The 57,671-nt window shown below is 39.2% G+C and carries 43 protein-coding genes, 1 tRNA gene and 1 pseudogene (2 of these 45 only partly in view); 33 read left to right on the forward strand and 12 right to left on the reverse strand.

Annotated elements, in window-relative coordinates; genetic code table 11:
* From GGQ60_RS01080 to GGQ60_RS01150, 15 genes and pseudogenes are all read left to right on the forward strand, one after another.
* Nucleotides 1-4,109 carry the 3' portion of a hypothetical protein gene (locus GGQ60_RS01080; protein WP_183759548.1) on the forward strand. It extends 2,470 nt beyond the left edge of the window, so the window shows 4,109 of its 6,579 coding nt (coding positions 2,471-6,579); its start codon lies off the left edge, out of view; the stop codon is at nt 4,107-4,109.
* Nucleotides 4,110-4,111: 2 nt separating this feature from the next.
* Nucleotides 4,112-4,903 (forward strand): hypothetical protein, encoded by a 792-nt coding sequence (locus GGQ60_RS01085; RefSeq protein WP_183759549.1) that lies wholly within the window; start codon nt 4,112-4,114, stop codon nt 4,901-4,903.
* A 167-nt stretch (nt 4,904-5,070) separates the two neighbouring features.
* Nucleotides 5,071-14,214 carry an RHS repeat-associated core domain-containing protein gene (locus GGQ60_RS01090; RefSeq protein ID WP_183759550.1) on the forward strand — a complete coding sequence of 3,048 codons (9,144 nt, stop codon included), beginning with the start codon at nt 5,071-5,073 and terminating at the stop codon, nt 14,212-14,214.
* 1 nt (nt 14,215) lies between these two features.
* Nucleotides 14,216-14,827 carry a hypothetical protein gene (locus GGQ60_RS01095; protein WP_183759551.1) on the forward strand — a complete coding sequence of 204 codons (612 nt, stop codon included), beginning with the start codon at nt 14,216-14,218 and terminating at the stop codon, nt 14,825-14,827.
* Between the two features lie 128 nt (nt 14,828-14,955).
* Nucleotides 14,956-15,804: pseudogene (locus GGQ60_RS01100) on the forward strand (RHS repeat-associated core domain-containing protein); the annotation flags it as partial.
* A 358-nt stretch (nt 15,805-16,162) separates the two neighbouring features.
* On the forward strand, nt 16,163-17,152 hold the full coding sequence (locus GGQ60_RS01105; protein ID WP_183759553.1) for a hypothetical protein: 990 nt from the start codon (nt 16,163-16,165) through the stop codon (nt 17,150-17,152).
* A 227-nt stretch (nt 17,153-17,379) separates the two neighbouring features.
* A complete protein-coding gene (locus GGQ60_RS01110) occupies nt 17,380-17,802 on the forward strand; it encodes a hypothetical protein (protein WP_183759554.1) in 423 nt (140 codons plus the stop codon).
* A gap of 212 nt (nt 17,803-18,014) precedes the next feature.
* Nucleotides 18,015-18,440: a toxin glutamine deamidase domain-containing protein gene (locus GGQ60_RS01115; RefSeq protein ID WP_262891940.1), complete on the forward strand. Its 426-nt coding sequence runs from the start codon at nt 18,015-18,017 to the stop codon at nt 18,438-18,440.
* A complete protein-coding gene (locus GGQ60_RS01120; RefSeq protein WP_183759556.1) occupies nt 18,391-18,681 on the forward strand; it encodes a YrhB domain-containing protein in 291 nt (96 codons plus the stop codon). The genes GGQ60_RS01115 and GGQ60_RS01120 overlap by 50 nt, the downstream gene beginning before the upstream one ends.
* Nucleotides 18,682-20,005: 1,324 nt before the next feature.
* Entirely contained in the window at nt 20,006-21,631 is a 1,626-nt protein-coding gene (locus GGQ60_RS01125; protein ID WP_183759557.1) for a hypothetical protein, read from the forward strand.
* Nucleotides 21,632-21,805: 174 nt separating this feature from the next.
* Entirely contained in the window at nt 21,806-23,272 is a 1,467-nt protein-coding gene (locus tag GGQ60_RS01130; RefSeq protein WP_183759558.1) for a hypothetical protein, read from the forward strand.
* Nucleotides 23,269-24,534, forward strand: a complete 1,266-nt coding sequence (locus GGQ60_RS01135; protein ID WP_183759559.1) for a hypothetical protein — start codon at nt 23,269-23,271, stop codon at nt 24,532-24,534. The genes GGQ60_RS01130 and GGQ60_RS01135 overlap by 4 nt, the downstream gene beginning before the upstream one ends.
* A gap of 5 nt (nt 24,535-24,539) precedes the next feature.
* Nucleotides 24,540-25,859 (forward strand): hypothetical protein, encoded by a 1,320-nt coding sequence (locus GGQ60_RS01140; RefSeq protein ID WP_183759560.1) that lies wholly within the window; start codon nt 24,540-24,542, stop codon nt 25,857-25,859.
* Nucleotides 25,860-26,024: 165 nt separating this feature from the next.
* Nucleotides 26,025-27,122, forward strand: a complete 1,098-nt coding sequence (locus tag GGQ60_RS01145; protein ID WP_183759561.1) for a hypothetical protein — start codon at nt 26,025-26,027, stop codon at nt 27,120-27,122.
* 38 nt (nt 27,123-27,160) lie between these two features.
* The gene (locus GGQ60_RS01150; protein ID WP_183759562.1) at nt 27,161-28,168 is read left to right on the forward strand and encodes a PorP/SprF family type IX secretion system membrane protein; all 1,008 of its coding nucleotides are present in this window, start codon (nt 27,161-27,163) and stop codon (nt 28,166-28,168) included.
* A gap of 1 nt (nt 28,169) precedes the next feature.
* On the opposite strand, the gene GGQ60_RS01155 is transcribed toward GGQ60_RS01150, so the two are convergent.
* The 4 genes from GGQ60_RS01155 to GGQ60_RS01170 all read right to left on the reverse strand — a co-directional run bounded on the left by GGQ60_RS01155 (nt 28,170) and on the right by GGQ60_RS01170 (nt 32,980).
* The gene (locus GGQ60_RS01155; protein WP_183759563.1) at nt 28,170-30,194 is read right to left on the reverse strand and encodes a PKD domain-containing protein; all 2,025 of its coding nucleotides are present in this window, start codon (nt 30,192-30,194) and stop codon (nt 28,170-28,172) included.
* Between the two features lie 413 nt (nt 30,195-30,607).
* Nucleotides 30,608-30,679 (reverse strand) — tRNA-Arg (locus GGQ60_RS01160).
* 171 nt (nt 30,680-30,850) lie between these two features.
* Nucleotides 30,851-32,074, reverse strand: a complete 1,224-nt coding sequence (locus GGQ60_RS01165) for a dioxygenase family protein (protein WP_221235851.1) — start codon at nt 32,072-32,074, stop codon at nt 30,851-30,853.
* Between the two features lie 51 nt (nt 32,075-32,125).
* Nucleotides 32,126-32,980: a LytR/AlgR family response regulator transcription factor gene (locus GGQ60_RS01170; RefSeq protein ID WP_183759564.1), complete on the reverse strand. Its 855-nt coding sequence runs from the start codon at nt 32,978-32,980 to the stop codon at nt 32,126-32,128.
* Between the two features lie 355 nt (nt 32,981-33,335).
* Between GGQ60_RS01170 and mgtE the strand changes: the two genes are divergently transcribed.
* Together mgtE and GGQ60_RS01180 are read left to right on the forward strand one after the other, a co-directional pair.
* The gene (gene mgtE / locus GGQ60_RS01175; protein ID WP_183759565.1) at nt 33,336-34,712 is read left to right on the forward strand and encodes a magnesium transporter; all 1,377 of its coding nucleotides are present in this window, start codon (nt 33,336-33,338) and stop codon (nt 34,710-34,712) included.
* Between the two features lie 8 nt (nt 34,713-34,720).
* Nucleotides 34,721-35,335, forward strand: a complete 615-nt coding sequence (locus GGQ60_RS01180; protein ID WP_183759566.1) for an HAD hydrolase-like protein — start codon at nt 34,721-34,723, stop codon at nt 35,333-35,335.
* Nucleotides 35,336-36,161: 826 nt separating this feature from the next.
* On the opposite strand, the gene ychF is transcribed toward GGQ60_RS01180, so the two are convergent.
* The gene (gene ychF / locus GGQ60_RS01185; RefSeq protein WP_183759567.1) at nt 36,162-37,262 is read right to left on the reverse strand and encodes a redox-regulated ATPase YchF; all 1,101 of its coding nucleotides are present in this window, start codon (nt 37,260-37,262) and stop codon (nt 36,162-36,164) included.
* A 246-nt stretch (nt 37,263-37,508) separates the two neighbouring features.
* Here ychF and GGQ60_RS01190 point away from each other — a divergent pair, with 246 nt between their 5' ends.
* Nucleotides 37,509-37,970 carry a hypothetical protein gene (locus GGQ60_RS01190; protein WP_183759568.1) on the forward strand — a complete coding sequence of 154 codons (462 nt, stop codon included), beginning with the start codon at nt 37,509-37,511 and terminating at the stop codon, nt 37,968-37,970.
* Nucleotides 37,971-38,045: 75 nt separating this feature from the next.
* On the opposite strand, the gene GGQ60_RS01195 is transcribed toward GGQ60_RS01190, so the two are convergent.
* Nucleotides 38,046-38,369 (reverse strand): DUF3276 family protein, encoded by a 324-nt coding sequence (locus GGQ60_RS01195; protein WP_025143846.1) that lies wholly within the window; start codon nt 38,367-38,369, stop codon nt 38,046-38,048.
* Between the two features lie 79 nt (nt 38,370-38,448).
* Entirely contained in the window at nt 38,449-40,239 is a 1,791-nt protein-coding gene (locus GGQ60_RS01200; protein WP_183759569.1) for an ABC transporter ATP-binding protein, read from the reverse strand.
* A 332-nt stretch (nt 40,240-40,571) separates the two neighbouring features.
* Here GGQ60_RS01200 and GGQ60_RS01205 point away from each other — a divergent pair, with 332 nt between their 5' ends.
* The 8 genes from GGQ60_RS01205 to GGQ60_RS01240 all read left to right on the forward strand — a co-directional run bounded on the left by GGQ60_RS01205 (nt 40,572) and on the right by GGQ60_RS01240 (nt 46,390).
* On the forward strand, nt 40,572-41,660 hold the full coding sequence (locus GGQ60_RS01205; protein WP_183759570.1) for a Glu/Leu/Phe/Val family dehydrogenase: 1,089 nt from the start codon (nt 40,572-40,574) through the stop codon (nt 41,658-41,660).
* Nucleotides 41,661-41,710: 50 nt separating this feature from the next.
* Entirely contained in the window at nt 41,711-42,661 is a 951-nt protein-coding gene (gene nusB / locus GGQ60_RS01210) for a transcription antitermination factor NusB (RefSeq protein ID WP_183759571.1), read from the forward strand.
* Nucleotides 42,662-42,663: 2 nt separating this feature from the next.
* Nucleotides 42,664-43,122 carry a DUF1573 domain-containing protein gene (locus GGQ60_RS01215; protein ID WP_183759572.1) on the forward strand — a complete coding sequence of 153 codons (459 nt, stop codon included), beginning with the start codon at nt 42,664-42,666 and terminating at the stop codon, nt 43,120-43,122.
* Nucleotides 43,123-43,189: 67 nt separating this feature from the next.
* On the forward strand, nt 43,190-43,504 hold the full coding sequence (gene yajC, locus GGQ60_RS01220) for a preprotein translocase subunit YajC (protein ID WP_183759573.1): 315 nt from the start codon (nt 43,190-43,192) through the stop codon (nt 43,502-43,504).
* Nucleotides 43,505-43,622: 118 nt separating this feature from the next.
* Complete coding sequence (locus GGQ60_RS01225) at nt 43,623-44,570, forward strand: CdaR family protein (RefSeq protein WP_229685062.1); 948 nt, start codon at nt 43,623-43,625, stop codon at nt 44,568-44,570.
* On the forward strand, nt 44,570-45,187 hold the full coding sequence (gene coaE / locus GGQ60_RS01230; RefSeq protein ID WP_183759574.1) for a dephospho-CoA kinase: 618 nt from the start codon (nt 44,570-44,572) through the stop codon (nt 45,185-45,187). The genes GGQ60_RS01225 and coaE overlap by 1 nt, the downstream gene beginning before the upstream one ends.
* Nucleotides 45,188-45,222: 35 nt before the next feature.
* Nucleotides 45,223-46,164 (forward strand): MBL fold metallo-hydrolase, encoded by a 942-nt coding sequence (locus tag GGQ60_RS01235; protein WP_183759575.1) that lies wholly within the window; start codon nt 45,223-45,225, stop codon nt 46,162-46,164.
* Nucleotides 46,165-46,246: 82 nt separating this feature from the next.
* Nucleotides 46,247-46,390: a C1orf53 family protein gene (locus GGQ60_RS01240; protein ID WP_183759576.1), complete on the forward strand. Its 144-nt coding sequence runs from the start codon at nt 46,247-46,249 to the stop codon at nt 46,388-46,390.
* A 55-nt stretch (nt 46,391-46,445) separates the two neighbouring features.
* On the opposite strand, the gene GGQ60_RS01245 is transcribed toward GGQ60_RS01240, so the two are convergent.
* The 4 genes from GGQ60_RS01245 to GGQ60_RS01260 form a co-directional block, all read right to left on the reverse strand.
* Nucleotides 46,446-47,051: a Uma2 family endonuclease gene (locus GGQ60_RS01245; protein ID WP_183759577.1), complete on the reverse strand. Its 606-nt coding sequence runs from the start codon at nt 47,049-47,051 to the stop codon at nt 46,446-46,448.
* 126 nt (nt 47,052-47,177) lie between these two features.
* Nucleotides 47,178-47,894, reverse strand: a complete 717-nt coding sequence (locus GGQ60_RS01250) for a ZIP family metal transporter (protein WP_183759578.1) — start codon at nt 47,892-47,894, stop codon at nt 47,178-47,180.
* A gap of 3 nt (nt 47,895-47,897) precedes the next feature.
* Nucleotides 47,898-48,461, reverse strand: a complete 564-nt coding sequence (locus tag GGQ60_RS01255) for a phosphatase PAP2 family protein (protein ID WP_183759579.1) — start codon at nt 48,459-48,461, stop codon at nt 47,898-47,900.
* Nucleotides 48,458-49,189, reverse strand: a complete 732-nt coding sequence (locus tag GGQ60_RS01260; protein ID WP_183759580.1) for a class I SAM-dependent methyltransferase — start codon at nt 49,187-49,189, stop codon at nt 48,458-48,460. The genes GGQ60_RS01255 and GGQ60_RS01260 overlap by 4 nt, the downstream gene beginning before the upstream one ends.
* 316 nt (nt 49,190-49,505) lie before the next feature.
* On the opposite strand from GGQ60_RS01260, the gene glmM reads away from it, so the two are divergent.
* From glmM to GGQ60_RS01295, 7 genes are all read left to right on the forward strand, one after another.
* Complete coding sequence (gene glmM / locus GGQ60_RS01265; protein WP_183759581.1) at nt 49,506-50,891, forward strand: phosphoglucosamine mutase; 1,386 nt, start codon at nt 49,506-49,508, stop codon at nt 50,889-50,891.
* A 129-nt stretch (nt 50,892-51,020) separates the two neighbouring features.
* Nucleotides 51,021-52,169 carry a cysteine desulfurase family protein gene (locus tag GGQ60_RS01270; protein WP_183759582.1) on the forward strand — a complete coding sequence of 383 codons (1,149 nt, stop codon included), beginning with the start codon at nt 51,021-51,023 and terminating at the stop codon, nt 52,167-52,169.
* A 215-nt stretch (nt 52,170-52,384) separates the two neighbouring features.
* Nucleotides 52,385-52,594, forward strand: a complete 210-nt coding sequence (locus GGQ60_RS01275) for a hypothetical protein (protein WP_183759583.1) — start codon at nt 52,385-52,387, stop codon at nt 52,592-52,594.
* Between the two features lie 586 nt (nt 52,595-53,180).
* Nucleotides 53,181-53,384, forward strand: a complete 204-nt coding sequence (locus GGQ60_RS01280; RefSeq protein WP_183759584.1) for a hypothetical protein — start codon at nt 53,181-53,183, stop codon at nt 53,382-53,384.
* A gap of 75 nt (nt 53,385-53,459) precedes the next feature.
* Nucleotides 53,460-54,359, forward strand: a complete 900-nt coding sequence (locus GGQ60_RS01285; protein WP_183759585.1) for an MBL fold metallo-hydrolase — start codon at nt 53,460-53,462, stop codon at nt 54,357-54,359.
* 329 nt (nt 54,360-54,688) lie between these two features.
* Nucleotides 54,689-56,011 (forward strand): cytochrome ubiquinol oxidase subunit I, encoded by a 1,323-nt coding sequence (locus GGQ60_RS01290; protein ID WP_183759586.1) that lies wholly within the window; start codon nt 54,689-54,691, stop codon nt 56,009-56,011.
* An 81-nt stretch (nt 56,012-56,092) separates the two neighbouring features.
* Nucleotides 56,093-57,097 (forward strand): cytochrome d ubiquinol oxidase subunit II, encoded by a 1,005-nt coding sequence (locus GGQ60_RS01295; RefSeq protein ID WP_183761181.1) that lies wholly within the window; start codon nt 56,093-56,095, stop codon nt 57,095-57,097.
* A 235-nt stretch (nt 57,098-57,332) separates the two neighbouring features.
* Here the strand turns inward: GGQ60_RS01295 and GGQ60_RS01300 are convergent, their stop codons facing one another.
* Nucleotides 57,333-57,671 carry the 3' end of a M20/M25/M40 family metallo-hydrolase gene (locus GGQ60_RS01300; protein ID WP_183759587.1) on the reverse strand. It continues 1,209 nt past the right edge of the window, so 339 of the gene's 1,548 nt are visible here — the last part of the coding sequence; its start codon lies off the right edge, out of view — the gene reads right to left on this strand; its stop codon occupies nt 57,333-57,335.

Here is a 57,671-nt window from a genome sequence, read left to right on the forward strand (position 1 = left end):
ATCATCCTTATATATTTACCTACAATTCAAAAATTAATGGTACGGATATCCCTTATGGAACGATGATGACCGACCGCTGGGGTAATTATAAAAATCAAACCAACCCCGGAAATTTAACAAATGAGGAATATCCTTATGCCACACAGGATAAAGCTTATGCAGACCAGGCTGCGGGTTTATGGCACCTCAGTAATATTGAATTGCCTTCTGGTGGAAATATCGGGGTAGTGTACGAAGCAGACGATTATGCCTATGTGCAAAATAAGCACGCAGCAGTGATGGTTCCCTACAGTTTTTCTGATGGTACAACCTTAGCCAATCCTAATGCTATTATACAGCTTAGTGTAGATTCTGATCCACCGCTTGGCCAGGATCAAACCCAGTGGTTCAAAAATACCTATCTAAATGGTTCTGATTATATCTATACAAAATCGCAGATTAATGTAAGTACTACAAATGCGCCTTCCAGTAATAATGGAATTGATTTTGTATCAGCATATTGTAAAGTAACCTCGGTTAATGTGAATTCGGGCATAGCAAAACTAAGTTTAGAGCAAATAGCTGAAGGTGGCCCGATGACTAACCCCATTCGTTTTGCTGCTTGGCAAAAGATGAAAAACGAATATCCAAAGTTTGCCTATCCAGGCTATCAGAATAGGGTAGGTGATAATCAGAATACGGGCGTTGCTGCAGCTGTAAGCGCAGTAATGAACGCTGCAGGAAACCTCAAAGAACTCCGCGAAAATTTTTATCAAAAAGCCGAACGAAAAGGTTATTGTAGCACGGTTGAATCAGGTAAAAGTTTTGCGCGTATCAGTTTGGCTGCAAAGGCTAAATTAGGAGGGGGCGCCAGGGTTAAACAGGTTACCATAAAAGATGAGTGGGATGTGTTAACAGGAACCAATGCCCCAAAAGGTGTTTATGGGCAAAGTTATGAATACACAACCACGTCGGTTAATGGAAAAACAATAAGCAGTGGGGTAGCAACTTACGAACCATCTATTGGTAATGATGAAAATGCTTTGAAACAGCCTGTACCTTATGTTCAGAAAATAAAGGGAACGATTAATAATTACTTTGAACTGGAAGCCCCTTTTGGCGAATCGCTATATCCATCTCCCAGTGTTGGATACAGTAAAGTAACCATTAAAGATCTAGAAGCAGGTGGTAGTTTACCGTCAAATCAGATCCCTAAAACCGGTTATGTTGTAAACGAATTTTATACTGCCAAAGATTTTCCTGTAAGAGTTAACATTTTACCATTAGCTAAATATAATCCCAAACCACAAAATAGCTATTCCCTTATTCAAACCAGTAGCGTAGAAGAAATGGTATTGTCGCAGGGCTATAGTATCGAACTAAACGATATGCATGGAAAGCCCAAAACAATAAGGGTATTTAACAGTTCTTCTGCTGATGTTTCTTCAACGGAGTATAATTACCAGGTTGATGATCCAGATGCGGTAGAGAAAAGATTAAATAACAATGTGAGTATAGTTGAACCCAGTGGAAATGTTAAAAAAGGCATAATTGGCAGGGATATAGAATTCTATACTGATTTTAGGGAGCAGGAAACAAACAATTCGGGCCAGGCTGTAAACTTAGGCGTTGATGTGATACCTTTTTTTCTTGCACCAATACCCATTCCCCATTTTCCAATTAACAATAATAATGAATATAAGCTATTCAGGTCAGCATGTGCGGTAAAGGTTGTGCAAACCAATGGATTAATTAAAAATGTGGTTAAAAAGGAAAATGGTTCTTCTATTTCGGTAGAAAATGTAGCCTATGATGGTGTAACAGGAGAAGCGCTACTAACTAAAACGCAGAATGAATTTAATAAAGATTATTACTCGCTTAATTTACCCGCTTATTGGGCCTACCGTAAAATGGGAGGAGCCTACCAGAATCAGGGGATGATACTTAAAAATGTTTCTTTAAATAACCTCTACGAAATTAATGATGCTTATTGGAGTTTACTTACGCAGGGAGATGAATTGGTGAATATTGCATCCGGAGAGCATTACTGGGCAGTTGATAATCGATCCTTAATTGTCAATAGTTCTCCCAGCCATCCTGAATATTTGGATCTCCAATTATTAGAACCAACCAAATTATTGATTGATAGAAGAGGAAAATTATTAAAGTCTATAACAGGAACTGGTAATGCCAGAACTTTTAAAGTAGTACGCTCTGGTTATAGAAACCTGCTGTCAGCAGGAACAGAAAGCATTGTATCATTAAATAATCCTATAAAAAATAATAAGCTAAATATTAATGGCGATTTAAGCCAGATGAAGGTATTATCTGCATCGCTTACCACTTATGATGATGAATGGCCAGTGGATGCACTAGGACAGGTAACTGACCGTATCGAGAATACCTCTTCTGTTTTCAATTTCAGGATAGCGGGATATAATTCTGAGCATGGTCGTTCCGGGTCCCGTTTTTATAATCCATGCGATGCCGAAGGTGACTCTTTTAATGCTCCGTGTGGAAATCCAGATTATTATCATTTCAGCAATGATTATTTAAACTCCAGATTAATAAATATTGGGATATGGCCAGATACGAATATTCCTGCAAGCTTAGCCGAACCTTTAGGCTTTACTTCGACATTTGACGCTCCGGTTAGTAAATATTATTTCATTGGATTTGCAGGTGACGATAGAATTAAAATTACAATTGATAATAATGTATTGCAACCAACTGTAAATTTTCCAGAAACTTATGAATATTGGACGATTGTTCCTGTTTATCTTGCTGCGGGGACACATAAAATTGAAGTTGAAGGATATAATATTCCTAATGCATATAACAATTGGACGAATAATCCGGGAAGTATAGGGGTGGAAATTTACCGGGATGACATACAAAATGTTCTAGCTGCTTCAAGCGTTAATGTTCCTGCAACAATATTTTCAACATCTTCTCTCGCATATAACAATGATATACAGAGTTTCAGAACGGTTAATGGGCTTAAAACATGGCATTTTACTTATAGTACTTTTTATAATCCTTTCGTTCAGGGAATAAAAGGCAACTGGCGGCCAAATGCACAAAAAGTATATCAGGAGAACAGGGCTTACGACAATATTTTTACTTTGGGTAAGAAAGGAATGAATACAGCCAATAGTGGTTATATTAAAACTTTTAGCTCGTATTGGAATTTTGGTGGATTTTGGAATAGTGTAATCGAAAACCCTTCAACAAGCAAATGGATCACATCCAATACCATTACTCAATATGATAAATACGGGCAGGAGTTAGAAAATAAAGATGCTTTAAATAGATATAGTGCAGCAAGTTTCGATTTTAAGGGAGAACTTCCTGCAGCTGTTGCTTCTAATACCAGGAACCGGGAAATTTATGTAAATAGTTTTGAAGACCGGGGACGCCATGTTCTTGTGCCTGATACCAATGTGGTTAAGGAATTTGTTTCAAAACCCTATAACCAACCGTTATATTGGTCTATTTCCAATTCGTATTCTCACTCTGGTAATTACAGTCTGGCGTTAACAACAGACGGTATAGTACTTTCCACAATAAAGCACAATAAAGAGCAAAAAACAATGCCGTACCTCACCAGGAATAACAATGGCGAATTTAACCTGCTAAATAATTATGGTTTATTGCCACGCGGTTTCGAACCCGTTCAGGGCAATGAATATGTGTTTAATGTGTGGGTAAAGGATAACCAGCCGACCAATAAAAGTGTCAATATAAGCGCTTATTACCAGGTGCCATATTATAATTACAGTTATCCGGTAACATTAAACTTCAAGGCTGTTGTAGAAGGATGGAAATTGTTGGAAGGCAGAATAGATACAAAGGTAAACGGATATTCAAAAATGGATTTGGTACTGAAAGCCAATTATAATGGAATTTATATAGACGATATTAGGATCCATCCGAAAGATGCTCATTTAAAATCATATGCTTACGATAGCCGCAATTTTAAATTGATGGCCGAACTGGATGAAAATGCTTTTGCAACCTTTTACGAATATGATGATGAAGGATCATTGATTAGGGTGAAAAAAGAAACAGAAAGGGGCATTGCTACCATTAAAGAAAACCGCTCATCGTACAGAAAAAAGAACTTATAAATATGAAAGCATTACATAAAAAAATATTCTTTTCATCAGTTGGCTTTGTTGCGATATGGTTCGTTGCCTTTGCCAGTGCTAAAATAGTTGCAAATAAGCCTGTAATAAAACCAATGGCCGTACAAGATAGTGTTGAAACCATTAACATTGATACCGCAAAACTAAAACTATTTACCCAGGCAGGTAAAGCCATCGATTTTAATGCTGATCAACTTGCCATATCAGGTACTTTAACTGTTCATGACGGGAACGATAGTTCGGCAAATGTCGATAATGCCGCTTATTGTTTTATCAAGAAAGACAGTAGTTTCTATTATAAGATGAATTTGGTAGAAATGCTAAATACAAGGTCTTATTGTGTGCAGGCAGATGGACAGCAGAAAAAGATCTTGCTTTCGTCACACAAAAGCATAAACCCGCAATTGATGTTACCCCAAATGGAAAAACTAGTAGCAAGCTTAAAGGAAGAAAAATATCGTGTTGTAGAAATGCCAGCCCCAGAAGGATTCCGTAAAATATCAATAATCAATCCTCATCATGTAACCTGTAAAGAGTATAGCATTACTTTTAATAGCGTAACATTTAAACCAATTGAGGTTTTTATCAGGTTAAGCAACCTGGATGATCCTTTAAATTCGAAAATGGATAAAACCATTTTTATGAAATATTCGGAAAAGAACGATCTGAATGAAGCTGCATTATTGTCTGTAGAAAGAATAGTTGCAAAAACAGCTAGAGGATTTAAAGCTGTTAATGGCTATAGCGGTTACGAAGTAATTGAGATAGGCCATTAATTGTAGTTTAACACCATTAACCTTATTTAATTAATGGTAGGTAAGGGGTTAAAATAGCTACGCGCATGGCCTGGCTAACACCGTACCGGTTTTTCAAATTATTGAGATGAAAATAATTAGGTATGCATGCCTAATTGCAATAAGATATTATTAAAATATTTATAGTTATGTTAAAAACGCTCCGTTTTATTTCTGTGGTTTCGCTATTGGTATTGCTGCAGCAATATGCATTTGCAGCGGTAGAGCCTTATCAAAATTTCTTGAAAGGTGCTATTAAGGTAGGCGATTCATTACTGGTAAAAGACGAGAAATTTAAAAATACATCGTTTAACTGGGCCGATATCACCAATATTTCAGTTAAAAATGCTATTAATCTACAGGTTCTGGATGAGCAGGCCATTAGCCAGTCTTTTAGTTGTACCTTAAAAATAAGGATCGAATATTTTAGTTCACCAGCACAGATAGAGGCAACCAAAATTGATGATGTAGAGCTGAAGGTAAACTACAATAAAAATGCCGGAGCTGTTTATAAAGGGATAGATACATATAGTTTTCAGAACGGCTATTATGTAAAAGTATATGTGGTATCCATTAACAGCCCCGAGTTTGGAACGCAGCTGCCTCCGGTATTGCAGTTAAGCAGTATGATCAATATCGATCGTAAATATGCTTTTAAACCTTATTTGTTTTTGGGTATTAATGGCGAGCAGGGGGGGCAGGCCAAAAGTAAAGGGTTGCAAAGGTTAAGCGTTGGAACTGTTCAGGATAATCAACTAAAACTGAGCTGGTCTTTAATACCTGGTGCAGAAGAATATGATATAGAGTGGGTAAGTATCGACGCCGGATCGGAATGGGAGGTTATTGCAGATTCATTAAAATCTAATAGCGGTGCGTATTCGAATGATGATATTGCTGCAATATTTAGAAACAATGCCACTAGAATAACCACACACGAAAATAACTATGCCATTTCGTTATTGTATAGTACCAAATATATCCTAGTAAGAATGAGGCAGGTACAATATACTACTGATGGACTTAGAAATACTGGCGATTGGTTTTACAAACAGGATGACAATAATAACTACGCAATTTGGAAGCCAAGCTGGCACCAGGAAAATTTAAACTGGCAATATTCTGCCACTTATGCCGAAGAGGGTAAAAAGAAAGAAGTAGTCAGTTATTTTGACGGTTCGCTAAGAGGGCGTCAAACCGTAACCCTTAATAATAGTGATGATGTGGCTGTTGTACAGGAGAATGTTTATGATGAGTTTGGCCGCGCCGCAGCGAGTATTTTACCAGCACCGGTTAGGGAAAGCACTACTAATCAATCCTTACATTATTTCCCATCTTTTAATAGGAATGCAAACAATATACCCTATAGTTATGCCGATTTAAATGCGGCCAACTGTGAACCTTTGCCTACGGCTTTAAATATATCATCGGGAGCATCACGCTATTATTCAACGCAAAATCAGTTTAAAAACCTAACATCCTTTAACCAATATATTCCGGATGCCGGTGGTTACCCTTTATCAGTAACGCAGTATACGCCAGATAATACCGGGCGGATAAAATTACAGGGTGGTGTGGGTTATACCTTTCAGCCTGGCAACAGCGAAAAGCATACCACCAGATATTATTATGGTAAACCTGAACAATGGGAATTGGACAGGCTATTTGGTAACGATGTAGGCTTTGCGGAACATTACCTAAAAAATATGGTGATTGATCCAAATGGGCAAATCAGTATTAGCTATCTGAATGCCAGTGGTAAAACTATTGCTACTGCATTAACCGGTAATACACCTGATAATGTTTCCGCTTTGGATAACAAACCTGCTGCACAAGAGCTTAGTATGAAAATATTAAAACCAGAGCAGTTTAATTTTGATGCCAGCCGTTTAAGCTTAAATGCAACTACCACTTATACCGCATCTGTACCTGGCCCTGTCACTTTAAAGTATGATATAGAAAAATTGATTGCCCAATATCCGGGTACCACTTTTAAGCCATGTAGCAATTGTTATTACGAACTGGGCATTACCATACGCGATAATTGTAATGTTGTTGTTTATAATACGGCTACTCCTGTTAAAATTGGCGCTGATGCCTCAAATTGTGATGATGGAGGGGTATATAACGGTACTATTGAAACCGCATTTAACCAAATTGGCGAATACTACATTACCTTTAATTTTAACCTGAGCGAAAAAGTAATTAATCACTTTACTGATGAGTATGTGAGAAAAGGGCAGGACGCGCTTTATCTTAAAAAACAGTCTGATTTTGTGTTGAAGTACCTGGCCGAAAGCCGTTTTCAGGATTGCTTTGCAGATTGTAAAACAGCAAGGGCAAAACTGGGGAGTAAAGCCGATTTTACTGCCATGTTTATGGCTAAGCTTGATCAGCTTGGTGAGCCTTCTGCGCCTTATACCGACCGTATTTCGATTACTTACGATAGCTTGTTGATTAAGGTAGGCATACTCGAAGCGGGTTGTGTAAATACGGCTGCCCCTTGCGATGTATACCGTAACCCCATGTTGCTGGATGTCTCACCTGGTGGGCAATATGCCATGGTTGATGATGCTGGTAACTTTTTAGAAACGGCTACCAACGTCCTGCAACTTTATTTTAAACACGGCGCATTTGATAATCTTAATCCTGCTGACACGCTATACACTAAGACTGCCATAACCAAAGAAGATGGTACCATTATTTCTCCATACGATGGCTCGTTTGGCCTAGCTGATTTGGTAAAGTACTGGAAACCCGAATGGGCAGAACAATTTCTCCGTTTCCATCCCGAATATTGTAAACTGCAGTTTTGTATCAACCACTCCGGAGAAAAAGCATGGGATAACAGTTTAATGGAAATAGAAACAGCAGCAGCAATTGGTTATCACCGCAATAATCCAATAAATTGGTTGCTCAATACCGATCCCTTTTTTACCAATCCTGCGCATAGTACTTACAAGAGTAATATGGAGTTCGATCTGACCAATTTTAGTGTGGTAAAAACAGGTCGCAATGATGTTGCTGTAAAAAATATCAATGGTTTTATCGATTTCGTGCTTTATTGTGCTGATACGACTGGTACTACAAATTTAGGTGTTAATACCACACTACAGAACTGGAGTACCTGTAGTCCCAACGATGCCTGTAGGGTAGAAAACCGCGAATGGCAGCTTTACCGTGATTATTATCTGGAGCTAAAAGAAAAATATATAGAAATACTCAGAAATATAGAAACATGTAATCCTGCTACTTCTTGTACCATAGGTAAACCCATAAGTGCTGAGTACGATTACACCAGCAATGGCGATTGCTCAACTAGGGCATTCTCGGGTACCACACAACAGCTGTCTCCAAATAGTTTCAGAACATTTGATTACCTCAATAACCAACAGGTTACTTATACCTATATTACGGGTACCCTTAGTGCACCACCAGCTATTGTTTGCAGTAGCCTGGGAACCAGGCAGTTTTATAACTGCCTGGAGGTGAATACCCCTTCAGGTGCAACAACAAGATATACCAATGTCTGGGAAATTACCTGCACAGAACCTATACCTGCTGGTTGTAGTGCTGAAGGCTCTTTAACCGCTGAAGGTAGTTATGGTTATGGATCTTATTATACGGTTAACTATCCTTATCAATATCAATACACCATTTATGAAGGCTATGATGAAACTAATCAACCTGCCGTTGGTTGTAATGGGAATTTGTATAATAGTATCCCTGATTTTTATCCTTGCTATACAGTTTTCTACAACAACACAAGTTATACATTTAATAATGTATGGGTAAATATCTGCAGTAACTATATTGGTGGTGGAGGTGGCGGTGGTAATCCCTGCGATTTACCTCAAACAGCACTCTTGAAAGCAGTTGAAGCAAACACCAGCAACGTAGAGCAACCACCCTGCGAAACTACCATGCAGCTAATGGCCAATAATACTGATGAACAGAAAGTGATGGCCGATTTTGGTAGCAATAGCATTTATCGCGTTAGCACAACAGAGCCTAATGAAAGTGCTGCATCACAAGCAAAAAGGAGCAATAACGTTACTCAGGTATCAGACACACCGGGCCAATTTGGTGAATATGAATTTAAACCTTATTTCGCTGTTCAGAATGAGAAAGGGAGTTATCGGATTTACCGAAATGTTTGGATAGCCAGGTATCAGCCTGAGCCGGTTTCTACAGCATCTATGGCAATGAGAAGTACTGCCACGCAAGATGAGAGCGCCATGCGCGTTTCAAACACGGTTACGGTCTGTGCAAGAATAAGCGATAACGTCAATTACGATGGTATTATTTCAAAGTATATAGATTGTTATGGGTATTACTTTCACAATCCCAGAAAAACGACGGTCGAACTGGTCGATCAAAATGGTAATCCTGTTACCTTCCATATGGATGTGCAGGTAAATGTAAACTTTAGGGTTGACCATTTTTTTACGAGTGCAAACGAGTCGGTTACTATCAATATTCCTAATGGACAAAGCTCAGCAACTTATTATTACGATGCGACTTATTATATACAAGAAATTAATTGCGAGCCTTTCCAAAAAGTATATTTGAACCAGAATACAATTTCGGGTGCAAGTTTTTGCACCTCTACGCCACCTTCGGCTAATTGCCCTGCCATTTATGCCGAAAAAAAGAGCAGGTTTGATCCAGATATTATAGCGCCCAAAACAGGTTTAACCGAAGCACAATATAAGGCAGAACAATATGCAGCTTTAGCCAGCCAGGTGAATACATCTTGTACCGGTAGTGCCGATGGCTGGATCCAGCGCCTTCAAAAAGGATTGGAAGCCGGCAACTTCACCTCAAAAATAGATGAACTTAGAAATAACTTAATCACTTTATGTACTTTGGGAGGAGACCTCGATCATCCTTTTGGCGCCAGTAGCTTACCGGGCACAGGCATCAATATCAACGGAAAGGAGGCTAAAAACTTTGGAGATGTAATCAAATACACTTTAGAACCTCTAGGGTTTACTACTTTTACCAATTTGCTTAACCCATGGTTAATCGATTCGCCTTATCCGCATGAGGTGATACAGCAACCCACCGAGGTTTCCATCTCCGCTACCACTGATGCGATTTGTACTAAATTAATAAACCTGCCGGGTTATGGTACACCAGGTTTTTACAATACGCTGGTGGCGCAATATGGGGCAGCCATGACTTTAACTGAGGCCGAATTAAATACCTTGATTAAAGGCTGTACCAACTGTAAACATTTATTGGATTATGATATCAAACTCCCTGTTTTCTTAAATGCTGGAGCCACTGGCTGCGTAAACAGAAATACTTATAATTCGGCGGTATCTGATTTAAATGTGGCCTTTGGCAATACTTTAAATCCGGCATCAGCCAATTACGAAACCATTTTTAGCAACTATTTAAACCAGAGATTCGGTTTTTTCCTGTCGTACCAAGATTACGTTAACTACAGTGCCAGTAACCGCGATCTGTTATGTAACGAACCACCTTATGTTGCCGCACCTATAGATCCGATGGCCTGTGTAAAAACATTGATCGATCAGGCTTATGGAATCGGAAGCGAGCAGTACAACAGTTATATTAATGAAGAGAAAAGAAAATTTGTTAATGCCTATGTAAGTACCTGCGCGGCTGCAAAAGCCAATGTAACGCTTAAGGCTTCACAGCAGATTTATCATTATACATTATACTATTATGATCTGGCTGGTAACCTCATTCGTACCGTGCCGCCAGAAGGAGTAACGCTTTTAAACGATAACGAGATTGAACTGGTGCAGCGTGGCAGAAAAGCACATCCTGAAGATTGTAGTTACAACGGCCCGGTAACCGAAGCTGATCAGAATGCGGCTTTGCAGAGCCTGAGTAATACCCTACAGGGACATGGCAACAGCGCAGTAGAAATGTGGCTGTATACTAGTGCCGATGGGGGCAAACAGTTTATTGCCGCTACCCCCGATATGAAATACATGTTGCAGGCTTGCGTAAACGGCAACCTGGTTAATGTTGATATTTTTACGTTGAACCAGACTGCTTCAGATAATGTAAGCATTACCCTGAGTAACCACATTACCGCCAATGTAAGTGATATTCTACCATTATCGCCATGGACACATGTGGTGATTCAGGGAACGGATCTTTCTCAGGGTATTTCACAGATCTGGGTAAATGGAAAAGCATATAGCCCCGTGGCAGGTGCACCGGCAGCAGGTTGTGGCTGGACCATTAGCAGCAACCCGATTAATATGCCACGTAACTTTACCAATTTAAAACACCTGCGTATTTATAACGGGCGTTTGATGGCAGCCGGCGAAATTACGGCCAATGCCGCAAGCCCTTGCTTTGCCGTTGCCGATGGAAATGCCCTGGCCTGGTATCGTTTTAATATACCGGCAGCTGGCGAACCTACCACCATTGCCGAAAACAGTACCTTGGAAACCCAGTTTAATGGTACTTATCCTTTACACCGGTTAACCACTACTTATGCTTACAATGCAACCAACCAGGTGGTAAAACAGTATACCCCTGATGCCGGCATCAGCAGGTTCTGGTACGACTACCTCAGCCGTTTGGTGATTTCCCAAAACGCAAAACAGGCCTCGGGTAATAACTTTAGCTATACTGACTACGATGCACTGGGCAGGATAAAAGAAGTTGGACAGAAAAATACTTCCAGCAGCGGTTTAACCGAACCGGCTTATGTAAACAATACGTTTTACCGTAACTTTTTAAGCTCAGGAAGTAATACGCAGATTACCCAAACTTATTATGATGGCGTAATTAGTGGTACCGGCGCATTAACCAATCTGGGGCTGGAGAACCAGCGTAAGCGTGTATCGGCCAGTGTGTACCGCGAAACACCAGGAACATCGGCCATTAATGCAACTTATTATAATTACGATGTAAGTGGCAATGTAAAAACACTATATCAACAGGTTAACGGACTTGGACTAAAAACTTTAAATTACGAATATGATTTAATTAGTGGTAAGGTTAATTTTCTGGCCTACCAGCATGGCCAGAACGATGCCTTTTATTACCAATATAAATATGATGCCGATAACCGTTTAACCTCGGCATGGAGCAGTACCCAGGCCAATGTGGTCAATTACGGCTTTGGCAGTACGCTAACCGATCCTAGCCGACGCATGGATGCCAGTTACCAATATTACCTGCACGGGCCTTTGGCCAGGATGGAACTTGGGCGTAGCACTGAAAAAGTACAGGGGCTTGATTATGCCTATACCCTACAGGGCTGGCTAAAAGGCGTAAATGGAACCCAATTGGATCCAAACACCGAAATGGGTGCCGATGCCGGAAACGGCCAGAACGCAACCATTGCCAAAGATGCACTGGCTTATAGCCTGGGCTATTACAATGGCGATTACAGCCCAATTGGCGGTAATGGTGCTTTCGCCAGTACCTATGTTGGGGCAAATGGCGACCTTACCGGTAAACCCTTGTTTAACGGAAACATCAGTAACAGTACCTACAGCATCGCCAAAATAAACAATGGGGCAACAGTGGGTTACAGTTATGGTTACGATCAGCTGAATCGCATTAAAAATGTAAACCAGCACGATATCGGTACCGGTAACTGGAATTTTGCCAGTGCAAACAATAAGTTTAAAGAAAGTTTTAGCTACGATGCTAATGGAAACATTTTAAACCTGCAGCGCAATAACCAGAATGGTAATACGATGGATAATTTAGGCTATGCCTATAACCGCGATGCTTCGGGTAAACTGCTAAATAACCGCCTCGCGGCCATAAACGATGCGGCAGGGGTAACCAATGGAAACGATATAGGCAACAATAGCTACACCTACGATGAAATAGGAAACTTAAAAACCGACGCTGCCGAAGGCATCAGCAATATCGATTGGAGTATTTATGGTAAAATTAAAAGCATCAGCAAAAATAGCGGGGGCATTAATTATACTTACGATCCGTCGGGCAACCGGGTAAGCAAGCTTTACAATAACATTACTACCTATTATGTACGCGATGCCCAGGGCAACAGTTTGGCCGTGTATGATAATGCAGGCAATACCAGCAACTGGCGCGAGCAACAACTGTATGGCAGTAGCCGCTTGGGAATGTGGAAACCAAACCTTAATTTAGCAACAGCCAATGGCAGCAGCATTTGGAACAACTATGGCCTTAAGTTCTTTGAGTTAAGCAACCACCTGGGTAACGTTATGGCGGTAGTAAGCGATAATCGTTTACAAACCGGTAATACCTACGAGCCTGATGTAATTAACAGTAATGATTATTACGCCTTTGGCGGGCAGATGCCAGGCCGTACTGTCACCCTGAGCGGAGTCGAAGGGTATCGTTACGGCTTTAACGGTAAAGAGAATGATAATGAGGTAAAAGGCGCAGGGAACCAGCAGGATTACGGGATGCGGATCTATGACCCGAGGATTGGAAAGTTCCTGAGTGTGGATCCGTTATCAGAAAATTTTCCATGGTTTTCAACTTATCAGTATGCAGGTAATAACCCAATACGTTTTATTGATTTAGATGGAGGAGAGCCTAAGCCCAGTGATCCAAACTATGGACAATCAGTAATGATAGGTTTTGTAAATGAAAAAACACTAAAAGACAGTTATATCGCTAAACAAAAGCATAATGCAGGTCAAACTATGAACAGAAATTGGCTTGGAAAAAGAACTAATCTTGATGAAGGTTTAGCTTATATTGAATCATTAAGAAGCGGAAAACAAACAACTACTAAATTGATGAATGTGGTTATGGTTCTGCATGGCACAACAGTTGTACAATCTGGTACTGACAAAGTTATATCTACGGGTTTTTGGACGGAACCTAAAAAATCGTTTGATGAGTCACTTTTTATTAGTGGTTTAGATATCATGAAATTCATAGAGCATAAGCCTTTGGATGAGCAGCTTAATAAAGAAATAACCACTTTAAAGGCTATTTTTGATCAAATAGGTAGAGGAGGGAATGTAATATTTTCGTCTTGCAATCTAGATAAAGATCCTGGATTGGGGAAGGCATTACAGGCACTATCTGAAAATAGAATTAATATTTACCTGACTGCGGATCTTGTTCGATTATCCGGACTTAATCATGACGGAATAGATGTTCAAATTGAAGAACTTATTAAACCTAGGATTCTTGATAGTTCTAAAGAAGGAAGTAATTATAATAAAGGTTTTATATTATATCCTGAGGGTGGGGGGGAACCACAGAAACTTAATAAGAATATATCACTTGGGGCTACTGGAAAGGCGATTAACTTAGTAAACCCTTTGCCTAAAAAAAAATAAGATGAGAAAATTATTTATAATGGTAATTTTGATTTTGCCAATTCTATGCTTTTGTCAGATCAAAAAAAATATATCTTTAAAAAATAAAAATAGAGTTAGGGTACATAAGCTATATCCCAAAAGTCCTTATAACAAAAAGGACTCAAAGCTCATTCATTATTTGTCCTCTCTGGAATTTGATTCAGCAAAAATCTTTACATTTAATTGCAAAAAAATAGATTGGAATTCTTATAACTACAAGATTGACTCTGCGAAATTATATTTTAAGAAAAGGCTTGACTTTCCATTTTACGAGGATGGAAAAAGAATGAAGCCGGAAGATACAAACAAATTAATATATTTATTGAAAAACTCTTATAAAGATGATTACCCAAATTATACTGTAACTACTTATGCCCCGACAATGGGTATTGCTTTTTTTAATAATGGAGAAGTGTGCTCTCATATAGAAGTTAGTAACTTTGAAATTAAAACTTATATTACATTTCTGAGAGAAAATAAAAATGTTTACAAATATTATTGGATATCTACGGGAGAAGCATTGAGGCGTAATTTTGATAATCTTTGTAAATCATATGGATTAAACTGTTGCCAGATTAAATATGCTGACTAATGCTTAAGTTACCACTTATTATGTGTGCAATTTATGTATGCTATCCCAAGGCAACAAGCTCCAATATCGGAAAAACTAAACCAGCCATTGTAAATTAAGCAACCAGCTTTTACCTTTATGGTTTTAACGGTAAGGAGAACGATAACGAGGTGAAAGGGCAGGGCAACCAACAGGATTATGGCATGCGAATCTATGACCCGAGGATAGCGAAGTTTCTGAGTGTGGATCCGTTGACGAAGGAATATCCTTGGTATACACCTTATCAATTTGCAGGTAACAAACCGATTAATAGTATAGATTTAGACGGACTTGAGGAATATAATTCGTATGACACATATTCGTTGCATAAAGGAAAATCAGCTTTACGTAAAATGGATGGCTCTGATGGAGCATGGCTTACATCGGATAGGATTGCAAAAAATGGTGTTTGGTTTAATGCAATGTCTACTATTACACAAAATGGTTGGCAAGGTAAATTTAGATCCTACTTTACTCGTTCAGGTAAGGTAGAAGAATTAGCATATAGCTTTGGAATTGTTAGAGACTATTATAATTGGGCTCAAGGTCAGATGGATTCTAGAGGATTTAAAAGTCGATGGGCAATAGGAGCATCTTATCTCGTTGATGATTTGGCAAAGAATTTTGACGGTGGTAACTTGGCAAGCCTGTATCCTACTCATACGGGAGAATTATTAAAAGATTTAAATCAAGGTATAGCAAATTACGCTGTTACTAAGTTTAAAGATGCTCTTTATGGTACTGGAATTGGTTATTCGTATAAGTCTGGTTATGAGTGGGACAAAGGATTTATACAGAGAGAGCAAGGGCCAGTAGCTTTTGATGTTTATTCTAAATGGAATGGAACTTTAGCTTTAAGAAATCTTAATAGGATGTCGAGAAATGCATGGTATATACCTGGAGGAGTCGCAAATCATTTTTTTCCAGATTTTTCACATTGGGGTACAGATCATTACTAATGATAATGTTAGTTACCGCTATGGACAACAAGATAGGATTAATATCCCCTTATTTATGTTATGGCCTAAAACACATGGCAGTCAAAGTGGAGTCAAGTTAAATGATAAGCAAACATCTGATATAATAAAAGCTCATAACTCAATTAATAACTATTATAAAAATAATATGAAATAATTATGATCTACTCTCTGCGAAGTAAAATGTTAATACAGATTCTATTGTTAAGTTTTGTATTAATGAGTTGTAAAGGAGAAAAATACTGAAAACTACCTTTCAAGCTTTAAACATTCTATAGATCTTAATAAATTTATTGCTGATAGCGTAAAATTCATAGATTTTCGAATAAAAAATAATCTCTTGGCGATTCGTGGAAGATTTAAACACAGCAATAATTTTTGCTTTTATATTATTGATCTTAATAAAAACAAGCAAATTGGTTTCGCTAGAAATATTACCTCTACGCTAGAAAGTAATGGAATTATGTATGATATCTATAACGATACTTTAATCTATATGTCATTAATTCATCCAGATACTTTATACATTAAAAACTGGCGTAAAGGAACAGAGTTTAAGAAAAAGATTGATATAAACAAAACATATACAGCAAGTAAGTTGATAATGGATAGCAGAGGAGTGTTTTTTGTTGAAGCAGTTAAAGGTTTCGGCTTTTTTGATCTAAAAATGAATAAATTTTATCATTTTGATGGCGGTATCGCAAATTATTATTTAAATACTGTATCAACACCAATCAGCAAGGAATTGAACTTAATAAGTAGGGTCGAGAAAAATAAAAATAATCTTCAATTTTTAGCTTTGGATGATAAAAGCAATGTAAAATGGATTTATTCCGTTAAAAGTGATAACATAGATAGTACAGTAGATATATTTAATTATGAATCATTTTTTATTGTAAAATGTAATAATAAAATTTTTGCTTTAAAAAAACTTACAGGCGAGCTTGCTTGGAAAAGAAACTTCTCAAAACCAATATCAAATGTATATCAATACAAAGAACAACTTTTGATCGGATTTTTGCCGAAATTGAGCAATGTGGATCATGAAATAAGGAATGAATGTAATTTTTTTTTAATTAGTGTCAACGATAATAAATATATATGGACGAAAAAAATTATTTCATATGGAAATGTTGTTGCAGGAATTATAAACAGTCAACTAATCTTTAGTGATGACAGACATGTCATAAATTATAGTCTAAATTCCGGAAATGAAATTAATGAAATGGACTTAAAGAATAAATATTATTATGGAGCATTTACCACTATTAGAGATTTATGTTCAAGTAAATTATATTTTTTAATGCCAGATGAAAAGATTTATTGGTAAAACTAATGCCATCATTAGCGCAAGTCTTAGCAGGCAGGACGGTGTGCTGCCTGACTTGTGCCTTAAATAATAAATTACTAGCCTGGCCATTGTGCCAGGCTTTTTACTTTTCTAGTATTTTGAGTTTGATTAGCCCGTCTTTAATTGCGCCATAAGAGTGTCCGTGCAATTTAGCCAGTTCGGAGATATTATTGCCTTCATTAAAATGCCTTAACAAAAATAAAGTGATGAGTTATATAACGTATATACAGCAACGATTTGAAAGTATAAAACTTTATGAAGAAGTTGCTGAGTTTTTTAATGTTGATCCGAGTAAGATCGGTAATCTGGATAGTAATGTTAGTAAAGATATTTATTTGAATGTTGAATATTTTGATGCTGGATTTTGTACAAGGCTATCTGTCTATTTTGACGTGAAGAATTATAATAATCTGAAAGAAATTGATTTTAGTATTTTTCTTTCAGAGAGGTTGAATGAAAATGTACTGATTTCTTTCTGGACAAATAACCCATTTCTTTGGATATTAATCGAGCCTAAGGGGAGCCTATTCAAAGTGCAGGAAATACCAGGTGATGAGGGTGTAGTAATAGATTTTACTTCAAAAGAACTTTTAAGTTTGGAATTAGTAAAAAGGGAATCCCTTGATTAATCAATTACTTGTATAAGTTTTAGTGTTCACGACTGTGGATTGGCTGAATGTGCTTTAAAGAATAATAATCTTAGCCTGGCGATTGTGCCAGGCTTTTTACTTTTCTAGTATTTCCATTTAACAGGAATATATGGTAATAAGAAAATATTGCGGCAGGTACTTCAGCAGTTCAAAATGAAAACGGAAATGGGCCGAAATTTAGTTTACGTGATATTAATAAGAGTGGTGGAAATAATAATTGTGTCAGTTGTGCAATGGCAACAGATAATTACCTCAAAGGAAGGCCAACTTCTGCATTAAATTCTGAATTGACTTCTAAGCCAACTTCTTTATCAGTAATTGAAACGGAATATAATGGTAAGTTTGTTCATGGATTATCTATTGAAAAAATTAAAGGAATGGTTTCATCAAATGGTGAAACCGGAATAGTTTTTGGCAATAGAGGGCCAGGTAAAGTAGGGCATGTTTTTAATGTAATTAATCAAATGGAAAAATCAATTTTGTTGACGGACAGACTGGAAAAGGTGCTGCTTTATCAGGTCAAGGTTATAAAGATTTTTCATTTATTCCAACTAATAACAAATAACAATGAGAAAAGTAGATTTAGTCAGAGAAGAGTTAGAGGTATATTTAAATAAAAAGTATAAATATGTTGATGATAGTTTAGTTGTTCTAAGTGATGATACAATTGATAGAGATCAGTATTGGGTTTTTTTTTACGTTAATAAAAAATATTTAAAAACGAATGATTTATCAGATATGATTGTCGGAAATGCACCTATAATTATAAATAAATTAACTGGAGAGAAATATACTACAGGAACGGTTTATTCAGTAGAGTATTATATGAAGGAATATGAAAAGAAATTAATGCTTTAATATGTCCCACTCCTAGCGCAGTCTTAGTAGCTAGGGTAGTGTTGCAAGCTGACTTCCGTTTAAAATAATCTTAGCCTGGCCTTGTGCCGGGCTTTTTACTTTTCCAGCATTCCGAGTTTGATGAACGTGGTTTTAATTGCGCCATAAGATCTTCCGTTGCCCATTATTTTGATCATTCCATTTTGGATAGCCATAATTTTAGTATATTAGGTTAAACAAAAGGGATAACCACTCTATTTAGTCAATGTGATTAAAAATCCCAAAAATATTCCAAAACCCAGCTTCACGCCACATTTATTCCACATTTACCCCACGTTTATCCCAGCTTCCGGCCAGGCTTAGTTGCACCCTGCTGTGTATATAGTTGCCAATTGCTTCGAACCTGCTTGGGTAAAGTTAAGACCTCGTTGCAGGTGGGCTGTACACAAAATCTGCATCGCTTTCGCTTGGCAGGTTAACAATAGCTAAACAAAAGGCGAAGCAAAAGATAGCTTAGGGTGATTTTGGTCTACAGCAGTGCCCCTCACTGGCGCAGGTCTTAGTGTTTACACTAGAGGGCTGGTTGACTTAAGCTTTAAAATAAGTTTTGACTATTCAAGTATTTAAACAATCGCTATTTAACCTGTCCCAAAGGCTACAAGCCCCCTGACTAAACCCGGCAACAGTGAAAATCCTTTTTGTTGCCCCTTCGATAATTTCAGTGATCATGGCAACAAAAAGATTGTAGCGAATGGCGGGGCTGCACTACCCGAAAAACACAGAACCATTCGTTTCCAGGCCCTTTTCAAGATACCTCCTGCTGGCGCACGTGCAATGTTATTAAATTAGGGGTTTTAATCACCGATACACACAGATAAAACACGGATTTTTTATATCGGTGTTCATCCTTTTTATCTGTGGTTAAATTAATGCCTCTTAGTGAGCAGGTAGCAGGGCTGGGCTAACTTGTGTGCTCCTGCTGACGCACGCGCAATGTTATTAGGGTTTTAACTACAGATGTACACAGATAAACACGGATTTTTTATATCGGTGTTCATCCTTTTTATCTGTGGTTAAATCAATGCCTCTTAGTGAGCAGGGTAGCAGAGCTGGGCTAACTTGTGTGCGCTGAATTTAAGGAGATGGATTTATCTGACAGATTGCTTTTACAAAAGTTAACACATAGAAAAGTTTAGTCATTTACCTTATGGTTTTCGACCGTTAAAAACGGTGCTTTCGTCAATCACATTTGCTTTATAGCCTGCTTAGGCTGATATTTAAAATGGCATATTGTTTTGGGATTAACTCACCTGATTAGCAACTGCCATAACCAAAAAACAATGAGATGAAACTAAAATTACTTCCGCTTTTGGTGCTGCTTTTGCCTATATGCACCTTTTCACAAACCATTTTCCGTAATGATGCGGGCCAGGCTAATGTTAACGCTGGTTTTTATGAAGCGTCAGAACCTGTTAACTTTCCGGCCGGCGCTTCCAGTTGGTGGCATTTACTTGATGTAAGGCATTCGAACGGAGCCAATAATTTTGCCATGCAACTTGCCGGAAGTTTTTTCGACCAGAACTTTTATCTGCGCAAAACCAATAATTATGCCCAGCAGCCCTGGGTAAAAATTGTAACCGAAAGTAATGGTAAGGTGGGCATTGGAACAACTGTACCACAGGTACCGCTGCATGTGATGGGCAGGGGTTTGTTTGAAAGCAATTTAAAAATCATGGCAGCAGAAGAAAATTGGGCCGAGGGGCTTACGATAATAAGGCCCAATGGCTGGTCGGGTCTTCGTTTTACCAGAAATGACCCCGGTACCGGGAATTTCGAAGGAAACTGGGCTCTTGGTTATTCGGGTTTAACTGGAAACGACTTTACCATTAGCCATCAAACGGGAGGCATACAGCACGATGCATTATTTCATATCCGTTCCGATAACCAATTTGTGGGTATAGGAACGGCAAGCCCCCAAGCCAAGCTTGATGTAAAAGGAGGAGCGCTGGTATTGGGGAGCCATGTCCTTAGCCATAATACAGATGGTTACATGAGTTTGGGGAATATTTTAGAAAACTCTTCTCCAACCCTCCAGGAATGGGTCAGTAAAACTACGCTACTCCTGAATGCCCAGGATTATGCCAGCATTGGTTTTCACGATTCGGGCAACAGGGTTGATTTTATCCGTGCAGGTAACGGACTGATTGATTTGGGATATGATGGTGGATTCGGCAAGGCCAATATCGGACTGCCTAACGGAATATGGAGCGCCGCAGGGAATTTGGGTATTGGTACAACAAGCCCTTATGGTAAACTCCATATTGTTGATGCAGGGGTTTCAAAAAATGCCGGTAACGAAAATCCAATCACTTCAGGTGGGCTGGTAATTCAGGCCAACACCGGGGGAAGGTCTCAAATAAACGGTGCGCAGCTGGAGTTTGCCATACCAGCCAATACGGATGGTAATAATATATATAGCCAGGGCCGGATTATTACGGTTGCCGCTAACGATCAAAGTTATAATGCTACAGGCAGAATGATTTTAGGGACCAGAAGAATGTTCGATAAAAATGGTAGCGGACAACAGTGGTATTATGGCGATGATATTACCATTGATGGTTCTGGTTATGTTGGCATCGGTATTAACAATCCGTCAGAAAAATTTACGGTAAATGGTAAAATCAAAGCAAAAGAAATCAGGGTTGATGGTGCAGGAACGCCCGATTATGTTTTTGAGGAGGATTACAAGAATTTATCACTTAAAGAAATCGAGCAGTACATTAAAAAGAATAAACACCTGCCCGAAATTCCATCAGCTTCTGAAGCTGCCGAAAATGGGATTGCACTCGGTGAAATGAATAAATTACTGTTAAAGAAAATAGAAGAACTGACTTTACACCTTATCGAAAAAGATAAAGCATTGAGTGATGTGCAGGAAAGATTACTGAAATTGGAAAAAGGTAATAAATAACCATATATAGATTAGTCAATTACTTTGCAGCTTTCGACTGCCAAAAACCGGGGTTTCATCAAACACGGTTTTTTTTGTGGTTTTAATTGAAGATTTTAGATTGGCTCATTACGTCTGTTGGAGGCATAACTAACCTCATTTAATTCTTTTGAGCCGCCGTGATCAAACAAAGTTATGATGAAATCTATTGCATTTTTATTTTTTTTAAGCATTCCTTATTTTCTTTTGGCGCAAGAAACCAAACCAAAAGACGATGCGGGTCAAATGGGTGGTATATCCGGTTTTTTTGAAACGTATAACCCTGTCAATTTTCCTGCAGGCGCAAATGGTTGGTGGCATTTGCTTGATGTGCGGCATAGTAATGTGAACAATAATTTTGCTATGCAGTTTGCAGGCAGTTTTTTTGACCAGAACCTTTGGTTTAGAAAGACCAATAATGTGCCTAATACCGAATGGTCGAGGGTACTTACCGAGACCAATGGCAATCTTAATGGAAAGCTATACATGCTTACCTCAGGTGGGCAAAATTTTTTTACCGGCCATCAGGCTGGTGGAACCTACAGCTTTCCTGGCGGGATTTTTAAAGCCATTACGGATAATCCTTATGGACAGATGAACGTATTTTACGAAGGTGTTGCCGGCGGAGTAACGAATTTTACCGTTCGAGCCGATGGTCAGGGATATTTTGCTGCAGGTTTAGGTATTGGTACACAAAATCCTGCTTATAAGCTAACGGTTGCGGGCGGCGACATCAAAGCTTATAATTTTGATCATAACTCTGGTGTTACTATTGGAGCGGAAGCCCCCGAACGCCCACGCATTGGTTTTCACGCTTCTGATAACTCAAGACGTTTCAGAATCGAAATGAATAGCATCAATAGCGACTATGAGCGTTTAGGATTTTTTTCTTTAAATGGTGGGCAAAGTCCGGAGCAGGAAGTTTTTTCGATAAATAAAAATGGTAATCTTGGTATTGGTACTCCGCTTCCTGTTAGCAAACTTCATATTGCCGGCGACGGATTTATTACATTGGGCAGTTATGATACCAGTAATGGCGTAAAGGGGATCCATTTTGCCGGCTTTAGAGATGTTGTGCCAAACTATTTCGGTGCATCCATCGAAGCCGTGCCAGAGTGGCTATGCTGTGGATATCCTGGTGCAGGTTATCCGGGCATAAAAAACATTGCTTTAAATTTCAATGTCCATTCCGATCCAGGCCTTGCAGATAGTAAGCTTACGGCGATGTCAATCAGGCCAAATGGAAATGTGGGAATAGGAACCATAACACCTGAAGAAAAATTTACCGTTAATGGAAAAATCAAAGCCAACGAAATCAGGGTTAATGGAAGTGGCGCACCCGATTATGTGTTTGAACCCGGTTATAAGGTTGAAACGTTGGAAGCGTTGGAAAGTTATATCAAAGCCAATAAACACCTGCCAGAAGTACCCTCAGCAAAAGAATTTGAGCGCGATGGCATGGCCATTGGGGAGATGAACAAGCTGTTGCTGAAAAAGATAGAGGAACTTACGCTTTACATCATTGATGGACGTAAACAAAACCTGACGAGAGATCGCCTCTTACTCGATCAGAAAGCTAAAATTACTGAACTCGAACAAATTTTAAAAGCACAAAAAAAATGAGTGTACGAACCCACATTATAGCTCTGGCCAGTCTAATGATTACGGTCTTAAATACGGTAAAAGCTCAAAATACTTTTACCAGTACAGGTCCGGCAGGCGTGAATACTTTAAATCCCCTCGGTCATTTTCAGGTAAGGGGCGATTCCTGGTTCGATGCTTCAACTAAATTTTACCTTACCAATAATGCCACTGACTTTGGACGGACGAGCTTTATCATAACAGGACGTTTTCAGTCGTTAAATGATGCCTGGACATTTGGTTCCGGGGCCAGAAACGCGATAGTATTTGCACAAAATGAAGCCGATTCTGGCGTGGATGTGGGGATGCCCGGCGATGAAAAATTTTCAATCCAGCTGGAAGGAAATTCCCGCTCACTGGGTTTTCTCTCTAAACAAATGGGAAGTACACCTAATTTGGTAATGGCACAAAATGGATTTATCGGATTGGGTTTAACCACTCCACGCACTAAGTTTGATGTTTGGGGTGGTGATATTTCGGTAACAGGAGCCGATCACAATGGCACAGCAATTATATCTTCTGCTGGTGGTACCTCTTATTTTGCTAACAATCAGCTTAATAATGGGATAGCCATAGATTATTTCGGTCATGTTGGGGTAGGTACGGGTAGCCCAAGGGCACTATTAGACGTTGCCACATATTCTGGTTCCGGTGGCCTCGCAAGCGTACTTTCCAGAATGCCGGAAGGAGATGCGTCTGGCAGCGGAACTTATCTTGGCATTAAAGGTTATGAAACTACATTTTCGAATTACAATGGCAAAACTTTCGCCCTGGAACATAGTTTTTACGGACAAACCAATAGTGCTGTAAATTTTTATAGGGGAGGTAGTCAAACAGGTGGCTTTATGACCTTCAGTACCAATAACAATACAGAACGCATGCGGATAGATTCCTGGGGTAATGTGGGTATTGGCGTAACCAATCCTACAGAAAGGCTTACTATTAACGGAAAAATCAAAGCCAACGAGATCAGGGTAGATGGTACCAATGCCCCTGATTATGTATTTGAAGAAGATTATAAGGTTGCCACATTGGCAGAGCTCGAAAAGTATATCAAAGCGAACAAACACTTGCCAGAAATCCCCTCTGCAAAAGAATTTGAGCGCGATGGGATAGCCGTTGGAGAGATGAACAAGTTGCTGTTGAAGAAGATAGAAGAGCTCACACTACACCTGATTGAAAAGGATAAGGTACTTATTGATGTGCAAAAGCGGTTGCTGAAATTGGAAAAGAATAAAAAATAATCATCATGAGCTATTATAACTTGAGTAAGATTTTCTTAAGCTTTTTGTTGTGTCTACCTGGATTTAACCTTTATGCACAAACCTTTAGTACCAATGCCAACCAGGCAGGTGTTGCTGTTGCACCAACTGATCACTTTAGCTATCTGGGAAAAGATGTATCTTTTTATAGCCTTGGTTGGTATTACGAATCTGTAGATTGGCCACCTTATGCTTACCTGTCTTCTTATTCTGGAATCAAGTTCTTTACCGGAGGACTTCCTCGGACATATATTGATCTAAATGGAAATATGGGGGTTAATACTTTATCTCCAAGAGAAAAAATTGATGTTTGGGGTGGGAATATCAGTGTTACGGGAGCCGATCACAATGGCACCGCAGTAATTGGTTCGAGTGAAGGCGTGGCCTTTTTTAGCAACAATTCGTACACCAATGGCCTTGCTGTAGCTCCTAACGGGAATGTTGGGATCGGTACTAGAACACCTGAAGAGTTGTTCGAAATTAAAGCAAACCAACCGGTAATTACCTTTCATCAACCGGGTATTTCTTCATTTAAAATGGGCACAAGTAATGGAGTGTTTAAATTGCAGGCAATGGATAACGGTTTCGGTGGGCATACAGGTAATTTTTCCAATGCGGGTAATCCCTATGTTTTTAGTTTTCTGCAAAATGGAAATGTTGGAATAGGCACTGCTGAAGCCAGCGAAAAACTGGTTGTAAATGGTAATTTTAAACTTATTCTGGATCAAGGTACTTTCCCCGCAAAAAATGTAGTAAACATAGTGGCTCTAGGTTATTCAGGCATTACGGGTGCAAAAAACTGGGCGTTGAGAAGTGTTTTCCAATATGGCCATGGAGTTGCCAATAACGCCGATGGCGGCGATCTGGATGTGATCAAATCGCTGAATGGCAGTACCATTTTAGCAACTAAAACAGATGGTAGTCCTTTGGGTTACGTAGGGATAGGTATAACGACTCCAACTGAAAGGCTTACCGTCAACGGAAAAATCAAAGCCAACGAGATCAGGGTAGATGGTACCAATGCCCCTGATTATGTGTTTGAAGAAGATTATAAGGTTGCCACCTTGGCAGAGCTCGAAAGGTATATCAAAGCGAACAAACACCTGCCAGAAATGCCCTCTGCAAAAGAATTTGAGCGCGATGGGATAGCCGTTGGAGAGATGAACAAACTGCTTTTGAAAAAGATAGAGGAGCTTACGCTGCATTTGATTGAGCAGAATAAACAGTTTATTGAGCAGAACAAGAAAATAGATAATCAGAATTTAAAGATTAAAGAATTGGAAAAGAAGATTGAAGAAAAACCATAATGCACAAGTAAACAAATCTAATAGACTAATGAAAAGGTATCTGATAATTTTATTGCTATGTAACTTAGTAACTGGCAAATTGCTTTTTGCGCAAAATTTGGGCGACAACCAGGGGGGGATTACCTACGGATTGCTTCTAGAGCTGGTTTTACCAATAATGATTTTATGAACAATTTGTGGTTATATAGAATGGTAAATGGAACTGGCTGGACGAGTGCTTCCTTATTTGATGGAATAAGTATCGACATTTCCTGCCTTGTGCCGGGTGTTGATGCCCTTACGTGGTGGCAGCGTGACCCTGGAAATGAAATTCAAAGTTGGGGCACCAGGAACTCGACTTATATGACCTTAAAAAGTGGAAAACTAGGATTGGGTACTACTGATCCTAAAACCCCGCTCGATATTCAATCCAATCAAAATGGTTGGATGATGAGTTCGAGGGTTATTGCAGGATCCCCTGGAGAGATTAATGGCCTTAAGTTCTATTCAGGTTATCCCGGTGAAGATAAATGGGCAGGTATTGCCAGTGTTGCAGAAAGTCAGCATAGCAATAAAACAGGCCTTGCTTTATTTTCGGGTATGACTGAGCGGGTGAGGATTTCGGGGGATGGGAATGTAGGCATAGGAACAATAGAGCCTGGTGCAACGTTAGAAGTTTTAGGCACTACAAAATTTGGCGGACACAATGCGAACCTTGATGTATCCGGAAATCCCACTGCGTATCAAAACTTAGTAGGTACTGGCAAAATGCTTATTGGTTGGAACAGGACAGCTGGGGCAGGTGAAACAGATTTTATAGCGAATGAAGGCGCAGGTAGTGAAGGTGGATTTGCTTTTTATAGTTATAACAATGCCAGTCTGGAGAAACAGTTATTGAGAGTTTTGGGCAATGGAAATGTTGGGATAGGTATCACTAATCCAACCGAAAGGCTTACCGTAAATGGAAAAATAAAAGCGAACGAAATCAGGGTTGATGGGCAGGGGGTACCCGATTATATATTTGAGGATAGCTATAAAATTGCAACGTTGAAAGAAATAGAAGGTTATATCAAAGCAAATAAACACCTGCCAGAAATACCATCTGCAAAAGAATTTGAACGAGATGGAATAGCAGTTGGAGAGATGAACAAACTGTTACTGAAAAAGATAGAGGAGCTTACGCTGCATTTGATCGAAAAAGATAAACAATATGGCGAATTGCTCAATGATGTAAAAAAGCAGGAGTTACGTCTTCGCTTATTAGAGAAAAAGCTAGACAAATAGTAACTTGGGTAGAACCAAATAGTAAATAAAAACCGGTAATGAAAAAGTGGCTGTTGTTGTTAATATTGTGTGCAAATGTAAGGCTTTACGCACAACAACGGCCACAATATACCCAATACCTGCTTAATAGTTACCTGCTAAACCCTGCATTAAGTGGTATTGAAAATTATACCGATGTTAAGGTAGGTTACAGGCAGCAATGGGCTGGCTTACAGGATGCACCCAAAACAGCATTTGTATCTGCACATTGGGCGCTCGGCGATGAATACTTATGGCCGAATGCCTTATCGTTCGAAACGGATGGTAACGATCCACGTTCCAGAAGTTATACCCAAAACTACACTGCTTCGCCTGCGCACCACGGGGTTGGTTTTGTCGCTGTGACGGATAAAGCCGGTCAGCTCACTACCACTTCGTTTGACATCAGTTATGCTTACCATTTGCAGTTGAATAATCAATTAAACCTTTCATTGGGGCTAGCTGGAGGGATTAGCCGGGTGGCGATTGATATTAATGCCCTGCTACTCGAAAATCCGAACGATCCGGCTTTAAACAATGCTGCCAGTGCCCGTTTGTTGCCTGATCTTTCTGTGGGTGCGTGGTTGTATGGAGCCAATTTTTTTTCTGGAATTTCCGTTCAGCAGGTATTGCCGCAGAAACTCAATTTCTCAGGCAATACCGAATACAATACAGGTAAACAGGTACCCCATGTTTTTATGCATTCGGGTTATAAATTTTACTTGGCCGAAGACCTGAATATTACCCCATCGGTTTTGATAAAATACATTTCGCATGTTCCAATCTCGGCTGATGTAAATGTGAAAATGGGTTTTAAAGACCGCATTTGGATTGGTGCAGGCTATCGGAAACAGGATGCCTTCAATATGATGGCCGGTTTTAATATCAACCATCTGCTTAATCTTAGCTACAGTTACGATATAACTACTTCTACACTTAACCAGGCGAGTAAAGGCAGCCATGAAATTGTGCTGGGTTTATTGCTCAATAATGTTTATAAAGTGGTGTGCCCCCAACGGCAGTGGTAGCTTATCTGATTAGGGTAATAGACCCGGTAAAGCGTACTTCTTTGTTAAAAACATCTGTTCCGTTTAATACATAATAATAAGCACCAACCGGAACAGGCTTATTTCGCCAGGTGCCATCCCATGAATCAAAAATATTAGTGGTAAAGAAAACCTGATCCCCATAGCGGTTAAAGATTTTAAAGCTGTATCTTTTTAAATTGCTTACATTAACATTCAGCAGGTCGTTAATGCCGTCTCCGTTCGGCGAGAAAGAATTTGGAATCTGTAACATACCGCCATCCAGCACTACCAGGTTATCAAGCCTAAAGATATCTACACAGCCATTGTTGGTAAAAGCATTGAGGGTTACTGTATAGTTCCCTTTTTTTTGATAAACATGTGTGGGCTGGTAATCTGTAGAAGTTTCATTATCACCGAAATTCCATTCAAAATAATCGGCATCACGCGAACGGTTTAAAAATGTAATGGGAACCGGAGCCGCAAATTTACCCGGCACAATGGGATCCGTATTGAAATTTGCGACAGGATTTTTTACAATAGCAGGGATGTTGATTATCGCCGCTTCACTGTAGCAATCGCCAACTTTAACTGTCACGGTATAATCGCCGGCCTGGTCAAAATTTCTTATTGGTACGCTGATTCTTGCTGTTGAATCACTAAAATTGGCTGGTCCTGTCCATTGATAGGTAGCGTCTTTTACTTCTGCTATACTCAGTTCCATTGTTCCACCTAGGCAAAAATTGCTTCTATTAGCAGAAATAATTGGTTTTTCGGGTTTTAATGCCACATAAAAAGTATAGCTGTTCACTACGCGGCAACCCTTTACTGAAATGGTTTCGAGCACTACAGTTTTGGTGCCTGGGGTATTATAGGTAATTTCGAATGGACCAACGGTACTCGCATTGGTTATGCTGGCCCCTTCTCCAAAACTCCATTTTAAGCTGCTATAATTACTGGCAGTGGCTGAAAATATAAATTTTTGCGTGCTTAAACAGGCATCTTCAGTTTTGACATCAATGGCCGATTTTGGTCCTGCAAACTCTCCGTTACCATCAAAGGCAAGTGTGAAACCGTTGTTTCTATTCGAAAAATTGTCAATTAGCAAGGCATACTGGTGTCCCTCAATCATATCTACGGCCTTTACAAAACCATCTTGATTAGGGGAACAGCCACCACGCTCAGTTAGGTCTACTGAAGTACTATTAGCGCCTGTAATGTAATACCTCGGATTGCAATCGACACCACTGCCTGCAGCGCAGCGGATGGCATTGACAGATGACGGTGCCGCAGCGCTTGCTGAAGGGCCTAAATCAAATAATACCCAATCTATATCATCCGTAACAGCAGTAGGTGTAATGGTAAAACCTAAAGTACCATTATTAGCAGCTATCCAGGTGTACCAGGCACTGTTCGATTCGGTACTTAAACAGGTTCCGGCAGCTTCGCGGTTATTCATACCGGCACCGGCGATCTTAAGCTCGGTAAAACTGTCTTTACTGCATAAAGGGGAAGCAGATGAAAAGTCCTGGCCAGGTTTATTCGGCGGATTATAGCTGTTTACACAAAGCTTAAAACTCCCGGTGGCATCATTTTCAGCACTGATGCGCAGGTAATAAGTTTCGCCTATGAGCAAACCACCTTTATAGGCTGTTGTGATATTATTTTCTGAAGTCATCGAACCGATTTGTTCCACCAGTAAATTGTCTTTATAGGTGTAAAAGGCAACAAGCGGATTAACCAATGTATTACTGTTCAACGCAGATTGGCCGGTTACTGTGGCAGTAATATCGGTACCAACTGCTGTAAAACTGAACCATATATCTTTCCCCTCACTGTTCCAAAAATTTCCCTTTCTGTAACCGCTGGGAGTGGCATTAACATTGTTAAAAGCGGCATCGTTTGAACAGTATACTGTAGTGTTTTTAATTGGAATGGCGGTTTTCACGTCATCATTTGCAGGAGCCTGAGCCAGTACCTTAACAATAAATAAACCAAAAAAGAGAAACAGCAATAGGCGTAATAACATAGATTTAGTATAGAGCGTTTAACACGTAAAAATATTGATAATAAAATGATTGACCAATAGCTGAAAGTAGAGAAGATATGCCAAAAAGATGATTGTTTTAGACTTATAATATAAAATCAGCCTTTTGTTTGACGGATTTGCTAAAACCTGTGACGAATCGGCAGTTTTTGCTTTTTCGATCCTTAAGTTACGGTTTATGAAAATCGCTGTCTTTATTTGTTTGATGGCTATTGTGTCTTACGATTTGGCAAGAAATACCTCTATATATTTAGCGTAGCTAAAGGTTGAATATTAAAAATTTTGGTATCAGGCAGGATATTTAAAAGAGAGGCATATTAAGTTATAATTTATACCGGCCTACATTGTCTTAAACAAAAAAACTATTCTCGATAGCCAGAATAGTTTTTTGTTTGTGCTCCCGACGAGATTCGAACTCATATCGATGGTACCGGAAACCATAATTCTATCCATTGAACTACGGGAGCAGGGCTGCAAATATAGAAAATCATAAGTTAAATTTTTCTTGTTTTCTAAAAATATCTTCCATGCCCAGATAAGGTTCCATTGTTTAAGAAAATGTTTGGTTAAGATTCTATTTAGATTAATGCATACCAGCCGATAAAAATGATTGCAATTGTTTGCGCATCAAAATGCTTTTAATGATAGGGCATTTCAGGCAAATCATGATATACGCTTTGTGTTTTATCGATGGCATCCGTAATTCTTTTAAAATGCTCTGGTGTGGCTTTCAGGTTGATAAACTTATTAATAATGGTCCTGTGCCGGTAGATAATAAAACTGTTATCCACCGCTGGATTTATTTTGTTCAGGTTTACCTCTGTTTCTTTGTCTGCCATATTGGGAACAAAAGTTAAGGCAGTGTATTTTAAGCTCAGTTCAACACCCAGCCCTTCTAATTCTTTCTCGCGATTTATTTTGCTGTATCCATTATCATTTCCGTATACAAAATAAACTTTAAGGTATTTCTTTCTGATCAGGCTTTGTTGTTCCAGGAACAAAAGCCATTTTTTAATATCGCTCCAATTGGGGTGGTTACCAACAAAATAAATAATGCCATGATATCGGCCATATTTACAAACCGGGCATGTTCTGGTACCTTTATCAGGGCCAAAAGCATGATAAGGTGTAAATGAAGGACTGTCTTCCCCAATTTCAAGTCCTGACTTACAGCCAGAATCGGTCGCTTTGGGGTAATTAGGAATGTTTAGACCTAAAATAATATGATGTTCTGCCACTTGCCGCTTACCCGATAGTAAAACCCTCAATATCCCACTTCCTCCGCGGTTTTCTAAAGGTTTCTCTTTTATTTTAGGAATTAGGTATGGATCATCATCAAAAACCAGCTCATCTATGTAGTATTCTTCTTTAATACCCGGCTCTTTTATAGCCAGATGGATATGTGCAGGCATGCGTTCATGTGGGTAAGGTGCAGGCCTCACCGTGTAAATAGCATAATTTCCATTTAAATCTGTTTTTACCCAGCCTCTGATATGGCCATGGCGTTTGGCTTTTTCAGGAAGATTTTTTCCTGCCGAATAATAGCCTTTATTATCCGTTTGCCAGTAATAGATGATCACATTGGCCGCAGGCGTTTTTCCATCAGGCTGATATACCTTTCCGGTAACTAAAAGCTTTTGCCCTGCCTCTTTCCAGCCTGCACTGGTATCTGCCGGTTTTATATTTTTAGGCATCCCCACATACATGAGTTCACAACCGTCGCAACCTCCACCTATTTTATTTGTCTTATTGGTTACAGGTATTTCCGGTCCCTGTGTTTTAATGGCCTGGCCATTACAGGTTGTTAGTAAATGGGTAATAATGGCCATTGCGCAGGCTAAAAGTGTTACTGAATATTTCATGATAAAAATCTTTTCAGCAAACCTCCATATCCGGAAATTAAAATGGTAATCTTATCCGTTAACCTGATGACTTTTTGTCCTATCCCGTGAGCAAAGCATTAAACCGCGCTTAAATTTTGTAAAATATGTCCTGCTTAACCTGATCATAGTACCATCTTCCATCGCAATATCATAATCGCCATTTAATCTCGACCGGTATGAAACCATTTTATCAATATTGATAATGGTTGATTTATGCACCCTGATAAATTTATCCTGATCTAATTTTTCTGAAACCGATTTTAATGTTTCTGAATGGAGATATTGATTATTTGCCAGGCAAATAGCAATATAGGGCGTTAAGGCCTTGATGCAGATAATATCCATTACGTCGATATTAACATATTTCCGCCCGTTGGAAATGGTAATTTTCGATAATACTTCTGGTTTTTTGACAGGTGGGGGTAGTATTAAACTTAATTTAGGTGCAGCGTATTTTAAGAACAGGATTAGTGCCCCGTAAATTAATAACAGAATGTAGCCAGACTCAGATAAGGTATAATAAAAATTTTGTAACAGCGCATAAGTATGATCAAAAAACAATTCGGAGAGCAGCCACACAATCACTGAAAATAATAGCATATGGAGTATAACCGAAGCCAGAAAAAGCTGTAATGGTAAATATTTAAATGTTTTAAGTTTCTCCGTACCGAGTATTTTAATGTTCAGGTAAACCATTGGAATAAAAAGAAGCCAAAAGGAATTAAATAGCATTGATTCAGATAGATAAAAAGCATAATTGTTAAAGTTTGCTTGTAGTAAATCCTGAAATACGGATAACAAAAGCATTATCGTTACAGTTACCAAAATGGCGGCATGAGTACCTTTTGGCGAATAAATGGTTTTAAATGGAATGCCCGAATTCATGATCACTTTTTAAATCATTGAAATAATTGACTGATAATCAAATATACACCATTATGATAGTTATTCCAGATGAATAATTTGAGACTTGTCAATGCTCATATATCAGTCAGTTCAAAGCGATCATCTCAACGGCCTCGCACTTCTTCCTTCCCTTTATGCTGATGTTTTTTATATTAAGAAATAATTAAATCATTGCCCAAACATTGCGGCATGCCGGCTTTATGAAGTCATATTTTTAAATTCGGCTGTTCAATACATGGTTTTTGAGTGCTTTGGTTGGCTTTTTAGGAAATAAAAATGCACCTTTGCGAACCGTTAATAGAGGTTTAGGCATGTAACAAATAAAATTTTGCGTATGGAAGAAATGGTTGTGGAAGAAATTCAGGAACTGATTGAAAAAGAGAACGACAGGGCTTTGAAGCAATGTCTCGATCAACTGAATATTTCGGATGTTGAAGAACTGATTGACGAACTTCCACAATATGCAGCAAAATTTATCGAAACCCTATCCCTCAACAGGGCTGTAAACGTATTCAGGATACTCGATTTTCCTACCCAGGAGCGTATCATTAAAAAACTTTCGGGTAACAAACTGAACCAGATCATTAAAGACCTGCCACCTGACGACCGTACTGCACTTTTCAGTGAGTTAAAAGGCGATGTGGTGAAAAAGATGATTACCCTTTTGCCACCCGAAGAACGCAAAGAATCTTTAGCGCTTTTAGGGTATAAAGAAGACAGTATCGGCCGTTTAATGACACCCGATTACATTGCTGTAAAACCCGAATGGTCTATCACACGTGTTTTGGCACACATCAGGCGTTATGGTAAAAATTCCGAAACCATCGATGTAGTTTATGTCATTAACAAGGATGGTGTTCTGCTGGATGACATCAGGATCCGTGAGGTTTTATTGGCCGACCCCGAGGCCATTATCGGCGAACTGACCGACAAGCGTTTCATTGCGCTTAAAGCCAACGATCCGCAGGAAGATGCAATCAATATCTTCAGGATGAATAACCGTGTGGCTTTACCCGTAGTAGATGAAAACAATATCCTTTTGGGTATCGTTACCGTAGATGATATTTTGTGGATCGCCAACGAAGAATATACCGAAGATATGCACAAAATTGGGGGTACCGAAGCCCTTGATGAGCCTTATCTTGATATTCCGATCCTTAAACTGGTAAAAAAACGTGCAGGCTGGCTGATTGTGTTGTTTTTAGGCGAAATGTTAACCGCAACCGCTATGCAGCATTTCGAAATTGAGCTCGAAAAAGCCGTGGTGTTGTCGCTGTTTATTCCATTGATCATGAGCAGTGGTGGTAATAGCGGTTCGCAGGCCTCTACATTGATTATTCAGGCCATGGCCCTGGGCGAAGTAACCATCGCCGGGTGGTGGCGCGTAATGCGCCGCGAGCTCGTATCAGGAATCTTACTCGGCATTATTTTAGGGACGATCGGCTTTACCCGTATTGTTACCTGGCAGGAACTACACCTGTATAATTACGGGCCACACTGGTTTTTAATTGCCACGACCATATTTTTTACCCTGGTTGGTATTGTGTTGTGGGGCAGTTTAATCGGCTCTATGATGCCTATTATTTTGAAAAAACTGAAACTCGATCCGGCTACCTCATCAGCACCATTTGTGGCCACCATGGTAGATGTAACCGGAATAGTAATCTACTTTAGCGTTGCCGTATTAATTTTAAAAGGCGTATTACTTTAAACCTGAACATGCAAAAGAAAATTACCACACTTTTTACCGATATTGGCGGTGTTTTATTAACCAACGGCTGGGATAGGCAGGCAAGGGGCGAGGCAGCGGTGCTGTTTAACCTCGATTCTGTTGATCTCGAAGAGCGCCACCACCTCACTTTCGATACCTACGAGGTGGGCAAACTTACTTTAGACGAATACCTCGAACGTATTGTTTTCTTTGAGGATCGGAGTTTCAGTTACGACGATTTTAAAGAATTCATGTTCAAAAAATCATTGGCTTATCCCGAAATGATTCAACTGATTTGCGATTTGAAGAAGAAGTATAACCTTAAAGTTGCGGTAATCAGTAACGAAGGTCGCGAGCTTAATCAATACCGCATCAATACTTTTAAACTAAACGAATTTGTCGATTTCTTCGTTTCGTCCAGTTTTGTGCATTTCCGTAAGCCCGACGCCGATATTTTTAAGGTAGCCATCGATATTTCGCAAAGCGATGTAGATACCAGTTTGTATATCGATGATCGGATGCTGTTTGTGCAGGTTGCCGAGCAATTAGGCTTGAAAGGCATCCATCATACCGGTTATGAAGATACCAAAGCCCAACTGGCCGCTTATGGGCTGGAGGTTTAATCAACAATATGTTGAGTTGACAACTTACCAGGCAACTGTGCTATTAATTTGTCAGCGCTTTACAAAAAGAATAACGCAACAATTTCTATTTATTTGAAAAGCAAGGGCAGTAGATCTGTTAAAGTTTGCCCCCGCTTTTCATTACAAGTCCTCGCTTCGCTGCGGGCTTTACATTACAATCGGGTTTAGGGGGCAAGTTAGCTGCTAATATTTTCAATTGGGTATAGTAATATAATCCCCTTTTCTGTATCCGTGGTAAAAGTTTGAGAAAAAATTGCATCAATACTTATACGTGTTAATCTGTATGATCTGTGGTTAATGTTAAACACTCTAAAACACTTCGACTTTGCTCAGCGTGACTAGTAACCTAAGAGAATTGACAACTTACCAGGCAACTGTGCTATTAATTTGTCAGCGCTTTACAAAAAGAATGACGCAACAATTTCTATTTATTTGAAAAGCAAGGGCAGTAGATCTGTTAAAGTTTGCCCCCGCTTTTCATTACAAGTCCTCGCTTCGCTGCGGGCTTTACATTACAATCGGGTTTAGGGGGCAAGTTAGCTGCTAATATTTTCAATTGGGTGGCAATATAATCCCCTTTTCTGTATCCGTGGTAAAAGTTTGAGAAAAAATTGCATCAATACTTATACCTGTTAATCTGTATGATCTGTGGTTAATGTTAAACACTCTAAAACACTTCGACTTTGCTCAGCTTGACAATCAAGTGGGGATCCGTGCTTTCCATGTTTCTGCGGCAAAAAAAAACTGCAACAAAAAAGCCATTCTTTCGAATGGCTCTATGCTTTTTTAAAAACCGCTTTAAGGCTTAAACGTTAAACCTGAAGTGCATGATGTCGCCATCTTCCACTACGTAGGTTTTTCCTTCCACACCAAGTTTACCCGCTTCTTTACAGGCATTTTCAGAACCCAGGGTTATAAAATCATTGTATTTAATAACCTCAGCACGGATAAAACCTTTTTCAAAATCAGTGTGGATTACGCCGGCCGCCTGTGGGGCTGTAAAGCCTTTGGTAATGGTCCACGCCCTAACTTCTTGCACACCAGCAGTAAAATAGGTGTAAAGGTTCAATAACTTATACGCTGCACGGATCAGTTTATTTACACCAGATTCAGTTAAACCTAAATCGGCTAAAAATTCCTGACGCTCTTCGTAGCTATCCAGTTCGGCAATTTCCGACTCAATTTTAGCAGAAATAACCAACACTTCAGCATTTTCGTCAGCCACATTTGCCTTTACTAAATCTACATATTTATTTCCGGTAACAACCGATGCTTCATCAACATTACATACATACATTACCGGTTTTTGGGTAAGCAGGCCTAAATCTTCAATAAAATCGAAATCTTCCTGGGCCAAAGGTGCCGTACGTACCGATTTACCGCTTTCTAAATGTGATTTAACCACAGTTAAAATTTCGTAGGTACGTTTTGCATCCTTATCACCACCGGTTTTAGCCATTTTCTCTACTTTCTGAATACGTTTGTCAACCGTATCCAGATCTTTAAGCTGTAATTCGGTATCGATAATTTCCCGGTCACGGATGGGATCAACAGAACCATCAACATGGATCACATTTCCATCATCAAAGCAACGTAAAACGTGGATAATGGCATTTGTAGCCCGGATATTCCCTAAAAACTGGTTTCCCAGGCCTTCACCTTTCGATGCACCTTTTACCAGGCCTGCAATATCAACGATCTCAATTGTATTCGGCTGAACCTTGTTAGGTTTAACCAATTCAGCAAGTTTGGCTAACCGGTTATCCGGAACCGTAATTACGCCAACATTAGGTTCGATTGTACAAAAAGGGAAGTTTGCTGCCTGCGCCTTTGCATTTGATAAACAGTTAAAAAGCGTCGATTTCCCCACATTTGGTAAACCAACTATACCACATTGTAATGCCATTATTTATTAGTCTTTAAGTCTTTAGTCCGTAGTTTTTTAGTCTTGATGGTTATGATTTAATGGTCTGTAGCCGATCGTTCCGCTCTCAGTTCTGTACTTTTCCGTCATCCAGCCTACCTCTTCCATTGTCCATCTTGTTCCAAAATTCCGCGCAAAGATAAGCTTTTAAAACCTTTATTTAAACCTTTGCTATTGGATCAAATTTATATTTTATCTATGTTTAGCGTAAAATAGAGATACACATAAATGGAAGATTTTGAAAAAGAAGTGCCTCAGGAAGTAAAATTGATTGTAACCGAAGAAATGCGGAGCTACTTTTACGACATGAGCAAATGGGCCAGGTTTTTATCGGTTGTTGGTTTCGTGGTTTCGGCATTTTTAACGCTCAGTTCCTTTGGTATAGGTGCAGCAATAACGGCTAACCCGTCCTTACTCAATCAATTAGGACCACTGGCCAGTACAGGGGCAATAGGGGTGACCACGTTTTACCTGTTGTTGGCTTTACTCTTTTTTTACCAAAGTTTATTGTTGTTACGTTTTTCAGCTAATGGTAAACAAGGTATATTGTTTGGAGACCAGGAAAATTTAAATGACGCTATTGCAAACCTGAAATCACTTTTTAAATTTTGGGGCATACTCACTATGGTGTCGGTGGTGAGTTATTTTCTTTTGATTATTGCAGTAGCCGTAAGCGTAGGGTTGAAATAAGAAATAAAGTGTATACCAATAAAAAAGCCTGCCGATTTTTAAAATTGGAAGGCTTTTTTATTGAAATTATATTACTTAAAAAGTAAAATCGTCATTGGTTCTGGTGCTATGTTCTCCGTTTTCAGAATATTCATAACGTTTTTCAACCACATCCTGGTGGGTTTTGATATAATCAACAGTTTCGTTTAATCCTTCTGCAAATTTTTCGAAATCTTCTTTGTATAAAAAGATTTTATGTTTTACAAACACACCGTCTTCTAATCTTTTTTTGCTCTCGGTAACTGTTAAATAATAATCACCCGATCTCGTAGCCTTCACGTCGAAGAAATAAGTTCTCTTACCTGCTCTTACTTTCTTTGAAAAAACTTCTTCTCTTTCCTTGTTGTCGAATTCTCCCATGGTTGGTATTGATGTTGGTTATTGGTTTCGGTAAATATAAAGCAAATATTTAAAGTTCAAAATACAATTTTAATACAATTTAAATCGTTTGGGTTTCCTGCTCCAAAAGTTGGTTGTTATAAAGCTCCTTATAACTGCCATTTAAGCTAAGTAATTCATTGTGTGTACCTTGTTCGATGATTTTTCCGTCATCAAGTACCAAAATCTTATCTGCATTTTTAATGGTAGAAATCCGGTGGGCAATTAAAATACTGGTTTTTCCGGCCATGATTTTTCCCATATTTTGTAAAATTTCTTCCTCGGTTTTGGTATCAACAGCCGAAAGACAGTCGTCAAATATCAAAATCCTGGGCGATTTAATCAGTGCACGGGCGATGGAAACCCTTTGTTTTTGCCCTCCCGAGAGGGTAATACCGCGTTCGCCAAGCATGGTTTCAAACTTTTCTTCGAAATCAATGATATTAGTATAAACCGAAGCATTTTTAGCGGCCGTATGTACTTCTTCATCGGTAAAGGTATCCAAACCAAAGGCAATGTTGTTTTTTATCGTATCAGAAAATAAAAATACTTCCTGCGGTACAAAACCAATCTGGTTGCGGTAATCTTTCAGGTTAAGAGTCTTGATATTCTTCCCATCCACCTCAATAGCACCCTCTTCCACATCGTACATCCGCATAATCAGGTTTGCCAATGTCGATTTTCCAGAACCTGTTTTTCCTATAATTGCCACAAATTCGCCACTCTTGATCTCAAAACTAATTTCCTTTAAAGCTTCAATTCCAGTATGCGGATAGGTAAAACTGACCCGGTCGAATTTAATATTGCCGTAAAGCGCCTTTTTTTCAGTCTCTTTCGATTGGATATCTGAAGGAATATCCAAAAATTCATTGATCCGTTTTTGCGATGCTGCAGCCCTTTGGATCAGTGAGGTTACCCAGCCCAGCATTGTTACCGGAAAAGTTAACTGGGTAATATAAATGATAAATTCGGCAATGTTACCCGCAGTAATGCTGCCGTTCATCACCTGGATACCACCTATATAGATGGTTAAAATCGTACTCAGGCCAATTAATAAAAGCATGGTAGGATAAAACAGCGCCGATACCTTAACCAGGCTCATCGAGTCTTTTTTATATTCATTGCTCTGTATTTCGAACATGTTACGCGTGTAATCCTCACGTACGTAAGATTTTATGATCCTGATTCCCGAAAAGCGCTCCTGTACAAAACTCGAAAGGTCTGACAACCGTTCCTGTATTTTTCCGCTTTTTTTAAAAATCAAGGTATTCACATAATAGATAATCACCACTAAAAAGGGAAGTGGCAATAAACAATAAATGGCCAGCTTCGAATTTACATCAAACATCGACCAAATAATAAGTACCGATAAAAAGAAGGTGTTAATGGTATACATAATTGCCGGGCCCACATACATTCTCACCCGGTTTACATCCTCTGTAGCCCTGGTCATTAAGTCTCCGGTATTATTACTGCGGTAAAAACCCAGACTCAGTTCCTGGTAATGCTGGTAAATATCATTTTTCATGTCGAATTCGATATGTCTCGACATTAAAATGATGGTTTGCCGCATAAAAAATAAAAAAAGTCCGCGCAACAGGTAAAGTGCAATCACCAACAGGCCGAAATACAAAAGGTTACTGCTAAAAATATCGTAAATAACCGCCTGGCGATCGAAACCGTCGAAAAGGTTAAAGAGCTGAATGTTTTCAGTGATCAGGTCTACTGCGTAACCGATTACCTGTGCAGGCACTACGCCAAAAATATTGGAAATCACGACGAAAATACTTCCGGGGATAATCCACCATTTGTACTTAAGAAAGTATTTGTTTAATCGGCTAAGATGTTTCATGATATACAAACTTAGCTAATTTTGTTATTCCCTGCGGCATATTTATTGGTTAGAGGTTAAGCTTTAAAGAATAATGACAATTATGGGGTGTAAAATGAATGATGCAGGTGAACGATACGTTTTTCAACGCAGAATCAGAAATGCGGTGAATGCGTTTTTTATCCATCTTGAGGTACAAAGGATTTGCAGGCGATAAAAAATCATTCATGCCCCAGGACGACATTTTAGGAAGAGATGGAGCTATAACAGAATTAATTTTTCTATAGTTTCGTTAAATACGTGTAATAATGGTTTTTTATTTTAATTTTGCAGCAGGTTAGCCGAACGTTAATATGCCAGCAAATTCTCCGTCAGATTCATCAATTTTAGATCAATTAAGTGCTTATGGGCATAAAAAATTGGTTTTCTGCAATGATCCAGATACAGGTTTAAAAGCAATTATTGCCATACACGATACCACTTTGGGGCCTGCGCTGGGAGGTACACGGATGTGGAGTTATTCTACTGAAGCCGAAGCGTTGGAAGATGCCCTCCGTTTGTCGCGCGGAATGACCTATAAAGCCGCTATTACGGGTTTAAATCTGGGTGGAGGAAAAGGTGTAATCATTGGCGATTCAAGAAAAGATAAAACTGAAACTTTAATGCGTAGCTATGGCAGGTTTATCAAAAACCTGAACGGCGAATTCATTACAGCAGAAGAAATGGGCACCAATACCCGCGATATGGAATATATCCGTATGGAAACCACCCATGTTACCGGAGTTCCCGAATCAATCGGTGGTGCCGGTAATCCGGCTCCATTTACTGCCCAGGGGGTTTATTTAGGCATTAAAGCCAGCGTAAAAGAAGTGTTCGGTACGGATATGCTTGCGGGCAGAACCATTGTGGTACAGGGCATTGGAAATGTTGGCGAACACCTTGTTGCTTTACTGAGAAAAGAAAATGCTGAGGTATTGATCAGCGATATCAATCAGGAGCAGCTAACCTATGTAGCCAGGAAATATAAGGCAAAGCCGATCGAAGCCGATAAAATTTTTACAACCGATGCTGATGTTTATGCCCCTTGTGCCATGGGTGCAACGGTGAATAACAAAACCATCGAAAAAATGAAGTTTGCAATTATTGCGGGTTCGGCAAACAATCAGTTAAAAGATGAGGTTTTAGATAGCGAACTGTTATTGAAAAAAGGAATATTATTTGCACCCGATTATTTGATTAATGCAGGTGGACTGATTTCGTGCTATTCTGAACTGACCGGTTTCGGTAAAAAACGTACAGTACAGCTGACCGAAAATATTTATGATGCGACACGCAGCGTAATTAAATTAAGCAAAGCTGAAAATATATCAACCAATATTGCCGCCAACCGGATTGCCGAAAAACGCATTGAAGACATAAAAAAAATTAAATCATCATATTAAATCATAATTATTAAAACAGGGTTTAAAAAACCACACTCGTTCTTACATTCATGTTAAACAGAAGGCACTTAAGAATCAAAGCTTTGCAAAACATTTTTGCATGGCACATGGCAGACAAAAAAGACATTAAAGGCGATTTGAAAACCTTAATGCAAAGTATCGACAGTGTATACGAAATGTACATTTGGATGCTCTCTTTATTGGTAGAAGTTACCGAATTTACTGCCAACGACGCGGCAGAACGCGCAAACAAGTTCATTAAAACGGCAGAGGATATTAATCCGAACATGAAATTGCTACACAATAAGTTTAGCGTTTTATTACAGCAAAACCCTGAATATGTTGCTGCAATCAAAAAGTACAAGGTAGATTGGGGCTTTGATCCCGAAATCCGCAAAACGGTGTACAATTCTTTAAAAGCCTCAAAAGAATATGCCGATTATCTTGCTGATCCGAATGAGACTTTAGAATCGTCAAAAGACATTATCAAATACATTTTCCGTAAAATTATTTTAAAAAGCCAGGCCATCATCCAGGTTTTTGAAGAGAAATTCATCAACTGGCAGGTAGATCATGAAGTGATGAAAGGCATGGTTGCCAAAACCCTTAAAAACTTTACTTCCGACGATCCATTCAAAAACAACCTCACCCAAATCAGTGCCGATTGGGCAGAAGACAGTAAATTTGTTCAGGATCTTTTTGTGTATACCTTACAGAATGATTCGAAATATCAGGAAATGATTGCCGATAGGACCAAGAACTGGGAATCGGAACGTATTGCACTTATGGATACTATCCTGATGAAAATGGCCATTTGCGAACTGCTGAATTTTCCTTCTATTCCGGTTAAAGTAACCATTAACGAATACCTGGAATTATCAAAAGATTACAGTACACCGAAGAGCAATTCATTTATAAACGGTATTTTAGACAAAATTTTAGGCGATCTTAAGAAAAACAACACAATTAAAAAGATTGGCCGCGGATTAATCGAAGATTAAAAATGAAAAGAACATTTATCCTGGCTATTGCTGCACTTTCATTCGCGGCATGTCGTAACGCAAATAATCAAACTACAGAAACCGCTACAGGCGTTTCGGTTGGTAACGAAACATCAAAAACAACCAAGGTTGATCCGATAAATGCGCCTGTAATTGTTTTCGAACGCGATATTTTCGATTTCGGTAAAATAACACAGGGAGAAAAGGTTAAACACGATTTTAAACTTAAAAACACGGGTAAAAGCCCACTTATTATTTCAAATGCCACAGCAACTTGCGGATGTACCGTTCCGCAGATACCGGGCGAACCAATTTTGCCGGGTAAAGAAGGAGTAATCAGCGTGGTTTTTAACAGCGAAGGTAAAATGGGTATGCAAGATAAGGTGGTAACCGTAACATCAAATGCCAATCCAACGGTAGCTACCGTTCATTTGGTAGGAGAGGTGCTGACCAAAAAATAAATGGCTTACTTGTTTATCGCGCTAACGCACATTCAATAACTATTCAAAAAAAACAAAAAAATACAAAATGACATCAACAGTAATTTTACAGGCGACCGGAGGATTTGACCCAAGGCAATTAATCATGTTTGGATTGATTGCACTGGTATTCTACTTTTTTATGATCCGCCCCCAGCTTAAAAAAGCTAAAGACCATAAAAAATTGATCGGCGAGCTGAAAAAAGGAGATAAAGTGGTAACCACAGCAGGTATCCATGGCCGTATAGCCGATATGAATGATACCACTTTTTTGATCGAGGTTGAAGGTGGCGTGAAAATCCGTTTCGATAAATCAGCAGTTTCTTTAGATGCGACCAAAGCAGTTGCAGCTCCTAAAGCCTAATCAACGAATAAAATTTAAGTGCAGTCCCGAAAACTTTCGGGACTGTTTTTGTTTTATTACATTTGATCAAATGCATTTCGGATAATATTTTTCCGGCTTGCAGCAAACATTTAGTTTTATGCCCTTCATTAGGTTAACGAAGATTGAAAAAAGACGTGTATTTAGCTTATTGGCCTGCCTGCTGCTGGCCATAGCAGCATGGCTTTTTATGGCATTGAACAATAAGTATATTTATGTGGCAAAAACTGTTTTGGTTTTTAAAAATACACCTACCAAAAGAGCGTTTTACCCATTACAATCCGATACGATAGACCTGCAGGTAGAAGGAACAGGCTGGCAGTTGCTGTTTGCGCGCCTGAGGATAAGTCCTCCCTCTGTTTCCGTTAACCTGGGTCAACTCAATACCAAAGATTTTATCGTTTTTTCCGACCAGTTGTTCAACATCAACAAGCAGTTGGAAAGTACGCAAAAAGTAATTTCTGTTAAGCCTGATACGCTGTATTTCGATTTTACCAAAAGGATGGTAAAAAGGGTGCCGGTAAAACTGATCGATAAATTAAGTTTTGAAAAACAGTATGGCATTGCCAGCGAAATCATCCTCAACCCAAAATATGTTAAAGTTGCGGGGCCAAAAGAAGAACTCGACAAAATAAAATTTTGGCCTACTGATACGTTAAAACTGACTAAAGTACAAAACAGCAGTACCACAAGGGTTGCTTTGCAGCACAGTATACATAAAAATGTAAGTATTTATCCTTCTTCAGTAGAGGTTAAACTACCGGTTGATGAGTTTACCGAGAAAACCATTGAAGTGCCTTTAAAAATTACCAATAACAGGAATTACAACAGTATAAAGCTCTACCCTAAAAAAGTTAAGGTTACTTTTTTAGTGGCATTGAGCAATTATGCCCAGGTTGATGAAAGTTTTATTACTGCCACCATCGATGTAGATGAATGGCAAAATCTAAAACACCATCAGTTTACCGTTAAAATAACCGAATTTCCTGATTATTGTAAACTGGTGAGCGTAGTGCCTTCCAAAATCGATTTCATAGTAGAAAAATAATGTATAAAGTAGGAATAACAGGTGGTATAGGAAGCGGTAAAAGTACCGTTTGCAAGGTTTTTGAGTTATTGGGAATCCCTGTTTTTTATGCTGATCAAGCGGCTAAAGAGCTCATGACCCAGGATATTTTATTGATAGAAGGCGTTAAAGCTGCTTTTGGCAATGAAAGTTATTTTGAAGATGGGAAACTCAATAATAAGTACATTGCAGGCATTGTTTTTAATAATGAGAAGGCCCTTGCACAACTGAATGCTTTGGTGCATCCGGCCGTTTTCAGGGCTTTTGATGCCTGGGAAGCTACCATTCCTTCAACGGTTCCCTATACCCTTAAAGAAGCCGCAATATTGTTCGAAAGCGGCTCTTATAAATTGTGTGATACCACAATTTTGGTTACAGCACCTTATGAAATTAAGTTAAAGCGTTTAATACAACGCGATGGGGTTACAGAAGAGCAGGTAAAAGCCCGCATGGATAAGCAGCTCAGCGATGAAGAAAAAGCGAAAATGGCCGATCATTTTATCATTAACGACGAGCAGCAGTCTGTTATAGAGCAGGTTTTGGCATTGCACCGGCAATTAATTGAGGCGGCAGAAGCATTTAAAAATACCATCGCTTAATCTACTTTAATCATACTGTTAAATCCATCCTGATCATGATTTTAGAAGATTTCATTACCATTAGCCCGGTAGGTTTATATTGTGTTTATGGTGATTTTTACCTTGATCCGCTGCAGCCTGTTAAAGAAGCAGTGGTTTCGCATGCGCATGGCGATCATGCTATCGGTGGAAGTCAGCATGTGTACTGTACTGCGGCTACTGCAGCTTTTATGAAACACCGTTACCGAAAATTTGCAGCGGTCGATTTTTTTACCAAGCATTATCATCAATCCTTCCAATTAAAAGAGGTTACCGTTACTTTTTATCCTGCCGGGCATATCTTAGGTTCCGCACAGGTTTTAATGGAATATAAGGGCGTTAAATACCTTTATACGGGTGATTACAAGATCGAACCGGATAAGACCTGCGAGGCCTTTGAATTTGTGGAAGCAGACGTTTTGATTACAGAAAGTACCTTCGCCGATCCGGAAACCAAACATCCTTCTCCTGTTGACGAAATTAAAAAGCTGAACGAAACCCGGGCGAATATTATGCTGGGTGCTTATGCTTTGGGTAAAAGCCAGCGGATTATCCAGTTGTTGAACGATCATTGTCCAACGCGGAATGTTATGGTGCATTTTAGCATTATGCCATTTGTTAAAATATATGAAGATTATGGCATTAAACTGGGTAATTATAGCATGTACGACCGCAAAGTGATGAAAAACAACCACGAGAACCAGGTTTATATTGTTCCTCCGATGGTTTTTCACAGTTACCATAAAGCAATTAATGTAGTAAGGGCATTTGCCTCAGGTTGGAAAAACCTGCAGCAGCAAAATGGAATTTCACTTTACATTTCCGATCATGCCGATTGGGAAGCGATTTTAGAGACCATCAGTAAGGTAAAACCAAAACAGGTATGGACTCTACACGGCGACGGGAAACAGCTTAAAGATTATTTTAAAAATAAACTGGAAGTTAAAATATTAAATTAGTAATTATAATAATTGGAGAATAGTATTAATATCGGCTGTCCGTCATCCTGAACTTGTTTCAGGATCTTTTAATTGATGATATATGAAAGAAGGTGAGGATTTTTACTTTAACGAAGACGGATTAATGGTTTTTACTGAGGTTTACCATTTAAAACGTGGTTATTGCTGTAAAAATAAATGCAAACATTGCCCCTGGGGTTATGGAAAAAAGAAAGAGAAGAAGTGATGCAGTTGGTAGTTGGCAATTTTCAGTTCATACTTTTGAATTTTTATCTGCAAACTCATTTCTCTTTACCAAAACGAACACGGTAATAAATATCACTTAGCGCTACGTCAAACCCCATCGAAACAAAACTTAGCACATCAGTAATCTCTTCATGTTTACTGAGTACCCAATTTTGCTCATCATTAACATGATGCGCTTCAACGGAAACCGATTCTGAATCGATCATCATGTATTCTTTTAATGATGGGATATCTTTATACAGGTTGAATTTTTTGCCCCTGTCGTAATTTTTGGTAGAGGGCGACAGGATTTCAATAACTACAGTAGGTAAAATCGAAGTATCTTCATCAGCATCGCTATGTGTTAAACCATCGCAATAAATGGAAATATCAGGATAGGTAAATAAAGTATTCTCCGGAATATGCATTCGCATATCACTTCCGTAAGGTCGGCATGGCTTACCCTTTAAATGATTTCCTATTTCTATAAAAACATTACTGAAAATTTTATTGTGATTGAGCCCAGCCCCCGACATGGCAAATATTTCGCCCTGGTAATATTCATGCTTTACTGTTGATGGTTTTTCCATCTCCAGGTATTCTTCAACCGTATAATGCCTTTTTTGATAGGCCGCAACGGGCTCATTTACAACTTTATCCATACCCCAATTTACCTAATTTTTTACAGAGGTTTTAAAATTTAAACGATTAAACGTTTAAAACGGCTAGTGGGTTAATTCTCTGAAGGGGAACTGTTTAAGCCGCTCAATTGTCAACTGAGAACCGGCTTAGTGTCCTGCAAAGAAACCGATCAATGCCACGCCAATCCCCAGTAAAACGGCGATCATTTTGCGCGTGTTGATTTTATGATCAGCACTCGATTCGAATAAAATTGTGGTCGATATGTGTAGGAAAATACCGATCACAATACCCATAATCTTATTGAAATAAGCATCCAGACCTCCTATGGTGCCGTTGCTGAGCCCAACACTTACGTAAAAACCAAGTGGCGCCATCACGGCAAATAAAATAAGGTAAAGTACAATGCTGCCCTTCCTGAAATGGTTCTGTGTGAGTATGCTCGCCAATGCAAATGCTGCCGGAATGTGGTGCAGCGAAATACCGAAAATCAATTCGTTATGCTGTTCCTTTGCCAGGGGCATGCCTTCCAAAAAAGCATGCAGGCATAAACTGATCATTATCCCAAAAGGAAAAACATGTCCATCGTGGTGTTTATGGATATGACCGTGTTCTACGCCTTCTGAAAACTGTTCTAAAAAAATCTGCAATAAGAAACCGATCAGGATAAAAACTCCGATCTGCCACTTGTCTGTACCGCTATATGCATCGGGAATTAAATGTAAAACCGTAATGGCAAAAAGATAGGCACCACTAAAAGATAAGATCAGTTTCAGCAGTTTGGATTTATCGCTCTTGACCAGAAAAATAGCTGTTCCACCAAAAAACGCAGAAAAAAAGAGTACGCAGAATTTCCAGATTTCCATACGTTAAAAATCAGGTTGTAATTTTTTAAATATTCTCGAACAGATAATGCCTATAGTTATGCCCAGTAATGCACCCGTTGTTACATCAACAGGGTAGTGAACACCAACATATACCTGCGCAAAACTGATAATGAAGGCCCAAAAGAGACCAATAGGTAAAATAGGTTTCCACCGGCTATAGAAAACGCAGATCAAAAAAACCGCTATTGCAAAATGATTGGTGGCATGTGCCGATGGAAAACTTAATCCGCTGCCGCAAGGTACCCGGTGGATGATGTCGTTGGCCAAACTCATATCGTTACAAGGCCTTACCCTCGATACCCATGGTTTTACCACTCTCGATGCAATTAAATCGCCCATTGCAAAAGTAAAAAGTACCATGCCAATGATATAATAACCTTGTTTTTTATACTGTTTAATACAAAACACGATGATAAAAAGATAAAGCGGCGACCAAAAGAAACGGTTGCGCATTAAAGGCATCAGCCAGTCGAAAAAGCTGTTTGAAAGTCCGCGGTGGATTTTCAGGAACAATTCTACATCAAATTGCTGTATGCTTTCTATCATGCTTTTTTACAGATTAAAATTAAGCGGTCGGAAGTAGCGCGGTCAAATTCATCCAAACTATAGCTACCAAAGGTTTTTTCGATCTCCATCCCGGCTTTGGTAAGCATACGCTGAAAATCTTCGAAACTGAATGCCTGCACGCGTTCTTCAAAATTATATACCTTGTGGTTGTCCTCAAAATTTATCTTTTTGATAATTTTTCCATCCTCAACATTTTTGGTGATGTTGAACGTAATGCCATCAAGCGACTTGGCTTCGCATGAATTTAAATTGCGGATAATTTTTTCTGTGTTAAAATAATCCAGCACTAAAATCCCATGGGCAGTTAAACATTTCCTGAAGGTTTTAAGGGCATTTACATGTTCTTTTTCGGTATCAAAATAACCGAAACTGGTAAAAAGGTTTAAGGCCACATCAAAATAGTTGATGTAGAATAACCTGCGCATATCATGTACAAGGAAATGCAACTTGTGGTTTTCGAACTGTTTGGCATATTTAATACTTTGTTCGGAAAGGTCTATTCCCGTAACATCGAAACCTTTTTTGTTCAGGTAGATAGAATGGCGGCCTTTTCCACAGGCAATATCCAGCATTTTTGCATCGGCCTTAGGATGAAGGAAGTGTGTGAGTTTATCAATAAAAAACTCGGCCTCAGCATCATTCCGTTGTTGATATAGAATATGATAATATGGCGAATTAAACCAATATTGAAACCACTTACGCTGCATATAAAAGCCTTTTGTATCTTAAAAAGATGCAAATATAAGGTTTTACAACCGCTAGCGAAGCCGGAATATGCTTTTATGCAATAATGTTGCAAGAATATTATGAATAGGTTTTTTATTTTGCTGAAAATGAAGATTAAAATTGAAAAACTGTTGATCATTAAAACACACGTTTGATTTTAACGATGCAGCTAATTTCCATCAGGTACATCGTGTTTATAGATATAAAAACAATGTAAATTTGCTCGGTAAAACCTTGTTAAATAGCTGCTGTGTTGTTTTTTTTGTTATTTTTGGACCTCAAAATAAATTATACACGGTGACTTTAATAAAATCGATTTCAGGAATACGCGGAACCATAGGCGGAAGGGTCGGCGAGGGCTTAACGCCATTTGATATTGTGAAATTTACAGCAGCTTTTGGCAGTTGGGTAGTGCAAAAAACAGGCAATAAACGAATTGTTTTAGGCCGCGATGCCCGTATTTCCGGCGAAATGGTTAATAACCTGGTAATAGGTACCTTACAGGGACTGGGTATTGAGGTAATCGATCTGGGTTTGTCAACAACGCCCACCGTAGAAGTGGCTGTGCCTGATGAAAATGCCGGTGGCGGTATTATTTTAACAGCAAGCCATAACCCCAAACAGTGGAATGCTTTAAAGTTACTGAATGCCAGGGGCGAATTTATTAGCGATGCAGATGGTAAAGAAGTGTTAGATTTAGCTGAAAAAGCTGATTTCGAATTTGCTGATGTAGATAAACTGGGAAAAGTAATCAAAAACGATACCTACCTTCAAAAACACATCGATAAAGTTTTAGCATTACCATTGGTGGATGTTGAAGCCATTAAAAAGGCCGATTTTAAAGTGGTAATCGACTGCGTAAATTCAACAGGAGGCATTTTTATTCCAGCTTTATTAAAAGCCCTGGGGGTAAGTAAAGTGGTGGAACTGTATTGTACACCTGACGGGCATTTTCCACACAACCCTGAACCACTACCGGAACATTTAACCGAAATATCAAAAGAGGTTCAGAAACAGCATGCTGATTTAGGTATTGTAGTTGACCCGGATGTTGACCGTTTATGTTTTGTAAACGAAGATGGCAGCATGTTCGGCGAAGAATACACCTTGGTTGCGGTTGCCGATTATGTATTGAAAAACACACCTGGAAATACCGTTTCTAACCTTTCTTCAACCCGTGCTTTGCGCGATGTAACTGAAAGGGCCGGTACAGAGTACAATGCTTCGGCAGTAGGTGAGGTAAATGTTGTAAACAAAATGAAAGCAACGAATGCTATTATTGGAGGGGAAGGAAACGGTGGGATTATCTATCCTGAATCGCACTACGGCAGGGACGCTTTAGTAGGTATTGCTTTGTTTTTAACGCATTTGGCTAAGTTTGGCAAATCGATTTCGGTATTAAGACGCAGTTATCCTCAGTACCACATCTCTAAAAATAAAATTACCCTTACCCCAGAAATGGATATCGATAATTTGTTGAAACAGGTAGAAGAAAAATACAAAAAACAGCCTTACAGTACCATTGACGGTTTGAAGATAGAATTTGATAAAACTTGGGTACATTTGCGCCGTTCGAATACTGAACCGATTATCAGGATTTACAGCGAGGCCGAAAATGAAACCATTGCCGAAAACCTGGCAAATAAGATCATTTCCGACATCAAGGAAATATTACACCTTTAATCCCCAAAAGAATTAAAGGCTTTGGAAAGATCGGGACTTAATAATTTTATTAAGTCCTGATCATTTTAAACAGAGTTGTTCAATAACACGGATTCTCTGTAATACACTAACTTTTAAATATTTATAGAAATGAAAAGGGTCTATTTAGATAATGCGGCCACAACACCTTTGGATGCGGCGGTAATAGCAGAAATGACAAATGTGATGGAAAATTATTTTGGTAATCCATCTGCCATTCATGCGCTTGGCCGGGAGGTGCGGACGCTGGTAGAAAAAGCCCGTAAAACCGTTTCTGGTCTGTTAAACGCATCGCCCTCCGAAATATTTTTTACTTCAGGTGGTACCGAAGCCGATAATACGGCTATCCGTTGCGGTATTGCCGCTTACGGCATTAAACATGCCATTACCTCAAAAATTGAACATCATGCGGTAGAGCATACCTTAAACACCATGCTTAAAAACGGCGAAATCGATAAACTGAGCTTTGTGAATATCGACGGAAAAGGTAATATAGATTATAATCATTTAGAAGAACTGCTTCAAAATAACGAGCGTACCTTTGTTTCCTTAATGCATGCCAACAATGAGTTGGGTACCCTGACCGATATGGTTAAAGTGGGCGATATCTGCGAAAAATACAATGCCATTTATCATGCCGATACCGTGCAGACTATGGGGCATTATCCACACAATGTAAGAGAGCTTAAAGCACATTTTATTGTTTGTGCAGCACATAAACTACACGGACCAAAAGGCGTAGGCTTTTTATATGTGAACAGTAATGTCAAAATTCCGCCGATGATTTACGGCGGGGCACAGGAGCGCAACATGCGTGGCGGGACCGAAAATGTGTATGGTATTGTGGGCCTGGCTAAGGCATTAGAAATTGCTTATGCCGAGATGACAGCACACCAAACCTATATCCAGGGCTTAAAAGATTATTTAAAAGACCGGTTGATTGCCGAAATCCCTGGTATTGGTTTTAATGGCGAAACTGATGCCGACAAAAGTCTTTATACGGTGCTAAATGTTTCTTTCCCTGAAATGGACATGGCCGATATGTTATTGTTCAATTTGGATATCAATGGCATCTGCGCTTCGGGCGGCAGTGCCTGTTCTTCGGGCTCGAACATTGGTTCTCACGTGCTAAACGGTATAAATGCCGATCCAAACCGCCCATCAGTACGTTTTTCGTTTAGTAAATATACCACTAAAGAGGATTTGGATTACGTAATCGAAAAAGTTAAAATGGTAGTGAAACAAAATGCGCTGGCATAAATATCATTAACCAAATAGGAGAGTCCCGGTGAAAATTGGGACTTTTTTTATGGACAATAATTTTAATAATGATTTTTTGAAAAGCCGGGACAGTGTCTTGTTTTGATGTTCGTCCTGCTTTTCACTAATACGCCTGCAGGCCTTAGGCACTAGGCCGGTATCCGCTTCAATCAGGTTTACATACTCAATTTGGTGCTGCTATTTAAGGTTGTCTGATGCAGAAAAGATTCATGCTGATAGACAAATTTTCTGCACCCTGTAACCCCAAAATAGTACTGCTGGCTGTGCCACTTAAACCTGATCGGAACGAACATCCCGATTTTATCGGGATAAAGTGGAGAGCAGGGCTGTATTTACCTAGCGCCATTGCAGCTGATTTCCAAGATAAACAATCAGGTTTAAGGTACCTGCAACTGACTATTTAAACCAATAAAATTCTCTTGCAAAAATCAAAAATTAAACTTATATTTAATTAAAAATAAGGCATTTCACGCCGTTTTACCTGTTGTTCCTGAACGAAACCTTATCAAACATCCCATGGTATAAGGTTAAGCAAATTTAAAAAAAGCTTTTTTCAAGTATTAAAATTGTTAACCCTGAAAGCCCACCAGGTTTTCAATAATCTATATCGTCATGGAAAAGAACCACAACACTCAAAATCTGGAAAACGCAAAACTGGCAGAAAAATTAAACGAAGAAAGAAAACACATTTACAAGTTTATCTTTAATCCGTTTTCTTTCGAATCTTCGAACCATTTCAATAAAATCCATAAAAGGAGGTTTCATTCTTTCGGATGCATCCATGAGTTAGGAAAATTGCCCGGAGCAATGTTATAAAAGCCGTTTGTTTCATCTGTTTCCTTGGTTGGTGAAGCCAACCTTATTCCATGCCGTGTTTGGCGAACTGCCGAACATTGGATGTATTGTGCAGAATAAACCCATTCTGATAAGAACTATTAAAAACAATCTTATTTTTAGCTTGTTCCTATAATACATCAATTTACAATTACTATGGGAACGATTAAAGAAAAAGGTAAAGTTGTTGAGAACGATTTACTTGATAAAAGCGCAGAAGATATTAAAGCGGATAGGTCGCTTGATGAAAACAAGTCATCCAAGGTAACTACCAATCTGTTCAATAAGGATAAAGACCGCAAGAACAATGCTTTTGGTCCGGGGCATGAGCCGGGTACCACACCTGGATCGGGAATTTAATTTTTGTTAATTCACGATCATAATCATTAAATTTAAACCACGGTAAATGCCGTGGTTTTTCAGCTTAATCCAAATATGGAAAGAAGAAATTTTATCAGGAATTCAGCCCTCGCTATGGCCTTATTATCAATTTATAAAACGGATGTTTTTGCGCGGCAAGAGGTATTGCGTGCCTATAATTTTAAGGCACTTCGTAACGATGTAGGAATATTTACCGAACAGGGTGGTACCATTGGCTGGTTAAATTCGAGTAACAGTTTTGTAGTGGTAGATGCACAGTTCCCGGCCACGGCACCACATGTAATCGAGGAGTTAAAAAAACTAGGCGAAAAACCATTTAAATACCTGATCAATACGCACCACCATGGCGACCATACCGCAGGGAATATTTCTTTTAAAGGGTTGGCTGAGAAAGTGGTGGCACACCAAAATTCGATGATTAACCAGAAAAGAGGTGCAGAAAAAGCAAATAATTTAGATAAACAGCTTTTGCCTGATACCACTTTCGGTACAAAATGGACGGCTAAAGTGGGCAAAGAAAATATCAAAGCCTATTATTATGGCTCAGGCCATACCAACGGCGATGCCGTTTATCATTTCGAAAATGCCAATATTGTTCACGTTGGCGATCTGGTTTTCAACCGGAGATTTCCTTACATTGACCGTGAAAATGGCGCACACATTGGCAACTGGATTACCGCTTTGGATAAAATTTTGACCCAATTTGATAACGATACCCTATTTATCTGGGGGCATAGTTTAGATCCTGAAAAAGTAACGGGTAACAAAGCAGATGTAAAGGCTTTTCAAAATTACCTTCAAAACCTCTTAACCTTGGTTGGCAGCGAAATTAAGGCTGGAAAAAGTAAAGAAGATATTTTAAAAATTACAACTATTCCAAATGCACCGGAATGGCAGGGAGAAGGTATCCAAAGAAGCCTAAACGCTGCTTATGATGAGTTAAAAGGTGCTTAACTCTCCTATTCCAAAATAAGAGTCTTCATCTCGACTGAAGCGCAGCGGAATACCCGTACAGGCGGGCGGGAGAGATCTGCCTTGACAGATTTAGCTTCGCTGGGCACTAATGTGTTTCCCTACTGCGTTGCACTTCGCTAGAAATGACGGTATCTGTTTGTGTTTATCTGTGGTTAAAAAAGAATAATTGTCTTTGCGACAAAGCATCTCCAAATCTTTTTTCAATTTATAAACATTCTATATTTAAAATAATCCTTTCAACGTCATTGAATTACCTTAGGCTTTAGTCTTTAACAGTTATATTTGTTACAATTCAAAATCTACAGCCCATGGATGATTTTATCGCAGCCCGCTCCCAAATGGCCTTATCATTAGGCTTTCACATTATTTTTTCCTGTATCGGTATGGTTATGCCTTTCTTTATGGCCGTATCGCATTATAAATGGCTTAAAACGGGAGAAGAGGTATATAAAAACCTTACCAAAGCCTGGAGTAAAGGTGTTGCCATATTTTTCGCCACAGGTGCCGTATCAGGTACGATGTTATCATTCGAACTTGGCCTGCTCTGGCCAAAATTTATGGACCATGCCGGACCGATATTCGGAATGCCTTTTTCACTTGAGGGAACAGCCTTTTTTATTGAGGCCATTGCCCTGGGCTTTTTTCTTTACGGCTGGAATAAGTTAAATAGATGGTTCCATTGGTTTACCGGGATGGTGGTCGGAGTAAGCGGTTTAGCCTCAGGTATTCTGGTGGTTGCGGCAAATGCCTGGATGAACAGTCCGGCAGGTTTCGATTTTGTAAACGGGCAATACCTTAATATCGATCCCATACAGGCGATGTTCAATAAGGCCTGGTTTACACAGGCTTTGCATATGTGTTTAGCTGCATTTACCGCCACTGGCTTTGCTGTGGCAGGTGTACACGCATTAATGATCCTACGGAACAGGAATGCATATTTTCATTTAAAAGCCTTTAAAATAGCTGCTGTATTTGCCTGCATTGCAGCTTTATTGCAGCCATTAAGTGGCGATATTTCTGCAAAAGACGTGGCCAAACGCCAACCGGCAAAACTGGCTGCTATGGAAGCATTATATAAAACCGAAAAGCCTGCGCCACTACTGGTTGGTGGTATCGTAAATGAAAAAGATAAAACGGTAACAGGCGCAATCAAAATTCCAGGGGCATTGAGTTTCCTGGCACACGGCAATTTCAACGCTGAGGTTAGGGGGCTGGATCAGATCCCTGAAAACGATCATCCGCCGGTAGCCATAACCCATTATGCTTTCCAGATTATGGTTGGGATTGGTACACTGCTGCTTTTGATATCTTTAATTTACTTTTTTATTCTCTTTAAAAAGAAATCTTTAACCGAAAAGCGCTGGCTGTTAAAACTGTTTGTTTTTGCCATTCCGCTTGGTTACCTCGCGCTGGAGGCCGGTTGGGTAGTTACAGAGGTTGGCAGGCAGCCCTGGATTATTTATGGCATCATGCGTACTCAAGATGCGGTTACACCTATGCCAGGTATTACTTATTCGTTTTATATCTTCTCTGCAATTTATGTGTCGTTAAGTATAATCGTAACGTTTTTGCTTTACCGCCAGATAAAAATGGTACCTGTGTTATATCATAAAACCGATCAATTAATTTAACTACAGATAGAGAGGATGCACACCGGTAAATAGATAAATCGGGTGTTTAAAATCAGTGTTAATCTGTGAAAAAAATAGATGATGAAAGATGTTGTAATTACCTTTTTATGCATGGCTATCCTGCTATACTTCTTGTTGGGCGGGGCCGACTTTGGTGCGGGAATTATAGAGCTTTTTACCTCAACTAAAAACAGGAGCAGAACGCGTAAAACCATGTATCATGCCATTGGTCCGGTTTGGGAGGCGAACCACATGTGGCTTATTATTGCTATCGTGATCCTTTTTGTGGGTTTCCCCTTTATTTATACCACCATGTCGGTTTACCTGCACATTCCATTGGCGATTATGCTCATTGGTATTATTGCACGCGGTACGGCCTTTGTATTCCGCCATTATGATGCTGTAAAAGACGATATGCAATGGCTATACAACCGGATATTCCGGTATTCGAGCTTTATAACCGCTTTGTTTTTGGGTATTATTGCCGGAAGCCTGATTTCGGGACATATTGATACGCAGGCGACTGATTTTTATGCTGCTTATATATCGGGCTGGTTAAATTGGTTTTCGGTTGCGGTAGGCTTCTTTACGGTGGCACTATGCGGTTTCCTGGCGGCCATCTATCTTATTGGCGAAACAAAGGAAGAGCATGATAAACGCCGTTTTATTAAAAAGGCTGAGTTGATGAATATCGCTGCGGTAGTTTTTGGTGCAATGGTATTTATGGCAGCACAACGTGATCAGATTCCTTTGATCGACTGGGTTTTTAAAAGCAATGTAGGTTTATCGGCCATTATTTTGGCCAGTTTATCGCTGGTATTGTTATGGTATTTATTGATTAAAGGCAAAACCAAGATTTTACGTGTTTTAGCGGGCTTCCAGGTAACGATGATCCTCCTGGCGATCAGTTATGCCCACTTCCCCAATTTTATCCGTTTAAAAAGCGGAAATGCCATTTCGTTGCTGGAAACCGCGGGACCAGAAAAAACCATTTACAGCCTGGGCTTAGCACTTTTATTAGGGAGTGTATTGATTTTGCCTTTTTTAGGGTACTTGTTTTATAAGTTTCAGAAGAAAGAGGAGTAGCTCCAGCTCTGTCATGCTGAGGCACGAAGCATCTTTTTCATAAGGGTAGATAGCTGGATAGTTTCTACTAGAATACCAAAATAAATTGTCATCTCGACTGAAGTATAACGGAACGGAGAGACCTGCTTTGATAGATCTCTCGACTTCGTTGCTCTCCGTTCGAAATGACGATGCGAGTTTAAAAAAGAGCACCTGTTTCCAAATGCTCCTTTATAAAATGATTTAAAATATTGATTTACAATCCACCTTTTCTGTTCGCTTTGGTTTGAACTGGCCAGGTTGCCGGCTTCCCGGTGCGTTCATTTACCGGTAAGTCAGTAGCTTTTTCGTTTGAGGTTCTTTCAGGATCCTCACAAGCCATATACACCATAATGGCAGCTAAAATTACGTTACTCCTGATTTCGTCGAAAACCAGTTTATCGTAACTGTCGCGGTTGGTATGCCAGGTATAGGTACCGTAATCCCAGCTGGTAGAACTTAGCGAATAACCCAATGCCCCGGCAGCTACAAATGAAGCAAAATCTGATCCTCCAGCACCAGGCGATCCGGGGAAGTTGGTTTTGATCTGGTTTTT

Origin of the sequence: Pedobacter zeae (assembly GCF_014196715.1) — a bacterium.
Taxonomy (GTDB): domain Bacteria; phylum Bacteroidota; class Bacteroidia; order Sphingobacteriales; family Sphingobacteriaceae; genus Pedobacter; species Pedobacter zeae.

Excerpts from the sequence above, each read along its gene's own strand:
- GGQ60_RS01255 (WP_183759579.1), bottom strand. The coding sequence starts at position 48,461 with ATGATAGAAAGCATACAGCAATTTGATGTAGAATTGTTCCTGAAAATC.
- GGQ60_RS01135 (WP_183759559.1), top strand. The coding sequence starts at position 23,269 with ATGAGTGTACGAACCCACATTATAGCTCTGGCCAGTCTAATGATTACG.
- GGQ60_RS01225 (WP_229685062.1), top strand. The coding sequence starts at position 43,623 with ATGCCCTTCATTAGGTTAACGAAGATTGAAAAAAGACGTGTATTTAGC.
- GGQ60_RS01090 (WP_183759550.1), top strand. The coding sequence starts at position 5,071 with ATGTTAAAAACGCTCCGTTTTATTTCTGTGGTTTCGCTATTGGTATTG.
- coaE (WP_183759574.1), top strand. The coding sequence starts at position 44,570 with ATGTATAAAGTAGGAATAACAGGTGGTATAGGAAGCGGTAAAAGTACC.
- GGQ60_RS01130 (WP_183759558.1), top strand. The coding sequence starts at position 21,806 with ATGATGAAATCTATTGCATTTTTATTTTTTTTAAGCATTCCTTATTTT.
- ychF (WP_183759567.1), bottom strand. The coding sequence starts at position 37,262 with ATGGCATTACAATGTGGTATAGTTGGTTTACCAAATGTGGGGAAATCG.
- GGQ60_RS01170 (WP_183759564.1), bottom strand. The coding sequence starts at position 32,980 with ATGAATTCGGGCATTCCATTTAAAACCATTTATTCGCCAAAAGGTACT.
- GGQ60_RS01145 (WP_183759561.1), top strand. The coding sequence starts at position 26,025 with ATGAACAATTTGTGGTTATATAGAATGGTAAATGGAACTGGCTGGACG.
- GGQ60_RS01205 (WP_183759570.1), top strand. The coding sequence starts at position 40,572 with ATGCCAGCAAATTCTCCGTCAGATTCATCAATTTTAGATCAATTAAGT.
- GGQ60_RS01240 (WP_183759576.1), top strand. The coding sequence starts at position 46,247 with ATGAAAGAAGGTGAGGATTTTTACTTTAACGAAGACGGATTAATGGTT.
- GGQ60_RS01200 (WP_183759569.1), bottom strand. The coding sequence starts at position 40,239 with ATGAAACATCTTAGCCGATTAAACAAATACTTTCTTAAGTACAAATGG.
- GGQ60_RS01125 (WP_183759557.1), top strand. The coding sequence starts at position 20,006 with ATGAAACTAAAATTACTTCCGCTTTTGGTGCTGCTTTTGCCTATATGC.
- nusB (WP_183759571.1), top strand. The coding sequence starts at position 41,711 with ATGTTAAACAGAAGGCACTTAAGAATCAAAGCTTTGCAAAACATTTTT.
- GGQ60_RS01290 (WP_183759586.1), top strand. The coding sequence starts at position 54,689 with ATGGATGATTTTATCGCAGCCCGCTCCCAAATGGCCTTATCATTAGGC.
- GGQ60_RS01195 (WP_025143846.1), bottom strand. The coding sequence starts at position 38,369 with ATGGGAGAATTCGACAACAAGGAAAGAGAAGAAGTTTTTTCAAAGAAA.
- GGQ60_RS01250 (WP_183759578.1), bottom strand. The coding sequence starts at position 47,894 with ATGGAAATCTGGAAATTCTGCGTACTCTTTTTTTCTGCGTTTTTTGGT.
- GGQ60_RS01245 (WP_183759577.1), bottom strand. The coding sequence starts at position 47,051 with ATGGATAAAGTTGTAAATGAGCCCGTTGCGGCCTATCAAAAAAGGCAT.
- GGQ60_RS01085 (WP_183759549.1), top strand. The coding sequence starts at position 4,112 with ATGAAAGCATTACATAAAAAAATATTCTTTTCATCAGTTGGCTTTGTT.
- GGQ60_RS01095 (WP_183759551.1), top strand. The coding sequence starts at position 14,216 with ATGAGAAAATTATTTATAATGGTAATTTTGATTTTGCCAATTCTATGC.
- yajC (WP_183759573.1), top strand. The coding sequence starts at position 43,190 with ATGACATCAACAGTAATTTTACAGGCGACCGGAGGATTTGACCCAAGG.
- GGQ60_RS01150 (WP_183759562.1), top strand. The coding sequence starts at position 27,161 with ATGAAAAAGTGGCTGTTGTTGTTAATATTGTGTGCAAATGTAAGGCTT.
- GGQ60_RS01275 (WP_183759583.1), top strand. The coding sequence starts at position 52,385 with ATGCAGAAAAGATTCATGCTGATAGACAAATTTTCTGCACCCTGTAAC.
- GGQ60_RS01140 (WP_183759560.1), top strand. The coding sequence starts at position 24,540 with ATGAGCTATTATAACTTGAGTAAGATTTTCTTAAGCTTTTTGTTGTGT.
- GGQ60_RS01260 (WP_183759580.1), bottom strand. The coding sequence starts at position 49,189 with ATGCAGCGTAAGTGGTTTCAATATTGGTTTAATTCGCCATATTATCAT.
- mgtE (WP_183759565.1), top strand. The coding sequence starts at position 33,336 with ATGGAAGAAATGGTTGTGGAAGAAATTCAGGAACTGATTGAAAAAGAG.
- GGQ60_RS01120 (WP_183759556.1), top strand. The coding sequence starts at position 18,391 with ATGAGAAAAGTAGATTTAGTCAGAGAAGAGTTAGAGGTATATTTAAAT.
- GGQ60_RS01285 (WP_183759585.1), top strand. The coding sequence starts at position 53,460 with ATGGAAAGAAGAAATTTTATCAGGAATTCAGCCCTCGCTATGGCCTTA.
- GGQ60_RS01165 (WP_221235851.1), bottom strand. The coding sequence starts at position 32,074 with ATGAAATATTCAGTAACACTTTTAGCCTGCGCAATGGCCATTATTACC.
- GGQ60_RS01155 (WP_183759563.1), bottom strand. The coding sequence starts at position 30,194 with ATGTTATTACGCCTATTGCTGTTTCTCTTTTTTGGTTTATTTATTGTT.
- GGQ60_RS01110 (WP_183759554.1), top strand. The coding sequence starts at position 17,380 with ATGAGTTATATAACGTATATACAGCAACGATTTGAAAGTATAAAACTT.
- GGQ60_RS01295 (WP_183761181.1), top strand. The coding sequence starts at position 56,093 with ATGAAAGATGTTGTAATTACCTTTTTATGCATGGCTATCCTGCTATAC.
- GGQ60_RS01270 (WP_183759582.1), top strand. The coding sequence starts at position 51,021 with ATGAAAAGGGTCTATTTAGATAATGCGGCCACAACACCTTTGGATGCG.
- GGQ60_RS01280 (WP_183759584.1), top strand. The coding sequence starts at position 53,181 with ATGGGAACGATTAAAGAAAAAGGTAAAGTTGTTGAGAACGATTTACTT.
- GGQ60_RS01180 (WP_183759566.1), top strand. The coding sequence starts at position 34,721 with ATGCAAAAGAAAATTACCACACTTTTTACCGATATTGGCGGTGTTTTA.
- GGQ60_RS01235 (WP_183759575.1), top strand. The coding sequence starts at position 45,223 with ATGATTTTAGAAGATTTCATTACCATTAGCCCGGTAGGTTTATATTGT.
- GGQ60_RS01190 (WP_183759568.1), top strand. The coding sequence starts at position 37,509 with ATGGAAGATTTTGAAAAAGAAGTGCCTCAGGAAGTAAAATTGATTGTA.
- GGQ60_RS01215 (WP_183759572.1), top strand. The coding sequence starts at position 42,664 with ATGAAAAGAACATTTATCCTGGCTATTGCTGCACTTTCATTCGCGGCA.